Below are 57,671 nucleotides of genomic sequence, written 5' to 3'. Positions count from 1 at the left end.
GCGGGCGGGTAATCGACCGTCGCCGGCCTGCTGCCGGGCGGGGAGGGGGCGCTACCGTGCCCGTCAGGGGCTGCCGGCCCTGCGCCATGCCAACCGCATCGTTCCGTGGCTGTGCCGATGCGGGCAGGTGGCGTCACGCCAGGATCCAGGCGAAGAAGATGGGCAGCGGGGCCACCCCGGGGCAGGGTGGCGCTGTTTCCGCCGTTCTACGGGCGGTGGTGGCGTGTTCTACACTGCGCCGGCGTGCCGGCCGTTCGCCGGCTGCGAGGCCGCAACATTCTCGCCGAGAATCCCACCGCAGGAGTCCAGGATGAAGAGCAGTGCCGAGATCGCGCAGGTCAATCCGGGCGACAGCATGGCCCAGGAGATCTTCCGCAACGAGTGGGCCAGGCTGAGCCCCAGCGAGCGCAAGGTGGTGGAGAAGGTGCTCAAGCGCCTGGGCACGCCGCGCGACCTCAACCGCGAGTTCGACGACAACCGCAGCTTCGGCGAACGCACTGCGGACGCCATCGCCGATTTCGGCGGTTCCTGGACCTTCATCCTGCTGTTCATCGCCTTGCTGGCCTTCTGGGCGCTGCTCAACACCGAGATCCTGGGGCCCCGGCACGACGCCTTCGACCCCTATCCCTACGTCTTCCTCAACCTCATCCTGTCGATGCTGGCGGCGGTGCAGGCGCCCATCATCATGATGTCGCAGAAGCGCCAGGCGCTGCGCGACCGGCTGGATGCCGAGGTGGACCACGAGGTGAACGTGCGCGCCGAACTGGCCATCCGCCAGCTGGACGAGCGCCTGCTGCTGATCGAGCAGGAGCTGAAGACGGCCAACGAGATGCTGCGGCGCGACCGGCTGGCGGAAGAGTAGGCGCGCCGCGCTAGCCCAGTTCCGCCCGTTCCGGCATGCCCGGCAGCAGCTTGTCCAGCGTGATCGGGTAGTCCCGCACCCGCATGCCGGTGGCGTTGTAGATGGCGTTGGCCACTGCCGCGCCGACGCCGCAGATGCCCAGCTCGCCCACGCCCTTGGCCTTCATCGGCGAGGACATGGGGTCGGTCTCGTCGAGGAAGACCACCTCCTGCGCCGGGATGTCGGCATGCACCGGCACCTCGTAGCCGGCGAGGTCGTGATTGACGAAGAAGCCCTGCCGCTTGTCGATGTGGAGGTCTTCCATCAGCGCCGCGCCCACGCCCATGGTCATCGCGCCGATGACCTGGCTGCGGGCGGACTTGGGGTTGAGGATGCGGCCGGCGGCGCACACCGCCAGCATGCGCCGCACCCGCGTCTCGGCGGTGGCGTAATCCACCGCCACCTCGACGAAGTGGGCGCCGAAGGTGGATTGCTGGTAGCGCTTGTCGAGGTCGCCGAACTCCATGCTGTCCTCGGCGACGAGTTCGCCCTCCGCCGCCGCTTGCGCCAGCGTCATGCCGCGTCCGCCGCCGCCGCGCACCTGGCCGTCGGCGAAGCTGGCCTCGGCGGGAGGGATGCCGGCGCGTTCGGCCACCCGCTCGCGCAGCCGCACGCAGGCGGCATAGACGCCGGCGGTGGCGCTGTTGGCGCCCCACTGGCCACCGGAGCCGGCGGAGACGGGGAAGTCGGAGTCGCCCAGGCGCACCACCACCTTGTCCAGCGGCAGGCCCAGCATTTCGGCGGCGGTCTGGGCGATGACGGTGTAGCTGCCGGTGCCGATGTCGGTCATGTCGGTCTCCACGGTGAGTATGCCGTGGCGGTCCAGCCGCACGCGGGCGCCGGACTTCATCACCAGGTTGTTGCGGAAGGCGGCGGCCACGCCCAGGCCGATCAGCCAGTTGCCTTCGCGCCGGCTGCCGGGGCTGCGGCGGGCGTGCCAGCCGAAGCGCTCGGCGCCGCTGCGCAGGCAGTCGGCGAGGCGGCGCTGGGAGAAGGGCCGCTCGGGTTTCTCCGGGTCCACCTGGGTGTCGTTGAGGATGCGGAAGGCCACCGGGTCCAGGCCCAGCTTCTCCGCCATCTCGTCCATCGCCATTTCCAGCGCCATCAGGCCGGGCGCCTCGCCGGGCGCGCGCATGGCGTTGCCCTCCGGCAGGTCCAGCACCGCCAGCCGCAGCGCGGTGAGGCGGTTGGCGCCGGCGTAGAGCAGGCGGGTCTGCTGCACCGCCAGCTCAGGGCCGCCGCCGCGCAGGTCGCCGGACCAGCTCTCGTGGGCGATGGCGGTGAGCCGGCCGTCCGCCTCGGCGCCCAGGCGGATGCGCTGCAGCGTGGCCGGCCGGTGGGGGGTGTTGTTGAACATCAGCGGCCGCGACAGCGCCACTTTCACCGGCCGGCCGATGGCGCGGGCGCCCAGCGCGGCGAGCACCACGTCGGCGCGCAGGAAGAGCTTGCCGCCGAAGCCGCCGCCGATGTAGGGCGACACCACCCGCAGCTTGTCTTCCGGCAGGCCCAGGGTCTCGGCGAGGTCGGTGCGCGCCCAGGCGATCATCTGGTTGGCGGTCCAGACGGTGAGCTTGTCGCCCTCCCAGGCGGCCAGCGTGGCGTGGGGCTCCATCATCGCGTGGGCCTGGTCCGGCGTGCTGTAGCTGGCGTCCAGCTTCACCGGCGCGCGGGCGTAGGCGCCGTCGAAGTCGCCCACCCGGCTGTCCGGCATTGCCTCGGCCGGTTCGGTGGCGGTGTCGCGCACCGCCGCCAGATCGTAGGCGCCCGGGCTGCGGGCGTAGTCCACCCGCAGCAGCTGGGCGGCGGCGCGGGCCTGTTCCAAGGTCTCGGCCACCACCAGGGCGATGGCCTGGTGGTAGTGCTGTATCTCCGGCCCGCCCAGCAGCGCGGCGGTGTTGCGGCTGCCCTTGCCCAGCTTGCCGGCGTTGTCGGCGGTGATGACGGCGAGCACGCCGGGCGCATGGCGGGCCTCGCCGGCGTCCATCGCGACGATGCGGCCCTTGGCGATGGCGGCGCCGACCACGTAGCCGTAGGCCGGATTGGCGGCGGCCTGGTACTGCTCGTAGGCGTAGGGCGCGGTGCCGGTGGTCTTGAGCGGGCCGTCTATGCGGTCGGTGGCGCGGCCGACGACCTTGAGCTGGTCGATGGGATTGCTTTGCGCAGGCTGGTCGAATTTCATCGCTCACCCCTTGGCTTCGGCCAGCACCGCACTCAGGGTGCGCTGTACCAGCGGGATCTTGAAGGCGTTCTGCTGCGTCGGTGTGGCGCCGGCCAGCAACTGTTCGGTGACGGCGCGGGCACCCAGCGGCAGCGCCGCCTCGGCGCTCTCCAGCCGCCACGGCCTGGGGGCGACGCCACCCAGCGCCACCCGGCCGCTGCCGTCCGGCTGCACGACGGCGGCCACCGACACCAGGGCGAAGGCGTAGGAGGCGCGGTCGCGCACCTTGCGGTAGTAGTGCTTGCCGCCCAGCGGCGGCGGCAGGCTGACGGCGGTGACCAGTTCGCCCGGCGCCAGCGCGCTCTCGTGCTGCGGCGTGTCGCCCGGGAGGCGATGGAAGTCGGCGATGGGGATGACACGGCGGCTGCCGTCCGCCTTCACCGTTTCCACGCCGGCGTCCAGCAGCCGCATGGCGACCGCCATATCGCTCGGGTGGCTGGCGATACAGGTGCGGCTGACGCCGATGAGGGCGAGCGGGCGGCTGAAGCCTTCCAGCGCCGAACAGCCGCTGCCCGGCACGCGTTTGTTGCAGGGCTGGTTGGTGTCGTAGAAGTAGGGGCAGCGGGTGCGCTGCAGCAGGTTGCCGGCGGTGGTGGCCTTGTTGCGCAGCTGGCCGGAGGCGCCCGCGAGCAGGGCGCGGGCGAGCACCGGGTAGTCGCGCCGCACCCGCGCGTCGGCGGCGAGATCGGTGTTGCGCACCAGCGCGCCCACCCGCAGCCCGCCGTCGGGCAGCGGTTCCAGGCGGTCCAGGGCGAGGCCGTTCACATCGATCAGGTGGGCCGGCGTTTCCACCTCCAGCTTCATCAAGTCCAGCAGGTTGGTGCCGCCGGCGATGAAGCGGGCGTCGGGAATGCGCGCGGCCGCGGCGGCGGCTTCGGCGGGCGATTGCGCCTTTTCGTAGGTGAAGGATTTCATGCCTTGCCCTCCGCCACGTCGGTGATCGCATCCACGATGTTGGCGTAGGCGCCGCAGCGGCACAGGTTGCCGCTCATGCGCTCGCGGATTTCGGCGGCGCTAAGCAGGGGGCGGGCCTCCAGGTCGGCGCTGACGTGGCTGGGAACGCCGGCCTCGATCTCCGCCAGCATGCCCACCGCCGAACAGATCTGGCCGGGCGTGCAGTAGCCGCACTGGTAGCCGTCGTGGCGGACGAAGGCGGCCTGCAGCGGGTGCAGCCGCTGGGGTGTGCCCAGGCCCTCGATGGTGGTGATCTCGTCGCCCTGGTGCATCACCGCCAGCGTCAGGCAGGAATTGATGCGCCGGCCATTGACCAGCACGGTACAGGCGCCGCACTGGCCGTGGTCGCAGCCCTTCTTGGTGCCGCCCAGCTGCAGGCGTTCGCGCAGCACGTCGAGCAGGGAGCTGCGGGTGTCCAGTTCCAGTTCGTGGAGGTGGCCGTTCACCCGTAGCGCCACCGGGGCGTTCACCGGCGGCCGGGCGCGGCCGGCGCTCGCGCTCTGGGCGGCGGCCACGGCGGGCATCGCCATCATGGTGGCGGAGGCGGCGCTCATCACCAGCAGTTCGCGGCGGGAGAGCTTGAGGTTGCTGGCTTCCATGGGAGGGCTCCTTGTCGGCGGATGCGATGGCGGGAGGGCGGCCGGCCTGCTCGCAGCCGGGGCGGCGAGTAGTGAGGAGGAGGTGGGCTGCGCCGCCAGGACTCGATCCGGCCCGCCGGGGCGTGCAGGCCCGGCCGGGCACGAATTGAAACGCTGCGGGCAAACGGTGTTCCCGAGGTTGGAGGGAAGCGGCGCGGGCCGCCCCCGCGAACGCGCGGCTGGCGGCCATATGGCGCAAGACCGGCGCCAGCAGGGCTTCGGGGCGGGACGAGAGGCGGGCTGCGGGCGGCGCGCCGGAGGCGGGATGAGGCGTGGCGGCGTGGAAAAAGCCGGGGCCGGCATGGAAAAAACTTCAGCCGCGCAGGCCTCGGGGGGCCAGGGCAGCGGACGCGCCCGGGCGCGGGGCTGGGGCAGCGTCCACCGGCCGCAGCGGGAGGCTCAGGCAGGAAGGAGAAGCGCTGCTGGGGAAGTGCCAGGAGAGGGGGCGGAGAGGGGCCGGAGAGGGCGGCCCGGCCCCTCGCCCGACCGCGGCTGGCTCACCCCGCAGGGCGGCCGGTTGCGTTCAGCGCCGGCTCTGCAGCGCGGCGATGCGCTCCTCGATCGGCGGGTGGCTGGCGAACAGCGCCATCCAGGCCGGGCGGCTGCTGATGCCGGCGGTGGCCACGTTCTTCGGCAGTTCGCCCGCTTCCACGCCGCCCAGGCGGCGCAGCGCGTTCACCATCGGGGTGGCGTTGCCCATCAGGCGGGCGGCGCCGGCGTCGGCGCGGAACTCACGCTGGCGGGAGAACCAGGCCACGATGATGCTGGCGAGCACGCCGAACAGGATGTCGCAGACGATGGTGGTGACGAAGTAGCCGATGCCGGGGCCGCTCTGCTCGTCGTTGCGGCGCAGGAAGGAATCCACCAGGTAGCCGACCACTCGTGACAGGAAGACGACGAAGGTGTTCACCACGCCCTGGATGAGCGTCAGCGTCACCATGTCGCCATTGGCGATGTGCGCCACTTCGTGGGCCAGCACCGCCTCCACTTCCTCCTGTGACATCGCGTTCAGCAGGCCGGTGGAAACCGCCACCAGGGAGTTGTTCTTGGTGGCGCCGGTGGCGAAGGCATTCGGCTCGCCCTCGTAGATGGCGACTTCCGGCATCGGGATGCCGGCGCCCTGGGCCAGCCGGCCGACGGTGTCCAGCAGCCACTGCTCGTGCTGGTTGCGCGCCTGGCCGATGGTCTGCGCGCCGGTGCTCCACTTCGCCACCGGCTTGGAGATCAGCAGCGAGATGAAGGCGCCGCCGAAACCCATGATGGCGGCGAAGCCGAGCAGCGCGCCGAGGTTGAGGCCGTTGGCGGTGAGGAAGCGGTTGAGGCCCAGCAGGTGGGCGACGATGCCGAGCACCAGCACCACCGCGAGGTTGGTGCCGAGGAAGAGAAGGATGCGTTTCATTGGGGACTCCGTGGCGGTGATTGGGTTGGGGGGCGGGAGGTCTGGCGTAGGGCCGCGCGTGCGCGGCTCAGACCAGCAGCGTGGCCACCGCGGCGATGCCGCTGCCGGCGCCGCAGGTGGCGAGGACAGAAGAAGATGAGGGTGAAGAGGATGATGACAAAAGATTAATCGAAGATTTCCATGACGGCAGGGAGTGAGTGGTCCGATGCAGCGGGCTCCGCCCCGCCGGTGCCGCCGCAGGGTGGCCGGCAGGCGAGGGCGGACGCGCCGGCAGGCGGGCGCGGTGGCGCAGCGTGCCGGGGGGGCCGGCCTCGCGGGGCGGTCCGCCGTAGGGACGGCCGGCCGCGGGTCCGGGGGGCGGGCGCGCTCAGGCGAGGGCGGCGGTCTCGGGCGGCCGCAGCGGGCCGTCGAGGAAGGGCTTGGTCAGGGCGTCGCGCCAGCCGGGCGACTGGCGGCCGGGGACGGAGAGGTAGCCCGGGGTGCGGCTGGGCGTGTCGGCGAGATCGTGCAGGTCGGCCGGCGTATCCGCCTGCAGCGGCGGCAGTTCGTCCGTGCGCCTGTCGTCCGCCGGCTGCGAGCCCTTGCCGTCGAGGGCGGTCAGCACCTGTTCCACCGGCGCGGTTTCCAGCGCGGCCGCATAGGCCTGCGAGCCCGGACCTGGACACAGGAAGACCACGATGAAGAAGAGGGCGAGGAGGCCGCGCAGCATGGCGGCGAGTATAGCAGCGGGGGCCGGGCGGGCCCGGCGCCGCGCGGCCACGCCATGCGGGGCGTGGCCGCGTTGCGGCAATGCCGGGGCGGGCGCGCTGCGCTCAGAGATCGACCGACAACGACAGCAGCAGGGTGCGCGGGGCGCCCACCGTCAGGCCCTCGCGGGCGGCCGACAGCCAGTAGTCCTTGTCTGCCACGTTCTCCACCGTGCCGCGCAGTACGACCGCCTTGCCGGCGGCGGTGAAGGCGTAGCGCGCGCCGAGGTCGTAACGGTTCCAGGCGGGCAGCTTCTGGGTGTTGGCGGCGTCCACATACTGGCCGCCGGTGTGCAGGGCGCGGGCGGTGAGGGTGAGGCCGGGCAGCACCGGGGTGTCCCACTCCAGCGCCAGGTTGGCCTGGCGGCGCGGGGTGGCCGGGGCGGTGTTGCCGTCGTTTGCGCCGCTCTGGGTCTTCAGCAGTTCGGCTTCGGTGTAGGCGGCGCCGCCGAGCAGGCGCAGGCCGGGGGCGAGTTCGCCCTGGACCAGCAGTTCCAGGCCGCGGTTGCGCTGCTTGCCGTCGGTGCTGAAGCGCAGGCTGGCCGGATCGAGGAAGCTGCTCGGGCGTTCGATCTGGAAGGCGCTGAGGGTGGCGACGATGCGGCCGAAGTCGTACTTGGCGCCGATCTCCGTCTGGCGGCTGATGTCCGGCGGGAAGACCTCGCCGGCATTGGCGGCGCCGGATGGCGCGGTGGGGCCCTGGCTGAGGCCTTCGATGTAGTTGGCGTAGAGCGCGAGCGCCGGTGCCGGTTTCACCGTGATGCCCACCGCCGGCGTCAGCGCGGACTTGCTGTAGTGGGCGCTGCGCTTGCCGGTGGCGCCGTCGAAGCCGTCCACCACCACCTGCTGCTGGCGGGCGCCGAGCATCAGCTGGACCCGGTCGTCGGCGATGGAAATGGTGTCCGCCAGCGCCAGGCTGCGCAGGCGGGTGACGCTGACCTTGGGCAGGTGGCTGCCGATGGCGATGGCCGGCTCGGCCAGGGCCGCCGGGTCGTAGAGGTCGGACAGCACGATGCTGGAGGTGGCCCGCAGCTGGCGGTGTTCGAGATCGAAGCTGCTCATGCTCAGCACCGTCTCATGGCCCAGCTCGCCGGTGGTGAAGCGGCCGCGCACGCCGGCCTCGCCGGTGACGGTATTCACCTCCTCCTTGAGGCGGGTCGGCCGCGCGCCGATGTTGCCCTGGCCGTCCAGCATCAGCCAGTTGGTCTGCAGGCTGGAGAAGTCGTAGCGGTTGCCGCCCACTGCGGCGAAGGCGGTCCAGGCCGGCGAAAGGTCATACTCGGCGCGCCCGACGCCGAACCACTCGTTGGCTTTCCAGTAGGTCCAGTCGGGGAAGAAGTTGCCGCGGGCGTCCGGCGCCGAGGGAATGCGCACGCCGGAGGCGGGCGGGAACAGCAGGCCGCTGCGGGCGTGGGTGAGGCGGTTTTGGTAGTTGAGGTCGGCTTCCAGGCGCAGGCGGTCGGTGTGGTAGTCCAGGCCGAGGGAGAAGGCGTCCAGCTTCTCCCTAGCGCCGTCCTGCGGCATGTCGCCGTCGCTGTGCTGGGCGTTGACCCGCAGGCCGAGTTCCTGCGTCTCGCCGAAGCGGCGGCCGAGGTCCACATGGGTGCCGAACTGGCCGTCGTCGATGTAGGACAGGGTCACCCGGTTCAGCGGCTCGGCGCCGGCCCGCTTGGGCACCAGGTTGATGGAGCCGCCCACCGAGCCGTAGGGCGCCATGCCGTTGAGGAAGGCGTTGGGGCCGCGCAGCACTTCCACCCGCTCGATGCCGATCAGCGCGCTGGCGTTGCGCGGCGAGGCGCCGTACATGCCGTTGTAGGAGACGTCGTAGTTGAACAGCGTGAAGCCGCGGATGTTGAACTCGTCGCGCCCGGCGCCGCGCGAGTAGGTGTTGCGCACCGAGGGGTCGTTCACCAGCACGTCGCCGATGTTCTGCGCCTGCTGGTCTTCGATCAGCTTGGCGGTGTACTGGGTGAGGCTGAAGGGGGCATCCAGGGTGTCGCGGTTGCCGAGCAGGCCCAGCCTGCCGCCGCGGGCGGTCTGCCCGCCGGCGTAGGTCTCCGGCAAGGTGCTGGCGTTGGCGAGGTGGGTGTCGGTGACGGTGACCGCCGGCAGCGTGGTTTCGCCGCCGCGCGGCGGGCGGGCTTGCAGCGCATAGGCTCGCGGTCCCTGGCGCACCGCCTGCAGCGGCGTGCCTTCGAGCAGGCGGGCGAGGCCGTCTTCCACGGCGTAGCTGCCGCGCACGCCAGGGCTGCGGACGCCGGCGGTGAGCCGCGGGTCGGCGGCCACCATGACGCCGGCGGCGGCGCCGAAGGCGCCCAGGGCGTCGTCCAGCGCACCGGCGGGGATGTTGAAGCTCAGCCGCGCTTCGGCGCTGCCGCTCTGCTGGGCGAACACGGTGGTGCTGGTGGCGGCCAGTCCGCCGGCGGTGAGCAGGGCGAGGCAGACGGCGCGGGCAAGGGGGGCAAGGGGAGCAATGGGGGCGAGCGCGGCGGGCGGGTTGGGCCGCGGCGGGATCTGGAGCTGGGGCTGGGGCATGACTTCCTTCCGGATGCGTGGTTGATGTAGGGAAGCCACGCGGGCGCCTCGCGGGGTTCCTGACTGGTTAACACGCGAGAAAGGAAAAACTGCCGTCGGGCTGCGTTTTTTTTTGGAAGCGCGGCCGGTGCCGGCCACGGCACGCCTTCAGCGCAGCGCGACGGTGGTCCAGTAGCGGCTGAAATGCTCCACCCGCAGCGGCAGGATGGTCTCCAGCATGGCCAGGGCGCCGTCGATGTCGTCCAGCGGGAAGGCGCCGGTGACCTGGAGTTCGGCGGCGTCGGCGCGGCAGCGCAGGAAGCCGCTGCGGTGGCGGTCGAGTTCGGCGATGAAGTCGGCCAGCGGCATGCGGTTGGCGATCAGCATGCCGCGCGTCCAGGCGTCCTCGCCGGGGTGGAGGGCGCGCTCCGGCAGCAGGCTGTCGGCGGTGAAGGCCAGTTGCCGGCCGGCGGGCAGACGCCGGGCCGCGCCCGGGCCGGCGGGGCGGATGTCCACCGCGCCTTCGAACACCGCCAGCCGTATCGGCCGCCCGGGCGTATCCAGCCGCCGCACCGAAAAGCGGGTGCCCACCGGCAGCAGGGCGCCGTGTTCGGTGCTGACGATGAAGGGGCGCCCGGCGGCGTCCGGCGCGGTGCTGACCATGATCTCGCCGCTGCGCAGCCAGATGCGGCGCTGGCGCTCGTCGAAGTCGATGTCCACCGCGCTGCGGCTGTTGAGCACCAGCTGGCTGCCATCGGCCAGCCGGTGCTCGCTGCGCTGGCCGGTCGTGGTGTGGAGGTCGGCGCGTAGGGCCTGCCAGGCGGGAAAGTCCTGCAGCGCGTCGCGGCCCTGCCAGGCGCCGAGGCCGACCGCGCCCAGGCCCAGCATCCACTTGATGCTGTCGCGGCGGCGCCGGCGCAGGCTGGCGCGCGCCTGCTCCAGCGTGGTTGCGGCCAGCGGCGCGGGCAGCGCGCGGGCGCTGGCCCGCAGCTCCCGGCCGAGGGCGCTCAGGCGTTGCCAGGCCAGCTCGTGTTGCGGGTCCAGGGCGCGCCAGTCGGCACAGGCCTGGCGGGTGGCGGGGCGGTCGTCGTGCGCCAGCCTCACCACCCATTCGGCGGCCTCGGCCACCACTGTGCTGGCGAGGGCGCCGGCCTCGGGGACGAGCGGCGCGAAACGGCCGGGAGGGCTCATCGGGCGGCGGCCGGCAGGTCGGCGTAGATCGCCAGGTAGCAGTGCTGCAGCGCCGCCGCCGCTTCCTTGTGCACCACGTTGAGGGTGACGCCCAGCCGGCGGGCGATCTCGGCATGGGGCAGGCCTTCGAGCTGGGCGAGGAAGAACACCTGGCGGCGGCGCTCCGGCATGCCGTCGAGCAGACGCAGGATCTCGTCCAGAGTCTGGATCACCGCGAACTGCTCCTCGGCCGAAGGGGCGTGGCCTTCGGGCAGCTGGGCGAGGGCCTCCAGGTAGGCCTGCTCCAGCGCCTGGCGGCGGAACTGGTTGATCGCCAGGCGCTTGGCGATGGTGGTGAGGTAGGCGCGCGGCTGTTGCAGCGCGGGCGTGCTGCCGGCCCGCCACAGGCGCTCGAAGGTGTCGTGGGCGAGATCGGCGGCGCGGTGGGCGCAGCCCAGCTTGCTGCGCAGCCAGCCATGAAGCCAGCCGTGATGGTCGCGGTAGAGCGTGGTGACGGTGTTCGAGAACGAGTCGGCGGTATTCAAGCTGGGCGCTCCGCTGGGGCTGGCTGGCCGCGATGGGTCGGGTGGGCTTGGCTGACCGGTTAACGGGAATGGTTCTTATTTTCGGGTGCGCTTTCGCTGGCGTCAATCGCTGCGCTGCACGACCTCGCCGGCGCGCCGCGGCCGCCCGGGCAGGCGGGCTTTTCCTGGCTGCGTGAATCGGGCGGCGGCGTCCCCGGCCTTGCGAGCCGGCGATCCGGACGGGCTGTCGTGCGCCTGAGTTTCGGCGGCCGCTCGTGGCTGGGTGCCGAGGGGTCGTGGGGAGGCGGGGCTGGATGGAAGCGGTCCAGCGTCCCGCTTGGGGGACTCGGCGCTGAGGGGGCCTTCCGTTGCCGGCTGGAGGGCGCGCGGAAGAAGGGTAGAGGTGCTTGCCGGCGGGAGGCCGGCTGGAAGCGTCGCTGCTTCGCCTCAGGTGGGGGCGGGCGCGGCGATGAGAATGGCGCGGAAGTCGTTCACATTGGTCAGCGTCGGGCCGGTGACCACCGCGTCGCCCAGCGCGCCGAAGAAGCCGTGGCCGTCGTTGTCGTCCAGGCTGTCCTTGGGGCGCATGCCCAGCGCCCAGGCGCGGGCCAGCGAATCCGGCGCGAGGTAGGCGCCGGCCACTTCCTCCTGGCCGTCCACCCCGTCGGTGTCGCCGGCCAGAGCGTGGATGCCGGCCGCGCCATCCAGGGCCACGCCCAGCGACAGCAGGAACTCCACGTTGCGGCCGCCGCGGCCCTGGCCGCGCACCGTCACCGTGGTTTCGCCGCCGGAGATGAGGACGCAGGGCGCGCTGAAGGGTTGGCCGCGCAGCTGCACCTGGCGGGCGATGGCGGCCATTACCTTGCCGACGTCGCGCGCTTCGCCTTCGATGCTGTCGCCCAGGATGTAAGGCGTGTAGCCGGCTTCGCGGGCGACGCCGGCGGCGGCTTCCAGCGCGAGCTGGGGCGCGGCGATGATGTGGGTTTCGTTGCCCTGCAGGCGCTGGTCGTCCGGCTTCACCGACTCGCCGATGCCGTGTTCCAGGATGGCGCGCGCCTTGGGGGGCAGTGCGATGCCGTAGCGGCGGATGATGGCCAGCGCGTCCTCGCAGGTGGTGGCGTCGCCCACCGTGGGGCCGGAGGCGATGTCGCCCGGATGGTCGCCCGGCACGTCGGAGATCAGCAGCGTCACCACCTTGGCCGGGTGGCAGGCGGCACCCAGACGGCCGCCCTTGACCGCCGACAGGTGGCGGCGCACGCAGTTGATCTCGCCTATGGTGGCGCCGCACTTGAGCAGGTCGCGGGCGATCTGCTGCTTGTCTTCCAGGGTGATGCCGTCCAGCGGCAGCGCCAGCAGCGCGGAGCCGCCGCCGGAGATCAGGCACAGCACGGTGTCGTCGGCGCTGAGGCCGGAGACGGTGTCGCGGATGCGCCGGGCGGCGGCGAGGCCGGCGGCGTCCGGTACCGGGTGGGCGGCTTCGACGATCTCGATGCGCTCGCAGGGCACGGTGTAGCCGTAGCGGGTCACCACGAGGCCGGAAAGCGGGCCCTGCCAGTTGTCTTCCACCGCCTTCGCCATCGCGGCCGAGGCCTTGCCGGCGCCGATGACCACCAGCCGCCCCTTGGGCGGCCGCGGCAGGCAGGCGGGAATGCAGTGGGCGGGTTGGGCCGCTTCGATGGCGGCCTGGAACATGCGCTGCAGCAGTTCGCGCTGCGGGGTGGGGGTGCTCATGGCGGAAATCTCCGGCGAGGCGGGAGCGCGGCGGCGGCGGGCGCTGGAGCCCCGCCACGCACCGCGTGCGGATCAACGATTAACGATCTTCGCCGGAACGCGCAAGACCAGCACGGCGCCGAGCAGCAGCACCGCGGAGAGGATGTAGAGGGCGATGTCGGTGCTGCCGGTGTTGTCCTTGATCCAGCCGACCAGGAAGGGGCTGACGAAGCCGGCGATCTGGCCCAGCGAGTTGATCAGCGCCACGCCGCCGGCGGCGGCCGCCGCCCCGAGGAAGGCGGTGGGCAGCGGCCAGAACATCGGCAGGCCGGAGAGCGCGCCCATGGTGGCGAGGGAGAGGCCAATGATGGCGATGACCGGGTTACCGCCGGCCTGGGTGGCCAGCATCAGGCCGCACAGGCCCATCAGCAGCGGCCCGCTCAGGTGCCAGCGGCGCTCCTTGCGCGCATCGGCGGAGCGGCCCACCCAGATCATGAACAGGCTGGCGCAGAAGTAGGGAATGGCGCTGATCCAGCCGACGGTGACCGGGCTCTGGTAGCCCAGCGACTTGACGATGGTGGGCAGCCAGAAGTTGATCGCGTACACGCCCATCTGGATGCAGAAATACACCAGGCCCAGCATCCACACCCGGCCGTTGCGCAGCACGCTGGCGAAGGAGTCGGTGGCTTCCGGCGTCTCGCGGCGCTTGCGCTCGTCTTCTTCCAGCTCGGCGGTCAGCAGGCGCTTCTCGTCGGCGCTCAGCCACTTGGCGCTGGCGATGCCGTCGTTCAGCAGCACGTACACCAGCAAGCCCAGCAGCACGGTGGGAATGCCCTGCAGCAGGAACATCCACTGCCAGCCGGCGAGGCCGCCATGGCCGGCGAAGGACTCCATCATCCAGCCGGACAGCGGGCTGCCCAGCACGCCGGAGATGGGAATGGCCGACATGAAGAGACCCATGATGCGGCCGCGGCGGGAGGAGGGATACCAGCCGGTGAAGTACAGCACGATGCCGGGGAAGAAGCCGGCCTCGAACACGCCGGTGATGAAGCGCAGGGTGTAGAAGCCTTCCGGCGTCTTCACGAACATCAGCGCCGCCGAGGCCGCGCCCCAGGCCACCATCAGCGTGCCCAGCACCTTGCGCGCGCCCAGCTTCAGCAGCAGCAGGTTGGCCGGCACGCCGCTCAGCACGTAACCGATGAAGAAGATGCCGGCGCCCAGGCCGTACACCGTCTCGCTCCACTGCAGCGCGTCCAGCATCTGCAGCTTGGCGAAGCCCACGTTCACCCGGTCCAGGTAGTTGAACAGGTAGCAGACGAAGATGAAGGGAATCAGGTGCAAGGTGACCTTGCGGTAGGCGCCTTCCAGAACGGGGTGGGCAGGGGCGTTCACGGACGATGCCGCGCGCTGTGCATTCGACACGATGTCTCCTTGTATTCGGGTTTGAGTCGGCGCGGCGGCATCGTAAGATCGCCATCCCGCCGCTTCATCGGGCGGATGCATGAATATAGTGGCCTGATTCAGCCGGTAATCTGGATGAATGCACTGTTTTGCGCGCCTGGTGAAGCATGCAGCGGGCCCGCGCCGCGGGCGGACGCGAGAGAGAAGAAGGAGGGAACGATGAGCACCCTGGGCGCCGCGCTGGCGCAGCAAATCGTCGAGCGGACGATGAAAATCATCCCCTTCAATGTGAACGTGATGGACGCCCGCGGCATCATCCTCGCCAGCGGCAAGGCAGCGCGCATCGGCGATCTGCACCCCGGCGCCCAGCTCGCGCTGGCCAAGCGCGGCACGGTGGAGATAGACGCGGCGACGGTGGCCAACATGCCGGGCGCGCGCGCCGGCATCAACCTGCCGCTGTCGGTGCGCGGCCAGATCTGCGGCGTGGTCGGCATCACCGGCGAGCCCGGGGCGGTGCGGCAGTTCGCCGAGCTGGTGCGGGTGACGGCGGAGATGATCCTGGAGCAGGCTCAGCTCATCCAGGAACTGCAGCGCGAGAAGCGCTACCGGGAGGAATTCCTCTTCCAGCTGGTGAAGAAGACCGGCATTCCGCCCGCCAGCCTAGAGGCCTGGGCGGCGCGGCTGGGCGTAGACCTCGGCCGCCCGCGCGCCGTCACCGTGCTGGAGCTGGCCGACGACGCGCTGCCACCGGACCAGGCCCTGATGGAACTGCAGCGGGTGCAGGCCGAACTTGCTGCCCGTTGGCCCGAGTTGCTGAGCGCGGTGCTGTCGCCGCGCGAGCTGGCGTTGCTGGAGCCCTTCGAGGTGCCGGAGTCGCAGCAGGCCGACAGCGCCGCCCTGGCCCGCCGCCGGCTGCAGGAGCTGGAGCGCATCGTCGCCCCGGTGCTGCATGGCCCGGCCGTGCTGGCGATGGGTATTGCGCTGCCCGGCCTGGACGGCGCCGCCGCCTCCTACCAGGCCGCCAGCCGCACCGCCCGCGTCGGCCGCTCGCGCCGGCCGGAGGAACATCTCTTTTCCTACTACGAACTCAGCCTGCCGGTGCTGCTCTCCGGCCTGGACAGCGGCTGGCAGGCGGAGCAGCTGCGCCTGCCGCTGCAGCGCCTGCGCGCCTTCGACCGCAAGGCGGGCAGCCTGCGCAAGACGCTGGCCGCCTGGTTCGCCCACGGCAACCATCCGCTCTCCACCGCCAGGGCCCTGCACATCCATCGCAACACCCTGGACTACCGCCTGCAGAAGATTGCCGAACTCACCGGCCTGGACCTGGCGGATACCGACGACAGGCTGCTGCTCTATGTTGCACTGCAGCTGGAGGATGAAGGGGGCTGAGGGCTGAGGGCTGAGGGCGGGCCGTGTCGCCGCTCGCCTTGCTGATGAGATGAAAAGGGGGCGCACCGGCCGGTGCGTTCCCCTTCTGTTGCGCAGCCAGGGCGCCAGGAGCGCCGCGGCCCCGGAAGCGCCGACGAAACGAGCGATCGATGGGGTTCGGTCCTGTGACCGTCCCAATTGTCCGCCCCGGGCTTGCCGGCGCGAACCACGTCGCAATTCAGTGAGCCGCTCGGATGCCCCAACGCGCTGCCCGCTCCTGGCATGCCCACAGCCGGGCGTACAGGCCATTCCGCGCCAGCAGTTCCTCGTGCCTTCCTTGTTCGGCCAGCCGGCCTTCGTCCAGCACCAGGATGTGGTCGGCCGCGCGCACGGTGCGCAGCCGGTGCGCGATGACCACCACCGTGCGGTCCCTGGCCAGCGCCGACAGCGCCTGCTGGATCTGCGCCGCCGACGAGGCATCGACGCTGGCGCTGGCCTCGTCCAGCAGCAGGATGGGTGCGTCCAGCAGCAGCGCACGGGCGATGCTGATGCGCTGGCGCTCGCCGCCGGACAGGCGCGCGCCGTTCTCGCCGACAGGCGTGTCGTAGCCTAGCGGCAGCCGTTCGATGAAGTCGTGCGCGCCGGCCTGGCGGGCGGCGGCTTCCACGTCCTGCGGCGTAGCCCCGGGCCGGCCCAGGCGAATGTTGTCCCGCACCGAGCCGGAGAACAGCACCACGTCCTGGAACACCATGGCCACCTGCCGGTGCAGCGCCTCGCTGCCAATGGCGCGCAGATCCTGCCCGCCGATGCGGATGGCGCCGCGCTCCACGTCCCACAGTCGGGCGATCAGGTGCACCAGCGTGCTCTTGCCCGCGCCGCTGGGGCCCACCACGGCGGTGACGCTGCCGGCTGGCAGGGCGCAGGAGATGCCGCGCAGCACCGGCTCGCCCGGTACGTGGCTGAAATGCACGTCGTCCAGTTCGATGTCATGGGTGGCGGGCACGGCCGACCGTGCCGGCTCCGGCAGGCAGGGCTCGGCCAGCAGGGCGCGCAGCCGCTGCAGCGCCTGGCGCGCATAGCGCAGTTCCAGGAAGGCCAGGCCCACCTCGAAGAGCTGGCGGTACACCGGCAGCGCCAGCACCGCGAACAGCAGCAGCGTGGCGCCGTCCAGGTCGCGGCCCAGGCGCTGCGCCCCGGCCCACAGCGCCAGCGCGAAGCCGGCCTCCACCGCGAAGCCGAAGGCCACGATCAGCGGCACCGGCCATAGTTCGATGGCCAGCGCACGGCGGCGCATCGCCGCCAGCGCCTGCGCCAGCCGCTCGAACACCAGCCCGCCGCTGCGCCCGCCGAAGGCGCGCACGACGGCGATGCCCTGCACGTAGTCCAGCACCTCGGCCTGGCCTTGCGCATTGGCTGCATGCACTTTGACGGCCAGCTTGCCCAGCACCTGCTGCGAAAGCGCCAGCACGCCGAAGGCCAGCGGCAGCGTGGCGCCCACCAGCAGGCCCAGGCGCCAGTCCACGGCGATGAGCAGGGCGGTGACCAGCAGCGGCACCAGCAGTCCGCCGAAGAACACGCCCAGGAAATGCGCCCAGATGTCTTCCACCACTTGAAGGTCGGTCACCAGCGCACCGGCGATGGCACCGCTGCGCTGGCGCGCGAACCAGCCCAGCGGCAATTGGCGCAAGTGGTCGGCCAGGCGCAGCCGGGCCTGGCCCATGGTGGCGTAGGCGCCGGCGAAGGTGGCCGGCATGGCGCGGCGGGCGCAGGCGATGCGCAAGCCGAGGCAGAGCAGCAGGCCGGCCGCGACGGCGCCGGTCTGCACCGCCGGCACCGGGCCGCCGAGCAGGGCGGACAGCAGCCACCACAGCAGGCCGTAGGGCAGCGCGGCGAACAGCGCTTCGGCGGCGGCCCAGAGGAGCCCGGTGCGCAAGCGCGGGTCGGTGTGGCCGCCGGCCATTTCACGGCCGGCCAGCATCAGGTCGCGCATCATGGCCGCTGCTCCGGCAACGCGCGGCGATCGACAAGCTGCCAGTCGCCCGCCTGCTGCTGGTCGTCCCACAGCCGGCGGTACAGCGGGCAATCCGCCAGCAAGGCGTGGTGCCGGCCCTGGCCGGCCACGCGGCCGGCGTCCAGCACCACGATGTGGTCGGCATCGACCACGGTCTGCAGCCGGTGCGCGATCATCAGCACCGTGCGGCCCCGGCAGGCCTCGGCGAGCGCTTCCTGGATCAGCCATTCGCTCTCGGCGTCGGCATGGGCGGTGGCTTCGTCCAGCAGCAGGATGGGCGCGTCTTTCAGCAGCGCGCGGGCGATGGACAGGCGCTGGCGCTCGCCGCCGGACAGGCGCGCGCCGCGCTCGCCCAGCGGCGTTTCCCAGCCTTGCGGCAGGCGCTCGATGAAGTCCAGCGCGCGGGCGGCACGGGCGGCGGCGCGCAGCGCGGCCTCATCGGCGTCGGGTCGGGCGATGCGCAAGTTATCGCGCACCGTGCCGTGGAACAGCATCACTTCCTGGAACACGATGGCGATGCGGGACAGCAGTTCATCGGGCGGCCAGTCGCGCACGTCATGGCCGGCTACGCGCACGCAGCCGGTGTTGACGTCGAACAAGCGGGGGACGAGGCGCGCGATCGTGCTCTTGCCGGAGCCCGAGGGGCCGACCAGCGCCGTCACACCGCCGGCCGGGGCTTCGAAGCCCAGGGTGTTCAGCGCTGGAGCCTCGTACTCGCCCCGACCCTCGTAGCTGAAGCCCACGTTCTCGAAGGCGATGCCGTGTGGTTCGGTGGGTACCGGCAGGTTGGGGGCCGCTGGCGTCTCGGCCAGCGTCGGCGCCTGCAGCACCGTGTTGAGGCGCAGCAGCGCCTCGGCCCGCCGCGCCTGCTCGCCGAAGGCGAAGGTCAGCCGCAGCAGCGGCTGCAGCACGGCCGGCGCCACCAGCAGGAACAGCAGCACGGTGGCGGTATCGACCTCGCCGCGCGCATGCAGCCAGGCGGCGAGCGGCGCCACCACCACCAGGTTGGCCGTGAGCAGGCCGACGAACACGGCCCAGCCGGCGGCCGAGGAGCTTGCGTAGCGCTCGACCCAGTGTACGGTGCCCTCGATGGCCTGGGCGAAGTCGCCGAAGGCGCGGGCCGACAGGCCGAACACCTTGACCACCGGCATGCCGCGCAGGTACTCGACGATCCGCCCGGCGATGCGGCCCTGCACCTCATGCCACTCGTGCATGCGTGCCGCCGAGCCGCGCAGCATGCGTATCTGGAACAGCAGCGCCACCGGCAGCGGCACGAGCGAAGCCAGCGCCAGCCGCCAGTCGGCCATGAACAGCAGGGCCAGCGCCGCCAGCGGCACGGTGGCGGCCGCTGATGCGTCGGGCAGCATGTGGGCGAGGAAGCCTTCCATGGCCTGGGTGTCGTCGATCACCGTCTTGCGCAGCACGCCGCTGCCCTGGCGCGCGAAGAAGCCCATCGGCACCCGCAGCAGCCGCTGCGCCAGCGCCAGCCGCAGCCGGTACAGCACCGCGAAGGCGCCCCAGTGCGCGAAGCCGTGCGACAAGGCCATCAACAGCCAGCGTGCCAGTACCAGGGCGAGCGCCAGCAGGGCCAGATGGCGGACCTGCGCCACGTCGGGCTGCGCGGCCGCCAGCTCCAGGGCGATGCGGTAGAGCATCCAGAACGGCGCCAGCGACAAGGCCGCGGAGGCCGTGGCCAGCAGGGCAGCCGCCGCCAACGAAACGGGCGCCATGCGCATCAGGGCACCGAAGCCCAGTGCCGGTCCGGCAGATGCCGTCTTCATGATGCAGCCTCCCGCGTCACCTGCAGCCGCGCCACGGCCAGCGCCATCAGCGCCAGCACCACTACACCGGCGCCCCAGGCCGCCGCGAAGGCCGTTCCATAGTCCCAGCGTGCGCCGAGCCCGCCGATCGCGCCGGCCGCCACGGCGTTGGCCAGGCTCTCGCAGCACTGCATGGCGGTGTAGTCGGTGCCCGGACGTTCGGGCGAAGCCCAGTTCATGAACAGCGCCCAGATCGCCACGTACAGCGCGCCGGCCGCCATCGCTTCAATGCCGAAGGCCAGCGCGAGCCAGTGCATCTCGCTGACGCCGGCCGCATCCAGCCCCCAGGCAGTACCCAGCAGCAAGGTCGCCAGCCCGCCGCTGGCCAGCACCGCGCGCCGGTTGCCCAGCCGGCGCACCAGCGGGATGCCGAGCACGACGCCGCCGAGGGCGGTGGCGATCAGGCGCACGGTCTGCAGGCTGCCGATCTGCGCGAGATCCAGGGGCCGATCCACCAGCCAGGGCTGGACCAAGGTTTCCACCGCCGTGCTGGAGAACTTGAACACCAGCGCGAGCAACAGCGCCCAGCCGAGGTCGGCATGGCGGCGCAGGTCGCGCAGGCGGGCAGGCGTGGCCGGCGCTTCCGCGGGTGACACGACGGGAGAGCCTGCGGACGCTGCCGGCGCGGCCAGCCAGCGGCGGTCGAGCATCAGGGGCAGGTACAGCACAGCCAGCAGCGCGGCCAGGCCCGCCATGCCAGCGGCCCAGCCGATGTGCCCGATCACCATCAACAGCCCGCCGCCGCCCATCAGCATGCCGGTGATGAAGGCCGCCACCTGGATGGCGTTGGCGGGGCCGGCCGCACGGCCCTGCAGGCGCGTCACCGCGTAGGCGTTGGTGGCAATGTCCTGGGTGGCGGACAAGGTGTTCAGCAGCAGCACGCCGGCCAGCGCCGCATGCAGTTGCGGGCCGGGCGGAAAGGGAATCAGCGCCAGCGTGGCCAGCACGATGAGGGCCTGCATCATGCCGACCACGCGGCCGTGGCCCCAGCGCGCGCAGGCGTTGTCGATGGGCGCGGCCCAGAGGAACTTCAGCGCCCAGGGCAGGAAGGCCAGGCCGATCAGGCCCACATCTTCCACGCCATGGCCGCCCTGGCGGATCAGCGCGCCCAGGGCGTAGAAGGCCAGGCCCGAGGGCAGGCCCTGGGCGGCGTACATCAGGGCCAGGGCGCGGTATTCGCTGGCGTGCAGGCGGAGATCAGAAGTCATACGCGAGGCTCACGCCGAAGGTGCGCGGCGCGCCCCGCACGGCCAGGACGCCGCCTGCCCCGTCGCTGATGGCGCGGGTCAGGTACTTCGCGTCGCCCAGGTTCTTGCCGTACACCGTGGCCGTCCAGCCCCTGGCGTACCAGCTCAGGTGTGCATCCGCCAGGGTGTAGGGATCGTCGGCCTGGTGATTCGTCTGCAGGTACACCCGGCCGATGTGCCGCACGGCCACGGCCATTTCCCAGTCGGCAGTCGGGCGCCAGGTCATCGTCGCGCCGACCGTGCTGCGCGGCGTGGCCGAGAACTGCTGGCCGGCATAGTCGGTGGTGCCGCGGGTGTATTCGTCGTAGACCGCCCTCACATAGCCGATCTGGCCGCCCAGTTGCAGCGTGCGCACCGGCCGCAGCGTGCCGCTGAGCTCGATGCCCTGGCTGTGCGAACGGCCGGCGTTGTCGGTCAGGGTGACGCCGCCCTGGCCCTGAACGACCACTTGCTGGTCACGCAGCTGCGCATGGAAGGCGGTGGCTTCCACGCTCCAGAGGTTTTCCGCGCCGCGGATGCGGTAGCCGAGTTCGGCGTAGTTCACGTACTCCGGTTCATACGGATCGCCGGCGGCCACCGGGCTGGTGGCGTAGATGTTGAAACCCGCCGCCTTGTAGCCGCGCGAGACCTTGGCCCAGGCGAACTGCCGCTCGTCCGGCCGGTACTCCAGCGTCAGCTGGGGCAGCCAGACGGTGTTGCTGACGTCGCGGTGCAAGCTCTGGACGGCGCCGTTCTGGTTGCTGCTCCATTCCAGTTCGCGGCGGTCGCGGGTCAGGCGCAGACCGGCCGCCAGACGCCATTGCGGCGCGAAATGCCAGCCGGCTTCGCCGAAAGCGGCCACCGTGGTGCCGTCCACCTGTGACTGCGTGGCGCTGCGGAAATACGGCGCGTAGTCGTACAGGTAGGGGCGATCCATGTCGGTGCGGGCCAGGTAGAAGCCGGCCATCCAGTCCCAGGGGCTCGATGCCGTGGCCGTGCGCTGGAGGCGGGCCTCCGCATGGTGGCTCTTGAGGTCCATGTCGTAGCCGTTGGTGGCGCCGAACACGGAGCTGGGCAGCCAGTAGCTCCACTGGGTGCGGCTGCTGCCGGCCGCCACCGTCATGCGGGTGTCGGCATCCAGTGGCCGGGTGTATTCGGCGCTGAGGACGGTGTAGTCGATGTCGTTGGTTCCGGCCTCGCTCTCCACCGACTCGCGGTCATCGACATGGCCAGAGCGCAGGAACAGGTCGTTGTCGCCCTTGCGGTTGAGGTGGTGCAGCGCCAGGCGCAGTTCGCCGCCGGCCTCGTCGCGGTGCAGGAGCTTCAGCCGCGCGAAATTGCTGCCCCAGCCGGTGGTGTCGCTGCGCCCGAGGGTGCGGTTGTCGATGTAGCCGTCGCCCTGGTCGCGTCCCAGCGTGAGGCGCACCGCGGTGCGATCGGACAGGGGCAGATCCACGCCCAGGCCCACACGCCGATGGCCGTAGCTGCCGGCGTCGATCTGCGCCGTGCCGCCGAAGGTGAGGCCGGGGTCGCGGCTGCGCAGCGCCACCAGGCCGCCGATGTAGCCCTGCCCGTGCAGCAGGCTCTGCGGGCCGCGCAGCACCTCCACATGGTCCAGGTCGAACAGGTTGCTGGCGAGGCTGGTCAGCGGCAGCGAGACGCCGTCGATCTGCACCCCCACGCTGGCGACGTCCGATTCCTCGTCGCCGTGGCCCATGCCGCGGATCACGATGGTGCCCGGCCCGCCCGAGAAATCGGAGAAGTACACATTGGGCAACTGCTGCGCCACGTCGTCCAGGTACTGCATGCCTCCGCTTTCGAGGGCATGACCATCGACCACGCTGACGCTGGCCGGTGTCTCGAACGCAGGCCGGTTCTGCTTGGTGGCCGTCACCACGACAGGCGGCAGGGTCGGGGCGGGCGTCTCGACTGCGGTTTGTGCGTGGGCGGGGGAAAGGAGTGCGCCTGTGGCGAACGCGAGGCACAGGCTGGCCGCGAGGGGCTGTCGTTGCGGAGGGGTCATGGTTCTCTCGGTGAAAAGTCTGTGCTCTAATGATGTTGATTCTCATTTAGATCATCTACCCTGATCGGGAGTCGCGACACCCGAAGAAGGAGTTTTTCCATGCCGGACGTCCCGCTGGTGGACGTGGCGGGGTATCTCCCGCCCGACCTGATGCACAGGCCCGAGCTATGGCCCGCCGGGCCGCAGCGGAGCGGGGCTTACGCCAACGGACGCGGCTTGTCGGCCTTCGCCAGCCGCAGCGAGTACGGGGCGCCGACCACCATCGCGGTGATGGACTCGGAACATCGCCTGCATCTGTCGGTCTGGCTGCGCGATGGGATGTCGGTAGATGCCGATGGCTGGCGCTTCCAGGTGGGCGGGCAACAGACTGTCGCCGGATTCATGCCGGGGGCATGCTGGAAGACGTGCTTCCAGGGGGCTGTTCACCACGTGGGACTGCTGGTCGATCCTGGATGCCTCGCCGCTTTGGCGGGGGAGGCGGGGGTGGATTACTTCGATGGCCTGCGACGCGATGGCTGCCTGCGCATCCAGTCCGGCGACACTGACACCCTGCGCGTGGCGCGCGAACTGGATGCCGTGTTGCTGGATCCGGCCAGCCTGGGCTTGATGCGCGAGGTCAAGAGCCTGGAACTGCTGGCGTGCCTGCTGCTGGCCAACCGGCGCCAGGCCCGCGCAGGGCTGAACGCCAGGACGCGCGAGTGCCTGCATGCGGCGCGCGAACGGCTGCTGCGCGACCTCGCGCAAGCGCCCACGCTGGAAGAATTGGCGGCGGAATGCGGGCTCAATACTTTCGCCCTCAAGCGTGGCTTCAAGGCACTGTTCGGCATGCCCGTACATGCGCTCTACCAGCGCGAGCGCATGCGCCGGGCCTGGACGCTGATCGCCTCCGGCCAGATGACGGCCGGCGAGGCGGCCAGCGCGCTGGGCTACAGCAACTTCAGCCATTTCGGGGCGGCGTTCCGGCGTGCGCATGGGATTCTGCCGGGGCAGGTGCGGCGACATTCCCTCGCTTGACGGACACCGCGCCGTCACGAACGTCAGCGGTGCTTGGTCGATACGCCGGCAGAGATCGTGAAGCGGCGGCGAGGAAGCGCCAACCGAATGGAGGAATGGGCGTTCGCCCTTGAATTCATTCGGGAACCGCTGCCTTGCTTGTCGAGGTGAAGGCGATGGCGAAACCGGCACGGGGTGAGGGATGGCGGGCCTTGAGCCAGCGGCGGTGGCCGCCACCGAAGCGCCGGGGACGATCAAGCCGCTGGAGGACCGCAAGGCGCGCACCGGCATCCTCTTCGTGCTGCCGTCGGGCATGCGTCGGGAGAGGCTTTCCAAGGAGAGGGCTGCGGTTCACGGCGTGAGTGCTGGCGAGGGCTCCAGGCACCCTCGGATCACCGAAACGCAAGGCATCCCCTGTCCAGACCCCGGTTGGTGCAGGCAGACCGCGGCCACGAGCACGACAGGTGATGCCGACCGCTCCACACGGCTGGCATCACCACCCGGATCACCCGCAGGAGCCAGCCGCATGGGAGCGGCCTGTGGGAGGCGGGCGGGGGCGGTCGAGCGCCCCTGGGCTGCTTGCGCAGCTTTCACCGACTGCGCATCCGTTTCGAGCGGCCCGCTGTCATCCACGCACGAGGCCGCTCTCGAAATCGCCTGCTGCATCATTTGCCGGCGACATCTGCGAAAGGCACGAGCCTGGTTCTGTCGGCGCTTCTTAGTGCGAGGAACTCAGCTTCATCAGCACCAGCCCGCAGACGATCAAGGCTGCGGCCAGCAGCCGCATCGGCGTCACCGCCTCGCCCAGCACGGCGATGCCGACGAGGAAGGCGCCGACCGCGCCTATGCCGGTCCACATGGTGTAGGCGGTGCCCAGCGGCAGGCTGCGCATCGAGATGGAAAGCAAGGCGAAGCTGATCACCATGGCGACCAGCGTGACGGCGGTAGGAATGGGCCGGCTGAAGCCCTCGGACATTTTCATCGACCAGGCCCAGACGACTTCGAACAGACCCGCAGTGATGAGGTAAAACCAGGCCATGATGCGGCCCTCCATGCAGGGCCGGGCCGTCCCGGACGTTTTTCCCGGAGTGGGGGAGGTCGTCCTCCTGCGTCTGCGCGAGACGCGGGGCGCGATGCGATTCAGGTCAGTGGGGTTCTCCCCTCTTCCCTTGCGGGGCGCAGGCGGAAAAAGCAAAGCGCTGCTTCGCCCGCCGGAGCGCCTTGTGGCATGCAGGCCACAGGGCCGGGGTGGGGGGGAGGGAGTTGATCCCCGCGCCCGCTGAACCGTATTGCACCAACCGGGATTTTAGTGCGCTGCTGCAGGGCGGGCCAGCCTGCACATACTCGATGTGCTGTCGACCGTGGCTGGCTTGGCAGGAGGGCGTTGGGCCGGACGGCGGCGCCTCATTCCGCAGGAAGAGAGGCTTGAACGACGTCAGAACATGCGCTTGTTCTCATCCAGGACTTTCATGATGTTGCGCGGTATCGCCCTGCTTGCCTTGCTCACCGGCTTGATCGCGACTTCGATGGCGGTGGTGGCTGGGTTCAAGCGTTCTTAAATCGTTCTTATCTGTCTCCGCCCAGTACCGGGATGGTGGACTTTCTTGCCCTGCATTACCTCGACCGCAGCCGTTTCGACTCCAAGCAGCTGGGCAAGCTGGACAACAGCTTGCGTCGAATGAAGGGCGGTGAGCCCTATCTGGAGCGCCTGCACGAGCAATCGCGGAAGTGGTCGGTGATCGGGTTCGGCGCGCTGGCGGTGCTGTCTTTCAGCACGGCGGTATTGAGCTGCGGGGCGTCGAGAAGACTGGGGGCCGTCATGGCCAAAGAGCAGGCTGCCGCCCAGGAGAGACGAGGCAGCCCGCCACCCGCTTGATGGCGGAACGGCGGGCTGTGTCGAGGGAGAGCGGGTTCAGCGCTGGGCGCTGGCGAGCGCGGCGGGCGGCGCCTCCCATCCTCCGCCCAGCGCGCGGATCAGCCCCACCGCGGCGCGGGCGCGCTCGCTGTCCAGCTGCACCGCGAGGCGGCGCTGCTGCAGCACGCTGCGGTCGGCGTCTATGACTTCGAAGTAGCTGGTGGCGCCTTCGCGGTATTGCAGTTGCGACAGGCGGGCGGCGCGTTCGGCGGCGCTCACCGCTTCGTCCTGGGCGCGGGTCTGGTCGCCGATGATGCGCAGCGCGGCCAGGTTGTCCTCCACCTCGCGGAAGGCGTTGAGCACCGTCTGGCGGTAGCGGGCGACGTCTTCCTCGTAGGCGGCGCGGCTGCGGTCCAGCTCGGCCTGGCGGCGGCCGCCGTCGAAGAGGGGCAGGGAGAGGATGCCGCCGGCCAGCGGGCCGAGCAGGAAGGTGCGGCTGGACCAGTCGAACAGGTCGCCCAGCTCGGCCGACTCATAGCCCAGCGCGCCGGTGAGGCTGAGGCGGGGGAAGAAGGCGGCGCGGGCGATGCCGATGCGCGCGTTGGCGGCGGCCATGGCGCGCTCGGCGGCGGCGATGTCCGGCCGCCGTTCCAGCAGGCTGGAGGGCAGGCCGGGCGGTACCGCCACCGCGACGCGGCTGAGCGGCTGCGGCGGCAGGCTGAATTCCGCCGGCGACTTGCCCAGCAGCGTGGCCAGCGCGTGTTCGGCGATGGCGCGGCGGCGGGCGATGCCCAGGGATTCCGACTGCGCCGAGGCCAGCTCGGTGCGGGCGCGGGCGACGTCCAGCTCGCCGATGTCGCCGGCTTCGAAGCGGCGCTCTATCAGCCGCAGGGCTTCGCTGCGCAGGTCCACCGTGCCGCGGTAGAGCGCCTGTTCGGCGTCCAGCGCGCGGATCTCGAAATAGGCCTGGGCGACGTCCGCCTGCAGCGCCAGCAGCACCGAGCGGAACAGCGCTTCCTGCTGCTCGGTGCCGGCGGTGGCGGCTTCCACGCTGGAGGCGACGCGGCCGAACAGGTCCACCTCGTAGGCGATGTCGGCCTGGGCGCGCCACAGGGTTTGCGGCGACACCGAGGCGTCGTGCTCCAGGCCCTGGGAGGCGGGCGAGGCGCGCTGGCGGGTGGGGCCGAAGCTGGCGTTCACCTGCGGCAGGCGGTCGGCGCGGGCGCTGCCTTCCAGCGCGCGGGCCTGGGTGAGGCGGGCGGCGGCGGCCTGCAGATCCTGGTTGGCAGCCAGGGCCTGGACTTCCAGCGCGTCCAGGGTGTCGTCGGCGAATACCTTCCACCACTGGCCGCGGTGCTGGTGCTCGGCCGGCGTGGCGGCCTGCCAGCGGGCGGCGGCAGCCGGGTCCAGTTCCTTGAAGGCGGCCGGGGTTTCCACCGCGGGGCGTTCATAGACCGGTGCCAGCGAGCAGCCGGCCAGCACCAGGGCGGCGGCGAGCGCGGTGGGCAGGGTGCGGGGCAGGCGGGCAAGGCCGGCGCCCAGCCGTGCCGCCAGCCGGCTACCAGGCCGGGCGGCGCCGGCGGGGGGAGCGGAGTTGTTGGAGTTCATGCTTGCGGCTCCGTGATCAGTATTCGACATGGGGCACCGTGATGGGCGCCGGATGCGGGTTGGCCGAATGCAGTTTGTGGCGGTGGTCCAGCGTGCGCAGCAGCACGTAGAACACCGGGGTGAGGAAGAGGCCGAACAGGGTCACGCCCAGCATGCCGAAGAACACCGCGATGCCCATGGCCTGGCGCATCTCGGCGCCGGCGCCGAAGGAGAGCACCAGCGGCACCACGCCCATGATGAAGGCGATGGAGGTCATCAGAATCGGGCGCAGGCGCAGCCGGCTGGCTTCGATGGCGGCCTCGATCGGCTTGCGGCCCTGGATCTCCAGCTCGCGGGCGAATTCGACGATGAGGATGGCGTTCTTCGCCGACAGCCCCACCAGGACCATCAGGCCGATCTGGGTGAAGATGTTGTTGTCGCCCCCGGTGAGCCAGACGCCGGTGAGGGCGGCGAGGATGCTCATCGGCACGATCATGATCACCGCCAGCGGCAGGGTCAGGCTCTCGTACTGGGCGGCCAGCACCAGGAAGACCAGCAGCACGCTGATGGGGAACACCCAGATCCCGGCGTTGCCGGCGAGGATTTTCTGGTAGGTGAGATCCGTCCATTCGAACTTGATCCCGCGCGGCAGCGTTTCCGCGGCGATGCGCTCGGCGGCGGCTTCCGCCTGGTCGGAGGAATAGCCGGGCGCCGGGCCGCCGTTGATGTCGGCGGCGGTGTAGCCGTTGTAGCGCACCACCATCTCCGGGCCGTAGCTGGGGCGCACCTGCACCAGTGAGGACAGCGGCACCATGTCGCCGGCGGCGTTGCGCGTCTTCAGCTGGCCGATGTCTTCCGGATGGGCGCGGTAGGGCGCATCCGCCTGCGCGCGCACCTGGTACACCCGGCCGAAGCGGTTGAAGTCGTTCACATACAGCGAGCCGAGGTAGATCTGCATGGTGTCGAACACATCGGTCACCGATACGCCCAGCTGCTTGGCCTTCACCCGGTCCAGGTCCACGTCCAGCTGCGGCACGTTGATCTGGTAGTTGGTGAAGGTGGGGCCCAGCTCCGGCGCCTTGGCGGCGGCGGCGACGAAGGCCTTGGTGGCGGCGTCCAGCTCGGCGTAGCCCAGCGCGCCGCGGTCTTCCAGCTGCAGCTTGAAGCCGCCCAGCGTGCCCAGGCCCAGTACCGGCGGCGGCGGGAACACGGCGACGAAGGCGTCCTGGATGGCGGCGTACTTCTGGTTCAGCGCCATGGTGATGGCACCGGCCGACAGCTCGGCGGAGCGGCGTTCCTCGAAAGGCTTGAGGGTGACGAAGACGATGCCGGCCGAAGAACTGTTGGTGAAGCCGTTGATGGACAGGCCGGGGAAGGCGATCGCGCTCTGCACGCCGGGCTGCTCCAGCGCGGCGGCGCTCATGCGGCGGATGACGTCTTCGGTGCGATCCAGCGAGGCGCCGTTGGGCAGCTGGGCGAAACTCACCAGGTATTGCTTGTCCTGCGCCGGCACGAAACCGCCGGGCACGATATAGCCCACGCCTACGGTGAGCGCCAGCAGCACCGCGTAGATGCCCATTACCGAAGCCTTGCGGGTGACTACGCCCGCCACGCCGCGGCTGTAGCTCTCCGACGCGCGGCCGAAGAAGCGGTTGAAGCGGGCGAAGAAGCCGCCCAGCAGCTTGTCCATCACGCGGGTGAGGCCGTCCGGCGCGGCGTGGTGGTCCTTCAGCAGCAGGGCGGACAGGGCCGGCGACAGCGTCAGCGAGTTGAAGGCGGAGATGACCGTAGAGATGGCGATGGTCATCGCGAACTGCTTGTAGAACTGGCCGGTGAGGCCGGTCATGAAGGCCAGCGGCACGAACACCGCGACCAGCGTGAGGGCGATGGCGATGATGGGCCCGCTCACCTCCTGCATGGCGCGGTAGGTGGCGTCCCGCGGGCTGAGGCCGGCGGCGATGTTGCGCTCCACGTTCTCGACCACGACGATGGCGTCATCCACCACGATGCCGATGGCCAGCACCATGCCGAACAGCGACAGCGCGTTGATGGTGTAGCCGAACATCAGCAGCAGGGCGAAGGTGCCGATGATGGACACCGGCACTGCCAGCAGCGGAATGATGGAGGCGCGCCAGGTCTGCAGGAACAGGATGACCACCAGCACCACCAGCGCCACCGCTTCCAGCAGGGTGGTGATGACCGCCTTGATGCTGGCGCGCACGAACTGGGTGGGGTCGTACTCGATGCGGTAATCCACGCCGGCGGGGAAGTCCTGCCGCAGCTCGGCCATGGCCGAGCGCACTTGCTCCGACACCGACAGCGCGTTGGCGCCGGGCGACTGCATGATGCCCATGCCGATGGCGGGCTTGTTGTCCAGCAGCGAACGCAGGCCGTACTCGGAGGCGTCCAGCTCGACGCGGGCGACGTCCGACAGGCGGGTGACGCCGCCGTCCGCCGAGGTCTTGAGCACGATGTCGCGGAACTGCTCTTCGGTCTGCAGCCGGCCCTGGGCATTCACCGAGAACTGCAGCGGCACGCCGGGCAGGGTGGGCGAGGCGCCGATCACGCCGGCGGCCACCTGCACGTTCTGCTCGCGGATGGCGGCTACCACGTCGGTGGCGGTGAGGCCGCGCTGGGCCACCTTCTGCGGGTCCAGCCACACGCGCATGGCGTAGTTGCCGGCACCCCAGATGGCGACCTCGCCCACGCCCTGGATGCGCGCCAGCCGGTCCTTCACGTTCAGCACCGCGTAGTTGCGCAGGTAGGTGGCGTCGTAGCGGTCGTCCGGCGACAGCAGGTGCACCACCAGCGTCAGCGTCGGCGAGCTTTTCACCGTGGTCACGCCCAGGCGCTGAACGTCCTCCGGCAGCCGCGGCAGGGCCTGGGAGACGCGGTTCTGCACCAACTGCTGGGCCTTGTCCGGGTCGATGCCGAGGCGGAAATACACCGTCAGCGTCAGGTTGCCGTCGCTGTTGGCCTGGGATTGCATGTAGATCATGTCTTCCACGCCGTTGATGGATTCCTCCAGCGGCGTGGCGACGGTTTCGGCGATGACCTTGGGGTTGGCGCCCGGGTACTGGGCGCGCACCACCACCGAGGGCGGCACCACCTCCGGGTACTCGGAGATCGGCAGCTGGAACATCGCCAGCGCGCCGGCCAGCAGTACCAGCACCGACAGCACGCCGGCGAAGATAGGCCGGTCGATGAAGAATTTGGAAATGTTCATGGCGGGGAGCTCAGCGGTTGTCGGCCAGCTTGGCGTTGCCGGTGGCTGCCGGGGCCGACATGGAGACGAGATTGGGGGTGATGGCCTGGCCCGGACGGGTGTGCTGCAGGCCGTTCACCACGATGCGGTCGCCCGGCTGCAGGCCATGTTCGACGATGCGCAGGCCTTCATGCACCGCGCCCAGCTTCACCTCGCGGTAGGCGGTCTGGTTGCTGTCGTTCACCACCAGCACGAAGCGCTTGGCCTGGTCGGTGCCGACGGCCTTCTCGTCGATCAGGATGGCGTCGCGCTGGGTGGCGCCGCCCAGGCGGATGCGGGCGTAGAGCCCGGGCAGCAGGCGGCCGTCCGGGTTGTCGAACACCGCCCGCACGCGGATGGTGCCGGAGGAGGTATCCATGCGGTTGTCGATGGAGCTTACCTTGCCGCTGCGGGAATAGCCCTCCTCGTTGGCCAGGCCCAGCTGCACCGGCACGCCGGCGCCGCCCTTGCCGTCGTTGATGACGCGGAGGAAGCTCTGCTCGTCCACGTCGAAGGCGGCATACAGGCGGTCCACCGACACCAGCGTGGTCAGCGCCGGAGAGGCCGGCCCGGCGGCGACGACGTTGCCCAGGGTGACCTCGGCGCGCGACACCCGGCCGGCCACCGGCGCGGTGATGCGGGTGTATTCCAGGTTGAGCCGCGCCGCTTCCAGCGCCGCGCGGGCGGCCAGGCGGTTGGCCTCGGCTTCGCGGGCGGCGTTCTGCTTCTCGTCGTAATCGCGGCGGGCGATGGCGTTGTCGGCCAGCAGGCGCTCGCCGCGCGCCAGTTCGTTGGCAGTGTAGGCGGCGCGGGTTTCCGCCGCGGCGAGCTGGGCGCGGGCGCGCTCCACCTCGGCGGCGTAGGGGCGGGGGTCTATGGTGAACAGCGGGTCGCCTTTCTTCACCAGGCTGCCATCGCGGAAATGCACCTCGGTGATGGTGCCGGACACGCGGGGGCGGATCTCTACCCGCTCCACCGCCTCCAGCCGGCCGGAATACTGCTGCCAGTCGGTGATGCGCTGCTCGGCCACGGCGGCGACATCCACCGTGCTGGCGGGCGCGCCTTCGGCGGCGACGGCCTTGCCGTCCTGACTGCGCAGGGTGGCGAAACCTCCGCCGAGGGCGAGAACGACGGCGACCATGCTCGCCAGGACATAGGGTTTGCGGTTACGCGACATTTGATGCGGCTCCTGTCGGGGTCGGCCTGGCCTCGGGAGGCTGGCCGATGGGTTCTTGAAAGCGTTTTGTGATGACGGCCACCGCGGTGGCCGGAACGGATGCAGGAAGTCGGAGGCGGCAGGTGGGAGAGCGCGCCGGTTCCGGGGCGCGGATTCAAGCTGCATTTCTGCCGCAGTGCATCAATGGTGGGATGTTTTCTCGCGCGGATAAATGTGGTGTTTCCGGAAACACTATTTACGGTCGGCGAATAATCATTGGCGAACTTGGCGGATAATTCGGCAGCGGATCAGCGAGAGGAGCCATCCATGGATCGTTTTCAGGCAATGCAGGTGTTCACGCGCGTGGTAGATGCGAACAGCTTCTCGCGCGCGGCCGACAGCCTCGGGCTGCCGCGGGCCACCGTCACCACCACCATCCAGAACCTGGAGAAGCTGCTGCAGGTGCGCCTGCTCAACCGCAGCACACGGCGCTTGAGCCTGACGCCGGACGGCGCGTCCTACTACGAGCGTTGCGTGCGCATCCTGGCCGACGTGGAGGAAACCGAGGCCTCGCTGCGCCACGCCGCCAGCAGCCCGCGTGGCCGCCTGCGGGTGGACGTGCCAGCCTCCATCGGCCGTCAGGTGCTGCTGCCGCGGCTATGCGAGTTCCATCATCGCTACCCCGACGTGGAACTAGTGATCGGCATGACGGACCGGCCGGTGGACATGGTGGCGGACGCGGTGGACTGCGCCATCCGCAAGGGCGAGCTGGAGGACTCCAGCCTGGTGGCGCGCCGCATCGGCCTGGTGCCCTGCGTGACCTGCGCCTCGCCGGAATACCTGCAGTGCTACGGTACGCCGCGCACGCTGGACGATCTCTCCCAGCATTACGCAGTGAATTACTTCCTGGCCAACGACAAGGTCTGCCCCTGGGATTTCATGGTCGATGGCGAGCCGGTGGAGATCAAGGGCAACAGCGTGGTGTCGGTGAATGATGCCGATGCCTATGTCGCCTGCGGCTTGCAGGGCTTCGGTCTCATCCAGGCGCCGCGCTACATGGTGTTGCCGCACCTGGAATCCGGCGCGCTGCGCGAGGTGCTGCCGCAGTGGCAGCCGGCGCCGATGCCGCTCTCGGTGGTGTATCTGCACAACCGCCACCTGTCGCCCAAGGTGCGCGCTTTCGTCGATTGGGTGGTGGAACTGTTCTCCAACTGCCCGCTGCTCACCGGCTGCTCGGTGGAGTCGGAATGCAGCTTCGCCAAGGCGAGTGCGGAAGGCGCGCGTGCCGGCGGGGGGCAGACGCGGGAGTTGGAAGGGGTGTTCTGATTCGCTGCGGGCGCCAGGCGGGCGTGCTGCTGGACGCCCGCTGGAGCCGGAGCGGACCGGGTGGCGTTGCGACAACGGCCGGGCGTGCAGCCCGGCCGTTGTCGTATCAGGCCCCGGTGCGCAGGTTGGCCCGCAGGATGCCGGTGGTGGCGCGCTGCCACTCGGCCAGGGCCTCGCCCAGATGGCCGGCGAATTCCAGCTGGCTGGCCACCGCATGCTCGGCGAAGCGGTGGAAATCTTCCGCTTGCCGGGCCAGCGCATCGGCGGCGAAGGTGGTCGAGGCCGCCTGCAGGTCCTGCCAGTCACGGGCTTCCTGGATGCGCCTGGTCTCGCTGCGCTGCGCGGCGGCGACGCGGTCGATGGAGCGCCGGCTGTCGCTCAGCAGGCGGCGGCTGCCTTCCTGCACCAGGTTGCCCAGGCGCAGGATGAGTTCGAGATGGGTCTGGTAAAGCGCGAAGGGCGTGTCGGGGTCCAGGCTCACGGGGTGTTTCCCTCTATGCGGTTCGGAAGGGGATCAGAAGCGCAGGCCGACCATGATCTGGTGCAGGTCGATGCCGTCGTTCGGAAGCTCGATGTCGGCGTTGGAGTAGTGCGAGAACTGGTAGCCGGCGTACCAGCGCTTTGCAAACTCCAGGCCTGCGCCGAGGTGCTCGGAGAACTGGAAGTGGGTGGAGAACTCCTTGGCCCCCAGCTTGCTCTGGCTGAACAGGCCGGCACCCAGGCCTGCCTCGAAATAGGGACGGATGGCGGCGCTGCCGTAATGCACCCGGAACACCGCGATGGCGCCGCCCTGGGTGAGATCGTTGGGGCCGTTCTTGCTGCCGGAGTAATGCATCTGGCTCAGCTCCAGTTCAGGCCGCAGCGTCGCCTTCCAGTTGCCCCAGTCGTCCGACCACACTGGCGAGAAGCGGAAGCCGATGCCGCTGCGTTCGTAGTGCTGGCCGGACTCACCGTAGCGCAGGATGATCTCCGGACCGTCGTCCTCGGCATGGGCGAGGGGCGCGACTGCCAGTCCCAGCACCGCGCCGGCGGCGAGGGAGGCAAGTTGGCGGGAGAGGGAGGGGGACCGGCGGCGTGAGGCGGAGGACGAGCAGATGCGGGGGGAGGCAGGGTACATGGTCGATTCCTGGAAGGGGAGGGTTGAACCGGGTATTGCCTGACCGGCGTGGGTCGCCGGGCCGGCGTTGGCAGAGCGGGAGAATATCTTGTCGTTCTGGTGTTGCAGGGAGAGCCGGGTGGCGCCGCGATGCGGGCCGGGGCTCCCGGGCTGGCCGGAAAGGCGCAGGACGCCGGCGGGCAGATGAGGCATGCGGGTCTCCATTTCGGTTCGGTCCGCAGGAGGCCCGCGGGGCGCAGGATATGAAGCTTGGGCGATTATCCAGCGCACGTTGGATAACGGTCAATCATCGCTGGGTGACGGCGGTTGCGTGTTCGCAACGGTTCGCGCCTCCGGGCACCCGTGGTAGTGTTGCCGCCGCCATGGACCCATGTGATACGCCGCGGCGCCCCGGGCGTCCCAGAGGGCTGGATTCGATTTGCCGCGAAAAACTGCTGGCGGCGGCCTTGCCCGCTTTCGCCCGCCACGGTTTCGACGGCGTGAGCCTGCGTGCGATCGCCCGCGCGGCCGGCTTCGATGCGTCCATGGTGTCCCACCACTTCGGCTCCAAGGCCGATCTGTGGTACGCGGTGGTGGAGCAGCTGGCGCTGGAATTCCAGGCAGACCTGGAGGATTCGGCTCTCGGTGTCGCCGGCCCGCAGCCGGTATGGCAGCGGCTGGCCGCGGTGGTGGATCACATGGTGGATCGCCTTGCCGCCCGCCCGGCGGTGGTCATGCTGGTGAGCCGGGAGATCAACGACCCCAGCCCGCGGCTGGACTTCCTCGTGGAGCATCTGCTGCGGCCGGCGTACCTCCATTACGCCCCGCTGTGGCGCGAAGGGATGGAGGCCGGCGTGTTCCACCAGACCGATCCGGCGGTGTTCCACCTGAGTTTCTTCGGCGCGGTGGCCATGGCCCTGTCCGCCCAGGAAGTGATAGGCCGCATCACCGGCCAGCCGATGGATGCCGACCGGCTGAAGCAGGAGATCCGGCGTGCCATGCTGGGCGATGCTGCGCCGGATTGAGCCCGCCAGCCGCCAGCGCCCGTTTCCCCGCCGACCTTTTCTGCCGCTTGCACGGCGTCTGCGGGGCGTCCCGCTGCTCGTGAGCCGGCGGTCCCAGTCCGGGAGTCGCAACATGAGCCGTGCCGGATGCGGCCGGCCTATGCCAATGAGGATTCCGGACAGGCGGCGCGGCAGGCGCACGGCGGCTGCTGCCCGAAGTCGCTAAACTTCGCCTTTCTTCGCCGGATAACCCGGGCTGCAATGTCTGAGCTTTCGTCCACCGCCGATGTTTCGGCGCCGCCGTCCGCCGCCGTGGCCGCCCTGCGGCGGCTCGCCCTGCCGGTGATCGTGGTGCTGGTGCTTGCGCTGGCCTGGTTTGCCTTCAGCCACCTCATGGGCGAGGTGTCTTACGCCGATCTGAAGGCTGCGCTGGACGCGGTGCCGCTGACGGCGATTGCCGCTGCGCTGGTCTGCACCATCCTCAGCTTTGCCGCGCTCACCGTGTATGACCTGGGCGCCCTGGAGTTCGTCGGCCGCAAGCCGCCCAAGGTGGCGGTGGCGCTCACCTCCTTCTGCGCCTACGCGGTCGGCAATACCGCCGGCTTCGGCCCGCTGACCGCCGGCGCCATCCGCTACCGTTTCTACACTCCGCACGGCGTGGAGCCGGACGAGGTGGCGCGCATCATCGCCTTCGTCAGCCTGGCCTTCGGCTTCGGGCTGGCGGGCATGGCCGGGCTGGGGCTGATCGCCGCCGCGCGGGATTTCCCCATGCTGCCGTTGCCGCCGCAGGCGCTGCAACTGCTGGGCGGCCTGATCGTCGCGCTGCTGGCCGGCTTGTGCTTCGTCGTTGGCCAGGGGCGCGCGCTGCGCCTGTTCGGGCATGAGCTGCGCCTGCCCTCGCGGCGGCTGATCCTGCGCCAGTTCTTCGCCACCGCGGTGGATGTGTCCGCCTCGGCGGCGGCGCTGTGGGTGCTGCTGCCGGGGGACAGCATCAGCCTGCCGGCCTTCATCGCGGTGTATGCGGTGGCGATAGGGCTGGGCGTGCTCAGCCATGTGCCGGCGGGGCTGGGCGTATTCGAGACGGTGATCGTGGCCGCGCTGTCGTCCCAGGTGGCGCCGGAGAAGGTGCTGGGCGCGCTGGTGTTGTACCGGGTGATCTATCACCTGGTGCCGCTGGCGCTGGCGGTGCTGCTGATCACCGCGCTGGAGGCGCGCCGTGCCGCGGCCAGCCCGCTGGCGCACGCCGCGCTGCGCGCCGGCAGGCGGCTGGCGCCGCCGCTGATCGGCGCGTTCACACTGGTGCTGGGAGCGCTGCTGATCTTCTCCGGCGTGACGCCGGTGGGCGACGAGCCACTGGAGCTGCTGGGCGCGGCGGTGCCGCTGCCGCTGGTGGAAGGCGCCCATTTTCTCGCCAGCGTGCTGGGCGTGGTGCTGCTGATCGTTGCCCGCGGCCTGGTCTACCGGCTGGATGGCGCCTGGTGGCTGGCGATCATCATCGTGCCGCTGTCCATGGTGCTGGCATTGGTGAAAGCGCTGGCGTTGGGCGAGATGCTGCTGCTGGCGGCTTTGTTCGCCGCCTTGCTCGCCTCGCGCAAGTCTTTCTCGCGGCAGGCTTCGCTGCTGCACCAGGCGCTGACGCCGGGCTGGCTGGCGGCGGTGGCGACGCTGATGATCACCGCGGTGGCGCTGCTGCTCTTCGTCTACAAGGACGTGGCCTATACCAACGAGCTGTGGTGGCAGTTCGAGTTCTACAGCGAGGCACCGCGCAGCCTGCGCGCGCTGCTGGGCGTGCTGCTGACCGCCAGCGTGGGCGCAGGCTGGATCCTGCTGCGGCCAGCGGCACGGCAATCGGCGCTGCCGACCGCGGAGGAACTGGCGCAGGCGCGGCGCATCGTCGCCGCTCAGCCGCGGGTGGATGCCGGGCTGGTGGCGATGGGCGACAAGAGCCTGCTGTTCTCGGAGGATGGCCGGGCCTTCATCATGTACGGCCGCCAAGGGCGCTCCTGGGTGGCCTTGTCCGACCCGGTAGGGCCGCGGGAATGCTGGTCCGGCCTGGTGTGGCGCTTCGTCGAGATGGCACGGCAGGCGGGCGGCCGCGCGGCCTTCTATCAGGTGGCGCCGGATTCGCTGGCGTTGTATGCGGACGCCGGGCTGATGGCCTTCAAGCTGGGCGAAGAGGCGCGGGTAAGCCTGCCCGGCTTCGACCTCAAGGGCGCCAAGCGGGCCAACCTGCGACAGGCGCTGAACAAGGCGGAACGGGAAGGGCTGGTGTTCGAGGTGGTCGGCACCGTGGAGGTGGAGGGCATCCTGCCGGAGCTGCAGGCGGTGTCCGATGCCTGGATGGGGCATCACCAGGTCAGGGAGAAGCGCTTCTCCCTGGGGGCGTTCGAGCCGGGCTACGTCTGCAGCCAGCCGGTCGCGGTGCTGAGACAGGCCGGCCGCATCGTCGCCTTCGCCACCCTGCTCACCACCGCGCTGAAGGAAGAGGCCAGCATCGACCTGATGCGCTTCCTGCCGGGCGCACCCAACGGCGTCATGGACGTGCTTCTGCTGCGGTTGATCCTGCACTTCCAGAGCGAGGGCTATGGCTGGTTCACCCTGGGCATGGCGCCGCTCTCCGGCCTTTCCGGCAGCGAGGCGGCGCCGGTGTGGCACCGCGTTGGCCGGGCGGTGTTCGAGCATGGCGAGCGCTTCTACAACTTCAGTGGCCTGCGCGCCTTCAAGGCGAAATTCCAGCCCGAGTGGCAACCGCGCTACCTGGCGGTGAGCGGCGGCATCAACCCGATGTTGGCGCTGGCCGACATCACCGTGCTGATCAGCGGCGGCTTGAAGGGGGTGATAGGGAAATGAGCGTGAAGCATTCGAAAGCGCTGCACGCGCTTGTCCTTGCGCTGGGTTGCAGCATTGCGGCGGCAAGTGCGGCGGCAGCTGCGGCGGACAGCGGCCCCCTGATTGGCAACCCGCTCACCGTACTGCCGAAGTCTGCCCCCGGCGGCGCGGTGGTGCTGTTCTCCGACGCCGCCGGCTGGGGCGCGCAGGAGCAGGAGGCCGCGAAGGCGCTGGCGGAACAGGGTTTCGCCGTGATGGGTGTGGATCTGGCTGCCACGCTGAAACGCATGGCCGTCCGCAAGGATGCCTGCGTGACGCTGATCGGCGAGATCGAGGCGCTCAGCCATCGCCTGCAGCGCCAAGCCGGTACCCAGCGCTATCACTTTCCCGTCCTCGCCGGGGTGCAGGCCGGCGGCGCGATGGCGCTGGGTGTGGCCGGGCAAGCCGGCGCGGCCACCATTGCCCGCGTAGTGGCGGTGGACGCCCCAGCGCGGCTGCCGGCCGGCAAACCCATGTGCGGGGGTACGGTGGAGCAGGGCAGCTACCGCCTGCCACCGCCGCCGCTGCCCTATGGTGTCGAGCTGCATCTGAGCGCCCAGGCGGAGCCGGCGGATCGTGCCTATGCGGTGACGCTGGCGCGCGGCCGGCAGGATGTCCATGTCGCTGCGTCCAATGCTGCGCCCTGGGTGGTGCTGCAGCAGGCCATCGTGGGCGGCCACGGCGCGGACGGCCATGCCGCCAACGACGCGCTGGCGGACCTGCCGCTGATCGAGCTGCCGGTGGAGCAGGGGGGCGACACCTTCGCGGTGCTCTATTCCGGCGACGGCGGCTGGCGGGATCTGGACAAGGATGTCGCCGCGCTGCTGCAGCGCGACGGGCTGTCGGTGGTTGGCGTGGATGTGCTGCGCTACTTCTGGTCCAGGCGCTCGCCGGAGCAGAGCGCGCATGACCTGGCGCGCATCATCCAGACCTATCAGGCCAAGTGGGGTGCGCGGCGGGTGGCCCTGATCGGCTTCTCCTTCGGTGCCGACGTGATGCCGGCGCTGTACAACCGCCTGCCGGCCGCGCTGCGGGCGAGCGTGGTGCAAGTCTCCCTGCTGGGTTTCTCCGCCAGCGCCGACTTCGAGGTGACCGTTTCCGGCTGGCTGGAGCGGCAGCAGAGCGATGCGCTGCCCACCCTGCCGGAGGCCGCCCGCATCGATCCCCGCCGCCTGCAGTGCTTCTACGGCCAGGATGACGACGAAGCCGCCTGCACTTTGCTGGACAGGCGGGCGGAGATCGTCCGCACCACCGGCGGCCACCATTTCGATGGTGATTACGAGGCACTGGCCCGGCGCATCCTCTCCGGCCTGAAACTGCGCGAGACCTTGTAGGCAGGCCAGTCGCCATCACGCCGGCACCCTGGGCAGGGGCCGCGCCCTAGCATCGTCCGGATTCCCTCCGCCAAGCCTGCGCGCTGCCCTGGGTGCAGGGCGGGCGGCGGGGCAGGCATCGAGAACGGATGAGAAAAATGCTGCCGAGGAAAGATTGTCAAACGGCGAAAGCTGCGTAACAATAATCATTCCTATTAATCTTGGTCGCATCCGCAGCGGCGTATCCGGGGCTGTCTCATGAGGAACGATGTTGGTCTTCAGTCTTATCGACCGCCATGCGGCCTGCGGCGGCGTCCTTCATATGTCGCCAGTGGGAGCTTGCGGTGAGCGCGGTTTCCACCTCCCTGGTGGATGAACTGCTGCTGCACTACCGGGATCTGCGCCGTCACCTGGTCAACAAGCTGCGTAATACTGACGATGCAGCCGACATTGCCCAGACCAGCTTCGAGCACGTCTACGCCCGCGCCCAGCGGCCTTCCGCGCGGGACGAGGTGATCGAATCGCCGCGCGCGCTGCTGTTCCGGGTCGCCCACAACCTCATCATCGACCAGGCGCGGCACCGCAAGGTGGTGCAGGCCTGGGAAGAAGAGCGCTTTGCCCTGCAGGCCAGCCTGGCCGCGCCTTCCTCCGAGACCCTGTACGCCCAGCGGCAACTGGTGGAGCGGGTGGTGGCGCAGCTGGAAACGCTGCCGCCGCGGCGCCGGGAGGTTTTCCTGCTGTTCCGCGCCTACGGCCATAGCCAGGCGGAGATCGCGCAGCGGCTGGGCATCACCGAGGCGGCGGTCGCCAAGCATGTGGTGCGCGCGACGGTGGATTGCGCCCGCATCTTCGCCCAGCTTCGCGCCGAACTGCCCGGCAGCACCGATCCGGCTGCCGGGCCGGACGCTTCTCCGCTGATGGCGGAGGACGCATACTGCTGAGATGGGACAGGATGCCAGCGAAAAGCGGATCGAACATGCACTGACCTTGATCGCCCGCGCGGCGATCGAGGCGCCGGATGCCGCCAGCAAGGCCAGGGAACAGCTGGCGCGCTGGCGGGCCGGCGACGAGGAGAACGAAGCTGCCTGGGCGGAGGCGATGCGTCGCTGGGAGATGCTGGGCGCCATGGCAGCGGACCTGCGCCAGCGCTTCGATGAGCCCGCCTATGGCAGCAGCGCCGACGCCCGCCGGGTGCGGCGTCGCATGCTGCTCTCGCTGGGCGCGCTCTGTATGGGCACCGCGATGCTGGGGGGCGGCGGCGCCTGGTATGCCTACCAGCCCGTCTTCGTCCAGTCCTACCGCACCGTCACCGCCCAGCTGCTGCAGGCGGAGCTTCCCGATGGCCAGGGGCTGGCCGGCAGCCAGATCGACCTCAATGCCCGCAGCGCGCTGACAGCGCGCCTCTATCGCGGCCGCCGGGTGGTGGCGCTGGAGGAGGGAGAGGCCCATTTCCAGGTCGCCCCGGACGCCTCCCGTCCCTTCCTGGTGGAGACGCGGGTCGGCACGGTGGAAGTGGTGGGGACCGCCTTCACCGTGAGCGATCGCGGCGGGCCGGTCAGCATTTCGGTGGAACATGGGCATGTCCGCTTCTTCCCCAAGGAGGAGGGGCTGAACTTGCTGCCCTGGAATCGCCGCATGGTCGAATTGTATGGCGGCGACGGCGTGGTGCTGCGCGATGGCCAGGTCGAGCCGGTGCGCCGGGTGGATGCCTCGGCGCTCGCGGCCTGGCGGGATGGCTGGCTGGTGTTCGACAACGTGCGTCTGGACGAGGTCGTCCCGGCGGTGAATGCCTACCGCGATGCGCCCATCCTGCTCGCCGACGCCCGGGTGTCGGCCTTCCGCCTCACCGGCCGCTTCCGCGCCGCCAATTCCCGCGAACTGCTGGATGTGCTGCCCGCCATGTTCCCGCTCAAGATCGAGCGGCGGGACGGCGGCACCATCAGCCTGAGCAGCCGCTGAGCGGGCGGGAGCACGCGCTGCCCTGGCCGCTCCGCCGGCTTCCCTGCCGCTCGTCCTCTCCGCTCCAGCACCTGTCCCGGTTTCTATCCGCGGTCCGTCTAGTGGACTGTGGGTCGCTGCAATGGCACCGCTTCCAGTGGTCTGCAGCCCCCCTCGGCAAGCTTCGGGAGGCCTCCGTCATCGCCCTGCGGCGACGGAGGGAAGGCGCTCGCGCCGGAATCGTCAAACCCTGTATCCATGCGGAATTCAGCCTGTTTTTCAAGGCGGAATTCAATATGACAGGGGCGATTTCCGATTAAATAATTTCATCCAGCCGGCGCCGGTTGGCAACTATGCTGAGACCCTGTATTTAAGAATGAATCTCATTCAACTTGATCCTAGGGGATCAGCAGGAGGAGCAGTCGGTGCGAACAAACGAGCAGATCGCCGAGCTGGCCGATGTCTTCATCACCTACCGCAGCCAGCTCTGCCACGCGGCGATGAAGATCCTGGGCAACCGGGAACGGGCGGACGATGTCGTGCAGGACGCATATCTGAAGATCATCGAGGCGGACGCGGTCTTTGACGTCCGCCAGCCGGTCGCCTACCTCTACCAGGTAGTGCGCAACCTGGCGATAGACCGCCACCGCCGCTGCGCGCTGGAGTCCGGTTTCTTCGCCTGCGAGGAGGAGGGGCTGGAAGTGCCCGCGCCCTCCGGTACGCCGGAGGCCATCGCCATCGGCCGCCAGGAGCTGGGGCGGGTGGCTTGCGCGCTGGGCGAACTGCCGGAGCGCACCCGCAAGGCCTTCGAGCTGTACCGCGTCGGTGGGCTGACGCAGCGCGAGATCGCGGAACGGCTGGGGGTCTCCACCACGCTGGTGAACTTCATGATCCGCGACGCGATCGATCATTGCCGTGCGGCGCTGGGAGGAAGTTGATCACGTTCGGTCGCTTGATTGACCAGAAATCAAGTATTTTGTTGCTACAATCTGTCGATATGACGTTATTACCGGACTGAACAGGCCCGGTTGCGAAACGTCTATCTGACAGATCGTGGCCACAGGGGCCGAACGGTGAGCGTGATGACGAAGACGGGGAAGGAAGATCCGGTTTGGCAGCAGGCGGTCGAATGGACCATGCGGGAGCATGACGGAACGCTGGACGAAGCCGGACGCGCGGACCTGCTGCAATGGCTGGCCATATCCCCGCAGCATGGGCGGGCCTACCAGGAAGCCGCCCGGCTGTGGTTGATCACCGGCCTGGTGCCGCCCTCCGAAGATGTGGATTCCGCCTCCACCTCCTGTCGTTCCGAGGAGGTCTGAGCGCCGGGCAGGTTTGACCTCCACGGCGAGCCCGGTGCCTCGCCGCGCTCGCTGTTTTGAAGCTTCCTGAATCTCCGCATCCGGCCTGAAGCCGGAGCGGAGATTTGCCGTTTACAGCCCTGATTCCCTACACCCGGCGTCTCAATCCCGGCGTGAGCCTTTCCGCGTCCGGGCGGGTTGCGGGATCTCTTCCCGTGCCGTGCCGGATTCGAAGCGGCGTCCTCCTGCCCTCCGTGCATCGCGGCTAAATTCCGCCGCAGCTCGCTCGTCATGTGTTTGAGAAGCGCGTCCTGCGCCTCGCGCCGGCGTTTATCTCCGGCGCATCAATCCTGCGAGGAGAGTTGCATGAGCACCAGTTGTTTCGACCGCGAAGACGAGATCTTCATCGTCCTCGTCAATCACGAAGAGCAGTACTCCATCTGGCCGCACTGGAAGGCGGTGCCCGGCGGCTGGACGGCGGTGGACGGCGTGAAAGGCGACAAGAAGACCGTGCTCGAATTCGTCGAGCGCACCTGGACCGACATGCGCCCGCTCTCCCTGCGCAAGTGGATGGACGAGCAGGCCGCGAAGAAGGGCGCCGAAGCGGCCCCGGCCAGTCTGCAGTAAGGCGGTCGACGTGCCGGGCTCCCCCATCGACCTGCTGTGCCTGCCCTGCGCCGGTGCCAGCGCCACCATGTACCTGCGCTGGCGGCGTCTGCTGCCGCAGTGGATACGCATCGTGCCGCTGGAGTTGCCGGGGCGGGGTGCTCGTCTGGATCAAGCCCACGCGGAGGACTATCGCGCCCTGGTGGTGCAACTGTGCGCCGAGCTGCCGGGCCGGCATGGCAAGCGCTGGGCGTTGTTCGGCCACAGCATGGGTGCCCTGCTGGCCTACGGGATGGTGCAGCAGTTGCAGCGCGGCGGCATGTCGCTGCCCGAAGCGGTCTTCGCCTCCGGCAGCCCGGCGCCGGCGCAGCGCGATCCGGCCTACTTCGCCGGCAAGGACGACGACGCCGCGCTGATCGCCGACATGCACAGGCAGGGCGGCACGCCGGAAGAAGTCTTCGCCAGCCCCGAGCTGCTGCGCATGACGCTGGACACCCTGGCCGCCGACTACCGCATCTGCGCCAGTTTCGAATACCGCCCCGGTACGCGGCTGCGGATGCCGCTGCACGTTTTCGGCGGCCGTCAGGACGAGATCGAGCCGGATCGCCTGGAAGCCTGGCGGCAGGAAGCGGCCGGTGCCTTCTCGCTGCAGTGGTTCGAGGGCGGTCATTTCTTCATCCGGCAGCAGGAGAGAGAGGTGCTGCAGGCGCTGGCCGGACGCCTGGGCGAACTGGCGGGAGCGAGCGATGCGAACGCTGCCCTTGCCTGAGACGGTGCCCTCCGGCCTGGAGGTGTGGATGCTGAACCTGGACCTGGCGGCGCCACTCGCGGCGGGCGACCTGGCGGTGCTCAGCGAGGACGAGCGCGCACGCGCCAGCCGCTACCGCCGCCATGCCGACCGCCAGCGCGCGGTGAGTGGCCGCGCTGCCTTGCGGCGCCTGCTGGGCGCCCGGCTGCGGCGCGAGCCTTCCACGCTGAGCTTCACCGCCAACCGCCACGGCAAGCCGGCCCTGCAGGATGGCGGCGCCGCCTTCAATCTCGCCCATTCCGGCAACTGCGTGCTGATCGCGCTGGCCGACGACAACACGCTGGAAGCGGTCGGGGTGGATGTGGAGCGCCATGACGACAGCCTGGATTTCGCCGCGCTGGCCGCCTACGCCTTCACCGCCCAGGAGCGCGCCGCGCTGGCGCAGACGCCGCATGCACCCACGGCTGCCTTCTTCGCCAACTGGGCGGCCAAGGAAGCGGTGCTGAAGGCGGTCGGCGTCGGTATCGCCGAGCACCTGCAGGCACTGTCGATACGGCATGCCGCCGATGGCCGCCTGGATGGCGCCCATGCAATCCGCGGCTGGCCGCGGCTGCGCGGGCAGGTGCTGCCCCTTCCCGGCTATGCGGCGGCCGTGGCCTGGGCTGAGCCGGCCGACGGCGACAGCAGCTAGCCGGCATCCCGCCGAGCGACAAGCGCCCACCGCAAGCCCGCGCCCTTACCCCGAGCGAGAGAACATGAATTCTGCGTGCCCATCCCCGGCCTCGCCGCCGGATTTCGTCAGCTGCCTGCGCCAACTGGCCGAAGAGCGTGCCGATGACGTCGGCCTGGTCATCGTCACCGAGCAGGACGGCCAGCCGCTCGATACCCCCATCACCTATGCCGCGTTGGACCGCCGCGTCCGCGCGCTGGCGGCCGCGCTGCAGGCCCGCTTCCCCACGGGCGAGCGCGCGCTGCTGCTGCTGGACAACGACGATCACTACGTCGTCGCCTTCTTCGCCTGCCTGTATGCCGGCCTGGTCGCGGTGCCGGTGTTTCCGCCCGAATCCAGCCGGCCGCAGCATCTCGCCCGGCTGGCGGGCATCGCCCTGGATGCGCAGGCGCGCTGCATACTCAGCACCGCCGCCATGCTGCGGATGATGGAAGCAGCCATGCCCGGCCTCGGCAAGATGGTGCCGCTGGCGGTGGATGCGGTCGAGCCGGAATGGGCCGAGCGCTGGCGCGATTGCCGCCCGCAGGGGGATGACCTCGCCTTCCTCCAGTACACCTCCGGCTCCACCTCGGCGCCCAAGGGCGTCATGGTGAGCCATGCCAACCTGATGGCGAACGAGCGCGCCATCGAGACCGGTTTCTCCATCTCGGCTGCCGACGTCGTGGTCTCCTGGCTGCCGCTGTACCACGACATGGGCCTCATCGGAGGCTTGCTGCAGCCCATCCACCGCGGCATCCGCCTGGTGCTGATGACGCCGCGTTTCTTCCTGGAACGGCCACTGCGCTGGCTGGAGGCGATCTCCCGCCATCGCGGCACTGTCAGCGGCGGGCCGGACTTCGCCTACCGGCTGTGCCTGGAGCGCATCACCGAACAGCAGGCCGCGGCGCTGGACCTATCGAGCTGGCAGGTGGCTTTCTCCGGCGCCGAGCCGGTGCGGCACGACACCCTGGAAGCCTTCGTCCAGCGCTTCGCCGCCGCCGGTTTCTCAGCCGGCGCGCTGTATCCCTGCTACGGGCTGGCCGAGGCGACGTTGTTCGTCACCTGCGGCCGCCGCGGCTCCGGCATGAGCGCCAGCACCTTCCTCGCCGACGAACTCGGCCAGCGGCGCGCCGTCGGCGGCAGCGGCGGCCGCACGCTGGTCGCCTGCGGCAGCACCGTCGCCGGCCATGCGGTCAGCATCCGCGACCCGGAGACGCTCGCCGAACTGGCAGAGGGCTGCATCGGCGAGATCTGGGCCGGCGGTCCCAGCATCTGCCGCGGTTACTGGAACAAGCCGGAAGAGAGCGCCGCCACCTTCATCGCCGAAGCGGGGGAAAACTGGCTGCGCACCGGCGATCTCGGCTTCATGCACCAGGGCCAGCTCCACATCGCCGGCCGGGTCAAGGACTTGATCATCGTCCGCGGCCACAACCTCTATCCGCAGGACATAGAGCGCACGGTTGAAGCGGAGGTGGACGCGGTGCGCAAGGGCCGTGTCGCCGCCTTCGCGGTGGAAGGCCCGGAGGGCGAGGGCATAGGCCTGGCGGCCGAGGTGCCGCGCAGCCTGCAGAAACTGGTAGCGGCCGACGCGCTGGTGGACATGCTCAGCCAGGTAGTGGGCGAAGCCTTTGGCGAAGCACTGTCGGTGGTGGTGCTGCTCAACCCCGGCGCACTGCCCAAGACCTCCAGCGGCAAACTGCAGCGCCGCGCCTGCCGGCAAGGCTGGCTGGAAGGCACGCTGGATGCGTATGCGGTGCATGCGTTCGGCAGGATGCAACGGGGCGGTGCTGAAAGCGGCCGGCCGGCGAAGCAGGCGCTGGCGCGGGAGGCGGGCGATGAGATCGCTGCCGCGCTTGCCGCGATCTGGGCGCAGGCGCTGAAGCGGCCGGGCACCGATTTCGGTGACGCCAGCCATTTCTTCGCCAGCGGCGGAAATTCGCTGGCGGCGGTACGGGTGGCCGCGGCAGTGGAGGCGAAATGGCAGATCGACTTCCCGCCCCGCACCCTGTTCGAACATCCCCGCCTGCAGGATTGCGTGGCGGAACTGCAGCGCCGGCTGGCCGGGCCGCGACATGCCGGCGAGGCATTGCCGCTGGCGCCGCTGACGCAGCGAGGGGGCTTGCTGCAGCCCTCCTATGCGCAGGAACGCCAATGGTTCCTGTGGCGGCTGGACCCGGAAAGCACCGCCTATCACATCCATTGCGCGCTGCGTCTACGGGGCGCGCTGGATGTCGCCAGATTGCAGGCGGCGCTCGACCAACTGGTGCTGCGCCATGAATCCCTGCGGACCGGCGTCCGGCCGGGGGCGGACGGTTTGCCGGCGCTGCAGTTGCGGGAGCGCGCCGGGTTGCCGCTGGCGCAGGTGGATCTGGGCAGCCGCGCCGACGCCGAGGCGGAAGCGGCGGAGGCGCTGGCGGAGTTCGAGACATGCCCCTTCGATCTGACGGAAGGGCCGCTGGCGAGGGCGCTGCTGATCCGCCTGGGGGAGACCGAGCATCTGCTGGCGCTGGCGATGCATCACATCGTCACCGACGGAGCCTCGATGCAGATCCTGCTCGATGAGCTGACGGCGGCATACGCCGCAGCCGGTCCGCTGCCCCCGCTGCCAGTGCAGTACGCCGACTACGCCGCATGGCAGCGGCGCCGGCTGGATGGCGGCCTGCGGGAGCGCCAGCTTGCCTACTGGCGGCAGCAACTGGGCGAGGTTCACCCGGTGCTGGCCTTGCCGACCGACCATCCCCGGCCGGCGCTTGCCCGCTACCGGGCGGCCACCCTGCAACTGGCGCTGCCGCCGGAATTGCCAGCCGCGCTGAAGCGGCGGGCGGAAGCCAGCGATGCCAGCCTGTTCATGGTGCTGCTGGCCGGCTTCGCCGCGGTGCTCGCCCGCTACAGCGGCGAGCAGGACATCCGCATCGGCGTGCCGATGGCCAGCCGGAGCCGGAGCGAGCTTGCCGGCGTGGTCGGCCTGTTCGTCAATACCGTGGTGCTGCGCGCCGAGGCCGCGCCACAGCGCGCGCTGGAGGAGTTGCTCCTCCAGCTGCGGGAGGCGGCGCTGGGCGCCCAGGCCAACCAGGATCTGCCGCTGGAGCAAGTGGTGGAGGCGCTGCAGCCCGGGCGCAGCCTGGGCCACAGCCCGCTGTTCCAGGTGGCGTTCAACCATCTGCAGCAGGATGTGCGCAGCCTGCAGTCCCTGCCGGGTCTGGATGCCACCTTGGAGCATCGCCCCGGGCATGCGGCGCAGTTCGAACTGGTGCTGGAGGCCAGGGAAGGGAGTGAGGGCACGCTCAGCCTGGCACTGTGCTATGCCGCCGAGCTGTTCGAGGCCGACACCATGGCACGTTTCGGCTGCGACTACCTCGCTGTACTGGAGACGCTAGCCCAGCGCCCGCAGTGTCGCCTTGGCGAGGTGGCGCTGAGTGCGGCGGCCCCGAGCACGTGGGGGATCAACGCGCATCGTCATGGCGAACCGCAGCCGGTACATCGCATGTTCGAGTTCCACGCCCGGACCCGGCCGCAGGCGCTGGCGCTGCACTGCGCCGGCGAGTCGCTCAGCTACGCGGCGCTGAACCGCCGCGCCAACCGCCTCGCCCACCGGCTGATCGCCCTGGGCGTGGGGCCGGAGCGCCGGGTCGGGGTCGCCCTGCAGCGCTCGCCGGAGATGATCGTCGGCCTGCTCGCGGTGCTGAAGGCTGGTGGTGCATACCTGCCGCTGGACGCGGACCAGCCTGCCGAGCGCCTGGCGCACATCCTTGCCGACGGCGGCGTGGACCTGCTGCTGACGCATGACGCATTTCCCCATGCACTGCCGGCGATGCGGCGCCTGCTGCTGGACGAAGCGGCGGAGGCTGGCATGCCGGAGCACGATCCGGCCGTCGAACTGCATGCCGACAGCCTGGCCTACGTCATCCACACCTCCGGCTCCACCGGCCTGCCCAAGGGCGCCGCCAACCGTCACGGCGCCCTCCACAACTGCATGGCGTGGATGCAGGAAAGCTACAGCCTGACCGCGGCCGACGTGGTGCTGCACAAGGCGCCCTTCGGTTTCGACGTCTCCGCCTGGGAGATCTTCTGGCCGCTCAGCGCCGGCGCCCAGCTGGTGCTGGCGCAGCCGGGCGAGCAGCGCGATCCGGCGCGGCTGGCGGCCTTGATCCGGGCGCACCGCATCACCACCGTCAACTTCGTGCCGGCCATGTTGCAGGCGGTGCTGGAGCATGGCGATATCGCCGCCTGCGCCAGCCTCAGGCGCATCCTCTGCGGCGGCGAGGCGATGTCCGCCGAGCTGCAGCGGGCTTTCGCGGCCGGTCTGCCGGCGGCGCGGCTCTACAACCTCTACGGCCCCACGGAAACGGCCATCCATGTCATGCACTGGTCATGCCGCGACGATGGCGCCACCCCGGTGCCGATAGGCCGGCCGATCAGCGACACCCAGGCCTATGTGCTGGATGCCGGGCTGGCCGAAGTGCCGCCGGGCGCGGTGGGCGAGCTCTACCTCGGCGGCGCCAGCCTGGGCCGGGGCTACCTGGGGCGCCCGGGGCTCACCGCCGAGCGCTTCATCGCCGATCCCTGCGGCCGGGCCGGCGGGCGGCTGTACCGCACGGGCGACCTGGTGCGCTGGAACCGGGAAGGGCAGCTGGAATACCTGGGGCGCATCGACCACCAGGTGAAGATCCGCGGCTTCCGTGTCGAACTCGGCGAGGTGGAGGCGCAACTGCTGGCCCAGCCGGAGGTGCGCGAGGCGGTGGTCGTGGCCCGGCCCGGCCCCGGCGGCGCGAGGCTGGCGGCCTACGTGTCGCTGCACCAGGGATGCGCCGTGGAGGCGGAGGCCCTGCGCGAGCGGCTCGCGCCCATGCTGCCGGACTACATGCTGCCATCGGCGCTGATGCTGCTTCCGGCCTTGCCGCTGAATGCCAACGGCAAGGTGGACAGGCAGGCGCTGCCGGCGATCGAGCTGGCCTCCCGTCCGGGTTCCGCGCCGCAGGGGCCGCTGGCCGAAGCGGTGGCGGCCATCTGGGCCGAGCTGCTGCAGCTGCCGCAGGTCGGCGGCGACGACAACTTCTTCGACCTCGGCGGCCACTCCTTGCTGCTGATCCGCATGCAGCGCCTGCTTGCCGAACGCCTGCGGGCCGATCTCCCTGTCGTCGAACTGTTCCAGTTCCCCACCGTGAATGCGCTCGCTCGTCGCCTTGCCCGGGGCAATGAAACCGCCCCGACCGCCGCAGCCGACACCTCCGTCGAGCGGGCCAGCCGCAAACGCGAGGCCCTGCTGCGCCGCCGCCTTTCTGCCGAGGAGATCAACTGATGGACGTGCAAGACGAATACACCGGCCTCGAGATCGCCATCGTCGGCATGGCCGGCCGCTTTCCAGGGGCGCCGGACGTGGAGGCGCTGTGGCGCAACATCCGCGACGGCGTGGAGGCCATACGCCAGTACAGCGAGGCGGAGCTGCGCGAGCGCGGTGTGGCCGAGGCGCTGCTGGCGGATCCCGACTACGTGCGCGCCAGCGCCGAACTGGACGGCATGGACCGCTTCGACGCCGGCTTCTTCGGCTACACGCCGCGGGAAGCCGAGCAGCTGGACCCGCAGCAGCGCATCTTCCTGGAGTGCGCCTGGGAGGCGATGGAGCATGCGGGCTACGACAGCCGCACGGTGCCCGGCCCGGTCGGCGTGTATGCCGGCGATGGCCCCAATCTTTACCTGCTGCGGAACCTGCTGCCGGCGCTGGGCGCGGAAGCGAGCGGCGGCATCGCCGACATGCTGGGGCTGATGAGCGGCAACTCCGCCGGCTCGCTATGCACCCGCGTCGCCTACAAGCTGGACCTGCGCGGCCCGGCGGTGTCGGTACACACGGCCTGCTCCACTTCACTGACCGCGGTGCATCTGGCCTGCCAGGCCTTGCTCGCCCACGACTGCGACATGGCGCTGGCCGGCGGCGTGTGGCTCAACCTGATGCAGGATGGCGGCTACCGCTACCAGGCGGGTGCCATCCTGTCGCCGGACGGCCATTGCCGCGCCTTCGACGAGAAGGCCGCCGGCACGGTGATCGGCAGCGGCGCCGGCATCGTGGTGCTGAAGCGGCTGGACGACGCCCTGCGCGACGGCGACACCCTCCACGCGGTGATACTCGGCTCGGCGGCGAACAACGATGGCGCGGCCAAGATCGGCTTCACCGCGCCGGGCGTGGACGGCCAGGCCGAGGTGATACGGGCGGCACAACTGGTCGCCGGTGTATCGGCGGACTCCATCGGCTACATCGAGGCCCACGGCACCGGCACCACGCTGGGCGATCCCATCGAGTTCGCCGCGCTCACCCGCGCCTTCCGCGCCAGCGCGACGCGCAAGGGCTACTGCGCCCTGGGCTCGGTGAAGACCAACATCGGCCACCTGGACGCCGCCGCCGGCGTGACGGGCCTGATCAAGGCAACCCTGGCGCTTAAACATCGCACCCTGCCGCCCAGCCTGCACTTCGAGCGCCCCAACCCGCAGATCGACCTCGCCGCCAGCCCGTTCTACGTCAATACCGAGGCCAGACCGTGGCCGCAAGGCAGCACGCCGCGTCGCGCGGGCGTGAGCTCCTTCGGCATCGGCGGCACCAACGTCCATGTGGTGCTGGAGGAAGCGCCGGAGCCGCGGGAGGCCGAAGCCGGCGACGGCTGGCAGATCCTGCCGCTGTCGGCACGCGACGAGGGCGCGCTGGCGGAGGCGCGCGTTCGTCTGGCGGCCTGGCTGCGCGAGGCAGGCGCACCGCTCGCCGACATTGCCCACACCCTGCAGCAAGGCCGGCGCGCCTTTGCCCACCGCCAGGCGGTGGTGGCGCGGGATGGCGCGATGGCGGCGGACATGCTGGCCGCGCCGCTTGCACGCGCCGCGCAAGCCGCGGCAACCCCGGAAGTCGTCTTCCTCTTCCCCGGCGGCGGCACCCAGCACGCCCGCATGGGGGAAGCGCTGTACCGCCGCGATGCCTTCTTCCGCGCCGAGATCGACCGCTGCTGCGAACTGTTGCGGCCGCAACTGGGCAGGGATCTGCGCGAACTGCTGTTTCCGCCCGCCGGCGCCGAAGCCGGGGCCGACCGCGAGCTGTTCCGCATGGCGCTGGCGCAGCCGGCGCTGTTCGTCGTCGAGTACGCGCTGGCGCGCTGGTGGATGCATTGCGGCGTGCAGCCGGCGCTGATGCTGGGGCACAGCCTGGGCGAATACGTCGCGGCCTGCCTCGCCGGTGTGTTCCAGCTGGAAGATGCGCTGTCCATCGTCGCCACCCGCGGCCGGCTGATGGAGACGCTGGAGGCCGGCGCGATGACGGCGGTGGCCCTGCCTGAAGCGGAGCTGGCGCCGCTGCTGGGCGAGGGCTGCGACCTCGCGGCGGTGAATGGCGAATCGCTGTGCGTGCTGGCCGGCCCGGTGGCGGCGGTGGAGCGGGTGGAGGCGGCATTGGCTGCCCGCCAGCAGCTGCCGCGGCGCTTGCATGTGGCCATCGCCTCCCATTCCAGCCTGGTGGAACCCATCGTCACCGAGCTGGAGCGCGCGGTGGCGGCGGTGCCGCGGCAGGCGCCCGGCCTGCCCTTCGTTTCCAATGTCACCGGGCGCTTGATCACCGCCGAAGAGGCGGTCGATCCGGCCTACTGGGGCCGCCACCTGCGCGGCACGGTGCGCTTCGCCGACGGGCTGGCGACGGTGTTCGCCACGCCGGGGCGGGTGTTGATGGAGGTCGGCCCGGGCGAGACGCTGGCCGGTCTGGCGCGGCCGCATCCGGGCAGCCGTTCGGCCGCGGCCATCCTCGCCAGCCAAGCCCATCCGCAACAGCACGCGCGCAATGAGCAGCAGCTGGCCAACGCGGTGGCGACGCTGTGGTGCGCCGGCGTCGCGGTGGATTGGGCGGCGCTGCAGGCGAAGAAGCGCAGGCGGGTGCCGCTGCCCACCTATCCCTTCCAGCGCCGCCGCTACTGGGTGGAGCCGCCGGTAGCCGGCAGCGCGGCCGCGGCCGGGCGCGCCTGGCAGTTCGCTGGCGTGGAGCCGGGGCGGCCGGAGGATGCCTTCTACCTGCCGGTGTGGAAGCGGGTGCCGCCGCTAGTGCGCGATGAGGCCGTGGCGGAGCTTGGCGGCGGCTGCGTGCTGCTGCTGGCTCAGCGGGAAGAGGGTCTGGCGGCAGTGCTCGCCGCGCGCCTGCAGCAGCGCGGCCGGCAGGTGGTGTGGCTGACGCCCGGTGTGGAGCTGGCCCGCCGCGGTCCGGGCCGTTATTCGATCAGGGTGGATGCCCGCGCCGATCATGAGGCGACGCTGCGCCGGATCGAAGCCGAGCACGGAAAGCTGTCCGAGGTATTCCACCTGTGGAGCCTGAATGGCGAATCCGCCGGCCAGCCGGATGCAGCGGCTGCGCTGGATTGCGGTTTCCACAGCCTGATGGCGCTGGCGCAGGCCTGGGACAGCGTGGCGGGCGCCCGCGAACTCGCCCTCACCGTGGTGCTCGACGGCGCGGAGGATGTCACCGGGCAGGAACCGCTGTGCCCCGAGAAGGCCACGGTGTTCGCGCTGTGCAAGGTCGTCGGCCAGGAGTATCCGCACATCGCCTGCCGCGTCATCGACGTGGTGGCGCCGGCGGAGGCCCAGGCGCAGGCCCGGCTTGCCGACGGCATCCTCGCCGAAACCGCCTTGCCTGCCAGCACGACGCCGGTGGCTTATCGCGGCCTGCAACGCTGGACCAAGTCCTACGAGCGCATGGCGGCCGGCGCAGGGCGGCAGCGCCTGCGCCAGGGCGGTGTTTACCTGATCACCGGCGGCCTGGGCGGTGTCGGCCTGGCGCTCGCCCAGCACCTGGCGGCGAACTGGAAGGCCCGGCTGGTGCTGTTCGGCCGCACCCCCTTGCCGGCACGGACGGACTGGGAAGCCCTTGCGGTGGCGCCGGAGCAGCCGGAGGGCCTGCGGCAGAAGCTGCAGCTGTTGCTGGCGCTGGAGGCGGCGGGGGGCGAGGTGCTGACGCTGGCGGCGGACGTTTCCGACCCGGCGCAGATGCAGGCCGCGGTGGCCGCCGCCCGCGCCCGTTTCGGCGCCCTCCACGGCATCGTGCATGCGGCTGGCAGCGCCGAGGCCGGCATGGTCAATGCGAAAAACCGGGAGGTCGTCGAGCGGGTGTTCGCGCCCAAGCTGCAGGGCACCCGCGCACTGCTGGCGGCGGCGGATGGCGAGGCGCTGGACTTCGTGCTGCTGTGCTCCTCCGTCTCCAGCATGGCCGGCGGCCTGGGCAAGGGCGACTACGCCGCCGCCAACGCCTACCTGGATGCGCTGGCAGCGCAGCTGCAGCGCAGCGTGCCCTACCCGGTGTTCTCGGTGGACTGGGATGCCTGGCGCGACCTCGGCATGGCCGCCGGCATGGTGTTGCCGGATGGCATCGGCATGGACGGGCCGCAGGGCGCGCTGGCCTTCGAGGCCATCGTCAACGGTCCGGCGGTGGCGCAGATCGTGGTCTCCACCACCGATCTCGACGCCCGGCTCGGCCCGCTGGACGGCGGCATGCTGGACGTTCTGGAGATCGGGCTGCCCGCTGTAGCCGACAAGGGCGGCGAACACCCGCGCCCGCCGCTGTCGGTGCCCTACGCGGCGCCGGAGGGCGAGCTGGAGACGCGGCTGGCCGCGTTGTGGGCCGGCATGCTGGGCATCGCCCCCATCGGCATCAACGACAACCTGTTCGAACTCGGCGGCGATTCCCTGCTGGCCATCCAGATCCTCGCCCGCGTGCGCAAGGCCTACGGCGTGGAGCTGCATCCGGCGACCTTCTTCAAGGCGCCCACCATCGGCGATCTCGCCATCCTGGTCGAAACCCGACTGATCGAAGAAATCGAGAAGGGCGAACCGGCCGTCGCAGCCGAAGCGCCCGCATCCGCAACAGTCTGAGAACCCGCCATGTCCGATCTCCACCAAGACCTGTCCCAACGCCGTGCCCGTCTTTCCCCCGAACAACGCGCCCGGCTGAACGAATTGCTGCGCGGCGCGGATGCCGCCGGCAGTGCCGATGCCGATGCGGCCATCGCCCCGCGTGCCGCGGGCGAGCCGGCTCCCTTGTCTTTCGCCCAGCTGCGGCAGTGGTTCCTGTGGAAGCTGGAGCCGGAGAGCACCGCCTACCACGTCGGCGGTGGCCTGAAGTTTGCCGGCGCGCTGGATGTGGAGGCGCTGCGCGCGGGCGTGAGCGCCGTCGTGGACCGGCATGAAGCGCTGCGCACCGTGTTCGAGGAGGATGGCGAGGGCGGGGCGACGCAGCGTGTGCTGCCGGCCGCTGGTTTCGAACTGCAGACGCTGGCGCTGCATCGGCTGCCGGAAGCGGAACGCGCGGCGCGGCTCGCGGAGGAACGGGCCGCCATCACCGGCACGCCCTTCGATCTCACCCGCGGTCCGCTGCTGCGCATGAGCCTGCTGCAGACCGGCGAGCGTGAATGGCAGCTGCTGGTGGTGATGCACCACATCGTCTCCGATGGCTGGTCGGTGCAGGTGGTGTTGGACGAACTGGCCGCGCTGTACCGGGCGCAGGTGCAGGGCACGCCGCAGGCCTTGCCCGGCCTGCCGCTGCACTATGCCGACTACGCGGCCTGGCAGCGGCGCTGGCTGGCGGCGGGTGAGGGCGAGCGCCAGCTCGCCTGGTGGAAAGCGCAACTGGGCGAGGACCAGCCGGCCCTGGCCCTGGCTGCCGACCACCCGCGCCGGGCCGACGGCAGCTACACCGCCGCGCACCACCTGCTGAGCCTGCCCGGCGCCCTGGTGGACACGCTGCGCGGCCGGGCGCGGGAGGAAGGCGCCACCCTGTTCATGCTGCTGCTCGCCGCCTTCCAGGGCTTGCTGCACCGCTACACCGGCCAGGAGGATGTGCGGGTCGGCGTTCCCATCGCTAACCGCAACCGGGCGGAAACGGCCGGCATCGTCGGCTTCTTCGTGAACACCCAGGTGCTGCGCGCGCGGATCGCGCCGCGGACCCGCCTGAATGCGCTGCTCACCCAGGTCCGCGACACCGCGCTGGGCGCGCAGGCGCACCAGGATCTGCCCTTCGAGCGCCTGGTGGAAGCCCTGCAGCCGGAGCGCAGCCTCAGCACCAATCCGCTGTTCCAGGTGATGTTCAACCACTTGCGCCGCGACCACCGCGCGCTGGCCGGCTGGCCCGGCGTCGAGGTCCAGCGCCTGGATTTCGACGAACAGGCCGCCCAGTTCGAACTGACGCTGCAGACCTGCGAGTACGAGGACGGACGCGTCGATGCGAACTTCATCTACGCCGCGGAACTGTTCGACGCGGCGACGGTGGAGCGCATGGCCGGGCACTACCTGGCGCTGCTGCGGGCCTTCGCGGAGCAGCGCGAGCTCAGCCTGGATGAGGTGCAGTTGCTGGGCGGCGCGGAACTGGCGCAGCTGCGGACATGGGGCGAGAACCCCGAGCGCTTTGATGATGCCCAGCCCATCCACCGTTTGATCGAAGCGCGGGCGGCTGCGAGTCCGGACGCGGTGGCGGTGATCTTCGGTGAAGCGCAGCTGAGCTACGGCGAGTTGAACCGGCGGGCCAACCGGCTCGCGCACTACCTGATCGGGCGGGGCGTCGGTCTGGAAGTGAAGGTAGGGATCGCGGTCGAGCGCTCGCTGGAGATGGTGGTGGGCCTGCTGGCCGTCCTGAAGGCGGGTGGGGCCTATGTGCCACTGGACCCGGCGTACCCGGCGGAGCGCTTGGGCTACATGGTGGAGGACAGCGGAATTGCGCTGCTGCTCACCTGCAGCGATGTCAGGGACCACGTCCCGGCGGGGCCGGACGTGGCGATCCTGGAGCTGGACCTGCTGGACTTCGACGGCGGCTGCGAAAGCCCGCCCGAGGTGGCGGTCTGCGGTGGGAATCTGGCCTACCTGATCTATACATCGGGGTCCACCGGGCGGCCCAAGGGGGTGATGGTCCGCCATTCCTCCTTGAGCAACTTCATGTGCGCGATGGCAGGCGCACCCGGGGTGACGGCGGAGGATGTCCTCCTGGCGCTTACCTCGCTTTCCTTTGATATTGCCGCCCTGGAGCTTTTCCTGCCCTTGGTCCAGGGCGCGAGTATCGTCCTTGCCACCAGGGATGCAGTGCACGACGGAGGGGCGCTGACCCAACTCGCCGTGGACCATGGCGTGACAGTGCTGCAGGCGACCCCATCGGGGTGGCGAGCCCTCATGCAAGGGAATTGGCCTCTGGCGCCGGGAAAACCGCTCAAAGGCCTCTGCGGGGGCGAAGCGCTCCATCCCGATCTCGCCTGCTCGCTTATGGAGGGCGGGGTGGAGCTCTGGAATATGTACGGGCCGACCGAAACCACGATCTGGTCGGCGGCCAGACACACCCAGGGAAGTCCGGCGATCGGCGGGGCGATTGCTGCAACGCAATTGCGGGTGCTGGACCAGGGATTGAATCCTGTGCCGATAGGCGTGCCCGGCGAGCTGTACCTGGGGGGAGCGGGCCTCGCCCGCGGCTACCTGAACCGCCCCGGCCTGAGCGCCGAACGCTTCATCGCCGACCCCTACGACGAAGCCGGTGGCCGGCTGTACCGCACGGGCGACCTGGTGCGCTGGAACGCGGAAGGCGAACTGGAATACCTGGGCCGGATAGACCACCAGGTCAAGATCCGGGGCTTCCGCATCGAACTGGGCGAAGTGGAAGCGCAACTGCTGGCGCAGCCGGAAGTGCGTGAAGCGGTGGTGGTGGCGGCCGAAGGCCCGGGCGGGGCGCGGCTGGTGGGCTACGTGGCGCTGAAGCCGGAGGCGAGGTGCGAGAGCGGGCAGCTGCGGTCGCGTCTGGCGGCTTCGTTGCCGGAGTACATGGTGCCCGCCGCGCTGATATTGCTGGAGCGCCTGCCGCTGAATGCCAACGGCAAGGTCGACCGCAAGGCGCTGCCTAAGCCTGAACTGGCCGGCACGCAAGCCTACGAAGCGCCGCAGGGCGAGGTGGAGCAGGCCTTGGCCGCGATCTGGGCGGAGTTGCTGGGTACCGAGCGGATCGGCCGCCAGGACGGCTTTTTTGAACTGGGTGGTGACTCCATCCTGAGCCTGAAGCTGGTTGCCCGTTTGCACAGGGCAGGGTTCCGCGCCAGCCCGCGCCAGGTCTTCGAGCACCAACGGCTGGAGAGCTTTGCGCGTACGCTGGTGGCAGCAACTGAAGCCGGCAGCGGGATGGAGGGCTCGATACCGGTGCTTGACCCGGCTGCCCGCGGCGAAGGGCTGGCCCTGTCCTACGCGCAACGTCGTCAATGGTTCCTGTGGGAACTGGACCGTGCCAGCACGGCGTACCACATCGCCGGGGGCCTGCGGCTCCAGGGCGAGGT

Annotated in this window: 38 protein-coding genes; 18 read left to right on the top strand and 20 right to left on the bottom strand. The window is 70.3% G+C overall.

Going from position 1 to position 57,671, the window contains the following annotated elements; translation table 11 throughout:
- Nucleotides 1-310 precede the first annotated feature (310 nt).
- The gene (locus tag C7389_RS21380) at nucleotides 311-862 is read left to right on the top strand and encodes a DUF1003 domain-containing protein (protein ID WP_211168604.1); all 552 of its coding nucleotides are present in this window, start codon (nucleotides 311-313) and stop codon (nucleotides 860-862) included.
- A gap of 10 nt (nucleotides 863-872) precedes the next feature.
- Here C7389_RS21380 and paoC read toward each other — a convergent pair whose 3' ends face one another.
- The 10 genes from paoC to C7389_RS21330 all read right to left on the bottom strand — a co-directional run bounded on the left by paoC (nucleotide 873) and on the right by C7389_RS21330 (nucleotide 14,166).
- A complete protein-coding gene (gene paoC / locus C7389_RS21375) occupies nucleotides 873-3,080 on the bottom strand; it encodes an aldehyde oxidoreductase molybdenum-binding subunit PaoC (protein ID WP_133594696.1) in 2,208 nt (735 codons plus the stop codon).
- A 3-nt stretch (nucleotides 3,081-3,083) separates the two neighbouring features.
- Nucleotides 3,084-4,034, bottom strand: a complete 951-nt coding sequence (locus tag C7389_RS21370) for an FAD binding domain-containing protein (protein WP_133594695.1) — start codon at nucleotides 4,032-4,034, stop codon at nucleotides 3,084-3,086.
- The gene (gene paoA / locus C7389_RS21365) at nucleotides 4,031-4,672 is read right to left on the bottom strand and encodes an aldehyde dehydrogenase iron-sulfur subunit PaoA (protein WP_133594694.1); all 642 of its coding nucleotides are present in this window, start codon (nucleotides 4,670-4,672) and stop codon (nucleotides 4,031-4,033) included. Before paoA ends, C7389_RS21370 begins: the two co-directional genes overlap by 4 nt.
- Before the next feature lie 562 nt (nucleotides 4,673-5,234).
- A complete protein-coding gene (htpX, locus tag C7389_RS21360; protein WP_133594693.1) occupies nucleotides 5,235-6,110 on the bottom strand; it encodes a protease HtpX in 876 nt (291 codons plus the stop codon).
- A 367-nt stretch (nucleotides 6,111-6,477) separates the two neighbouring features.
- Nucleotides 6,478-6,819: a hypothetical protein gene (locus tag C7389_RS21355; RefSeq protein WP_133594692.1), complete on the bottom strand. Its 342-nt coding sequence runs from the start codon at nucleotides 6,817-6,819 to the stop codon at nucleotides 6,478-6,480.
- 103 nt (nucleotides 6,820-6,922) lie between these two features.
- Nucleotides 6,923-9,391: a TonB-dependent receptor gene (locus C7389_RS21350; protein ID WP_133594691.1), complete on the bottom strand. Its 2,469-nt coding sequence runs from the start codon at nucleotides 9,389-9,391 to the stop codon at nucleotides 6,923-6,925.
- A gap of 147 nt (nucleotides 9,392-9,538) precedes the next feature.
- Nucleotides 9,539-10,561 carry a FecR domain-containing protein gene (locus C7389_RS21345; protein WP_133594690.1) on the bottom strand — a complete coding sequence of 341 codons (1,023 nt, stop codon included), beginning with the start codon at nucleotides 10,559-10,561 and terminating at the stop codon, nucleotides 9,539-9,541.
- Entirely contained in the window at nucleotides 10,558-11,085 is a 528-nt protein-coding gene (locus C7389_RS21340) for a sigma-70 family RNA polymerase sigma factor (protein ID WP_133594689.1), read from the bottom strand. Before C7389_RS21340 ends, C7389_RS21345 begins: the two co-directional genes overlap by 4 nt.
- Nucleotides 11,086-11,511: 426 nt before the next feature.
- Nucleotides 11,512-12,795: a glycerate kinase type-2 family protein gene (locus C7389_RS21335; protein WP_133594688.1), complete on the bottom strand. Its 1,284-nt coding sequence runs from the start codon at nucleotides 12,793-12,795 to the stop codon at nucleotides 11,512-11,514.
- Between the two features lie 72 nt (nucleotides 12,796-12,867).
- Entirely contained in the window at nucleotides 12,868-14,166 is a 1,299-nt protein-coding gene (locus tag C7389_RS21330) for an MFS transporter (RefSeq protein WP_246034922.1), read from the bottom strand.
- A gap of 228 nt (nucleotides 14,167-14,394) precedes the next feature.
- Between C7389_RS21330 and C7389_RS21325 the strand changes: the two genes are divergently transcribed.
- A complete protein-coding gene (locus C7389_RS21325; protein WP_133594686.1) occupies nucleotides 14,395-15,561 on the top strand; it encodes a sugar diacid recognition domain-containing protein in 1,167 nt (388 codons plus the stop codon).
- A gap of 217 nt (nucleotides 15,562-15,778) precedes the next feature.
- Here the strand turns inward: C7389_RS21325 and C7389_RS21320 are convergent, their stop codons facing one another.
- Genes C7389_RS21320 through C7389_RS21305 form a run of 4 tightly spaced genes read right to left on the bottom strand, consistent with a single transcriptional unit; the run spans nucleotide 15,779 to nucleotide 22,494 of the window.
- Nucleotides 15,779-17,533: an ABC transporter ATP-binding protein gene (locus C7389_RS21320; protein ID WP_133594685.1), complete on the bottom strand. Its 1,755-nt coding sequence runs from the start codon at nucleotides 17,531-17,533 to the stop codon at nucleotides 15,779-15,781.
- Complete coding sequence (locus tag C7389_RS21315) at nucleotides 17,530-19,332, bottom strand: ABC transporter ATP-binding protein (RefSeq protein WP_133594684.1); 1,803 nt, start codon at nucleotides 19,330-19,332, stop codon at nucleotides 17,530-17,532. The genes C7389_RS21320 and C7389_RS21315 overlap by 4 nt, the downstream gene beginning before the upstream one ends.
- Nucleotides 19,329-20,579: an MFS transporter gene (locus tag C7389_RS21310; RefSeq protein WP_133594683.1), complete on the bottom strand. Its 1,251-nt coding sequence runs from the start codon at nucleotides 20,577-20,579 to the stop codon at nucleotides 19,329-19,331. Before C7389_RS21310 ends, C7389_RS21315 begins: the two co-directional genes overlap by 4 nt.
- Nucleotides 20,569-22,494 (bottom strand): TonB-dependent receptor, encoded by a 1,926-nt coding sequence (locus C7389_RS21305; protein WP_162851804.1) that lies wholly within the window; start codon nucleotides 22,492-22,494, stop codon nucleotides 20,569-20,571. The genes C7389_RS21310 and C7389_RS21305 overlap by 11 nt, the downstream gene beginning before the upstream one ends.
- A 225-nt stretch (nucleotides 22,495-22,719) precedes the next feature.
- Between C7389_RS21305 and C7389_RS21300 the strand changes: the two genes are divergently transcribed.
- Nucleotides 22,720-23,634: a helix-turn-helix domain-containing protein gene (locus C7389_RS21300; RefSeq protein WP_133594681.1), complete on the top strand. Its 915-nt coding sequence runs from the start codon at nucleotides 22,720-22,722 to the stop codon at nucleotides 23,632-23,634.
- Between the two features lie 697 nt (nucleotides 23,635-24,331).
- Here C7389_RS21300 and C7389_RS21290 read toward each other — a convergent pair.
- Complete coding sequence (locus C7389_RS21290; RefSeq protein ID WP_133594680.1) at nucleotides 24,332-24,652, bottom strand: DMT family transporter; 321 nt, start codon at nucleotides 24,650-24,652, stop codon at nucleotides 24,332-24,334.
- Nucleotides 24,653-25,204: 552 nt separating this feature from the next.
- Between C7389_RS21290 and C7389_RS21285 the strand changes: the two genes are divergently transcribed.
- Nucleotides 25,205-25,489, top strand: coding sequence for a hypothetical protein (locus tag C7389_RS21285; protein ID WP_133594679.1), 285 nt, complete (start codon nucleotides 25,205-25,207; stop codon nucleotides 25,487-25,489).
- 36 nt (nucleotides 25,490-25,525) lie between these two features.
- Here C7389_RS21285 and C7389_RS21280 read toward each other — a convergent pair whose 3' ends face one another.
- Genes C7389_RS21280 through C7389_RS21270 form a run of 3 tightly spaced genes read right to left on the bottom strand, consistent with a single transcriptional unit; the run spans nucleotide 25,526 to nucleotide 31,476 of the window.
- The gene (locus C7389_RS21280) at nucleotides 25,526-27,076 is read right to left on the bottom strand and encodes an efflux transporter outer membrane subunit (protein WP_133594678.1); all 1,551 of its coding nucleotides are present in this window, start codon (nucleotides 27,074-27,076) and stop codon (nucleotides 25,526-25,528) included.
- A gap of 16 nt (nucleotides 27,077-27,092) precedes the next feature.
- On the bottom strand, nucleotides 27,093-30,281 hold the full coding sequence (locus C7389_RS21275) for an efflux RND transporter permease subunit (protein ID WP_133594677.1): 3,189 nt from the start codon (nucleotides 30,279-30,281) through the stop codon (nucleotides 27,093-27,095).
- Nucleotides 30,282-30,291: 10 nt separating this feature from the next.
- Complete coding sequence (locus C7389_RS21270) at nucleotides 30,292-31,476, bottom strand: efflux RND transporter periplasmic adaptor subunit (RefSeq protein ID WP_133594676.1); 1,185 nt, start codon at nucleotides 31,474-31,476, stop codon at nucleotides 30,292-30,294.
- A gap of 306 nt (nucleotides 31,477-31,782) precedes the next feature.
- Between C7389_RS21270 and C7389_RS21265 the strand changes: the two genes are divergently transcribed.
- Nucleotides 31,783-32,781: a LysR family transcriptional regulator gene (locus C7389_RS21265; protein ID WP_133594675.1), complete on the top strand. Its 999-nt coding sequence runs from the start codon at nucleotides 31,783-31,785 to the stop codon at nucleotides 32,779-32,781.
- Between the two features lie 106 nt (nucleotides 32,782-32,887).
- Here the strand turns inward: C7389_RS21265 and C7389_RS21260 are convergent, their stop codons facing one another.
- The gene (locus C7389_RS21260; protein WP_133594674.1) at nucleotides 32,888-33,262 is read right to left on the bottom strand and encodes a hypothetical protein; all 375 of its coding nucleotides are present in this window, start codon (nucleotides 33,260-33,262) and stop codon (nucleotides 32,888-32,890) included.
- 33 nt (nucleotides 33,263-33,295) lie between these two features.
- Entirely contained in the window at nucleotides 33,296-34,090 is a 795-nt protein-coding gene (locus C7389_RS21255; RefSeq protein WP_162851803.1) for an acyloxyacyl hydrolase, read from the bottom strand.
- Between the two features lie 50 nt (nucleotides 34,091-34,140).
- Between C7389_RS21255 and C7389_RS21250 the strand changes: the two genes are divergently transcribed.
- The 13 genes from C7389_RS21250 to C7389_RS21190 all read left to right on the top strand — a co-directional run.
- Nucleotides 34,141-34,902 (top strand): CerR family C-terminal domain-containing protein, encoded by a 762-nt coding sequence (locus C7389_RS21250; protein WP_133594672.1) that lies wholly within the window; start codon nucleotides 34,141-34,143, stop codon nucleotides 34,900-34,902.
- 240 nt (nucleotides 34,903-35,142) lie between these two features.
- Nucleotides 35,143-37,731, top strand: a complete 2,589-nt coding sequence (gene mprF, locus C7389_RS21245; protein WP_133594671.1) for a bifunctional lysylphosphatidylglycerol flippase/synthetase MprF — start codon at nucleotides 35,143-35,145, stop codon at nucleotides 37,729-37,731.
- A gap of 2 nt (nucleotides 37,732-37,733) precedes the next feature.
- Nucleotides 37,734-39,083 carry a virulence factor family protein gene (locus C7389_RS21240; RefSeq protein ID WP_133594670.1) on the top strand — a complete coding sequence of 450 codons (1,350 nt, stop codon included), beginning with the start codon at nucleotides 37,734-37,736 and terminating at the stop codon, nucleotides 39,081-39,083.
- Nucleotides 39,084-39,406: 323 nt separating this feature from the next.
- The gene (locus tag C7389_RS21235; RefSeq protein ID WP_211168470.1) at nucleotides 39,407-40,003 is read left to right on the top strand and encodes an RNA polymerase sigma factor; all 597 of its coding nucleotides are present in this window, start codon (nucleotides 39,407-39,409) and stop codon (nucleotides 40,001-40,003) included.
- Nucleotide 40,004: 1 nt separating this feature from the next.
- Nucleotides 40,005-41,021, top strand: a complete 1,017-nt coding sequence (locus C7389_RS21230) for a FecR domain-containing protein (RefSeq protein WP_133594668.1) — start codon at nucleotides 40,005-40,007, stop codon at nucleotides 41,019-41,021.
- A 404-nt stretch (nucleotides 41,022-41,425) separates the two neighbouring features.
- Nucleotides 41,426-41,938 (top strand): RNA polymerase factor sigma-70, encoded by a 513-nt coding sequence (locus tag C7389_RS21225; protein WP_133594667.1) that lies wholly within the window; start codon nucleotides 41,426-41,428, stop codon nucleotides 41,936-41,938.
- Between the two features lie 144 nt (nucleotides 41,939-42,082).
- Nucleotides 42,083-42,322, top strand: coding sequence for a FecR/PupR family sigma factor regulator (locus C7389_RS21220; protein WP_133594666.1), 240 nt, complete (start codon nucleotides 42,083-42,085; stop codon nucleotides 42,320-42,322).
- 345 nt (nucleotides 42,323-42,667) lie between these two features.
- On the top strand, nucleotides 42,668-42,928 hold the full coding sequence (locus C7389_RS21215; RefSeq protein ID WP_133594665.1) for an MbtH family protein: 261 nt from the start codon (nucleotides 42,668-42,670) through the stop codon (nucleotides 42,926-42,928).
- Nucleotides 42,929-42,938: 10 nt separating this feature from the next.
- Nucleotides 42,939-43,676, top strand: a complete 738-nt coding sequence (locus tag C7389_RS21210) for a thioesterase II family protein (protein WP_133594664.1) — start codon at nucleotides 42,939-42,941, stop codon at nucleotides 43,674-43,676.
- Complete coding sequence (locus C7389_RS21205; RefSeq protein ID WP_133594663.1) at nucleotides 43,654-44,346, top strand: 4'-phosphopantetheinyl transferase family protein; 693 nt, start codon at nucleotides 43,654-43,656, stop codon at nucleotides 44,344-44,346. The genes C7389_RS21210 and C7389_RS21205 overlap by 23 nt, the downstream gene beginning before the upstream one ends.
- Nucleotides 44,347-44,410: 64 nt before the next feature.
- Nucleotides 44,411-49,663: a non-ribosomal peptide synthetase gene (locus tag C7389_RS21200; protein ID WP_133594662.1), complete on the top strand. Its 5,253-nt coding sequence runs from the start codon at nucleotides 44,411-44,413 to the stop codon at nucleotides 49,661-49,663.
- Nucleotides 49,663-54,246, top strand: a complete 4,584-nt coding sequence (locus C7389_RS21195) for a type I polyketide synthase (RefSeq protein ID WP_133594661.1) — start codon at nucleotides 49,663-49,665, stop codon at nucleotides 54,244-54,246. The genes C7389_RS21200 and C7389_RS21195 overlap by 1 nt, the downstream gene beginning before the upstream one ends.
- Nucleotides 54,247-54,255: 9 nt before the next feature.
- A partial coding sequence (locus C7389_RS21190) for a non-ribosomal peptide synthetase (protein ID WP_133594660.1) occupies nucleotides 54,256-57,671 on the top strand: 3,416 nt, incomplete at its 3' end.

The sequence above is a fragment of the Azoarcus indigens genome (genome assembly GCF_004361735.1).
Lineage (GTDB): Bacteria > Pseudomonadota > Gammaproteobacteria > Burkholderiales > Rhodocyclaceae > Azoarcus > Azoarcus indigens.
Note: the sequence above shows the minus strand (reverse complement) of the source record. Positions and strands in the feature narration are given on the sequence as shown.

What these genes read in the sequence shown, in the direction of transcription:
- C7389_RS21380 (WP_211168604.1), top strand. Translation starts at nt 311, where the DNA reads ATGAAGAGCAGTGCCGAGATCGCGCAGGTCAATCCGGGCGACAGCATG.
- paoC (WP_133594696.1), bottom strand. Translation starts at nt 3,080, where the DNA reads ATGAAATTCGACCAGCCTGCGCAAAGCAATCCCATCGACCAGCTCAAG.
- C7389_RS21370 (WP_133594695.1), bottom strand. Translation starts at nt 4,034, where the DNA reads ATGAAATCCTTCACCTACGAAAAGGCGCAATCGCCCGCCGAAGCCGCC.
- paoA (WP_133594694.1), bottom strand. Translation starts at nt 4,672, where the DNA reads ATGGAAGCCAGCAACCTCAAGCTCTCCCGCCGCGAACTGCTGGTGATG.
- htpX (WP_133594693.1), bottom strand. Translation starts at nt 6,110, where the DNA reads ATGAAACGCATCCTTCTCTTCCTCGGCACCAACCTCGCGGTGGTGCTG.
- C7389_RS21355 (WP_133594692.1), bottom strand. Translation starts at nt 6,819, where the DNA reads ATGCTGCGCGGCCTCCTCGCCCTCTTCTTCATCGTGGTCTTCCTGTGT.
- C7389_RS21350 (WP_133594691.1), bottom strand. Translation starts at nt 9,391, where the DNA reads ATGCCCCAGCCCCAGCTCCAGATCCCGCCGCGGCCCAACCCGCCCGCC.
- C7389_RS21345 (WP_133594690.1), bottom strand. Translation starts at nt 10,561, where the DNA reads ATGAGCCCTCCCGGCCGTTTCGCGCCGCTCGTCCCCGAGGCCGGCGCC.
- C7389_RS21335 (WP_133594688.1), bottom strand. Translation starts at nt 12,795, where the DNA reads ATGAGCACCCCCACCCCGCAGCGCGAACTGCTGCAGCGCATGTTCCAG.
- C7389_RS21325 (WP_133594686.1), top strand. Translation starts at nt 14,395, where the DNA reads ATGAGCACCCTGGGCGCCGCGCTGGCGCAGCAAATCGTCGAGCGGACG.
- C7389_RS21320 (WP_133594685.1), bottom strand. Translation starts at nt 17,533, where the DNA reads ATGATGCGCGACCTGATGCTGGCCGGCCGTGAAATGGCCGGCGGCCAC.
- C7389_RS21315 (WP_133594684.1), bottom strand. Translation starts at nt 19,332, where the DNA reads ATGAAGACGGCATCTGCCGGACCGGCACTGGGCTTCGGTGCCCTGATG.
- C7389_RS21310 (WP_133594683.1), bottom strand. Translation starts at nt 20,579, where the DNA reads ATGACTTCTGATCTCCGCCTGCACGCCAGCGAATACCGCGCCCTGGCC.
- C7389_RS21300 (WP_133594681.1), top strand. Translation starts at nt 22,720, where the DNA reads ATGCCGGACGTCCCGCTGGTGGACGTGGCGGGGTATCTCCCGCCCGAC.
- C7389_RS21290 (WP_133594680.1), bottom strand. Translation starts at nt 24,652, where the DNA reads ATGGCCTGGTTTTACCTCATCACTGCGGGTCTGTTCGAAGTCGTCTGG.
- C7389_RS21285 (WP_133594679.1), top strand. Translation starts at nt 25,205, where the DNA reads ATGGTGGACTTTCTTGCCCTGCATTACCTCGACCGCAGCCGTTTCGAC.
- C7389_RS21280 (WP_133594678.1), bottom strand. Translation starts at nt 27,076, where the DNA reads ATGAACTCCAACAACTCCGCTCCCCCCGCCGGCGCCGCCCGGCCTGGT.
- C7389_RS21275 (WP_133594677.1), bottom strand. Translation starts at nt 30,281, where the DNA reads ATGAACATTTCCAAATTCTTCATCGACCGGCCTATCTTCGCCGGCGTG.
- C7389_RS21270 (WP_133594676.1), bottom strand. Translation starts at nt 31,476, where the DNA reads ATGTCGCGTAACCGCAAACCCTATGTCCTGGCGAGCATGGTCGCCGTC.
- C7389_RS21265 (WP_133594675.1), top strand. Translation starts at nt 31,783, where the DNA reads ATGGATCGTTTTCAGGCAATGCAGGTGTTCACGCGCGTGGTAGATGCG.
- C7389_RS21255 (WP_162851803.1), bottom strand. Translation starts at nt 34,090, where the DNA reads ATGCCTCATCTGCCCGCCGGCGTCCTGCGCCTTTCCGGCCAGCCCGGG.
- C7389_RS21250 (WP_133594672.1), top strand. Translation starts at nt 34,141, where the DNA reads ATGAAGCTTGGGCGATTATCCAGCGCACGTTGGATAACGGTCAATCAT.
- mprF (WP_133594671.1), top strand. Translation starts at nt 35,143, where the DNA reads ATGTCTGAGCTTTCGTCCACCGCCGATGTTTCGGCGCCGCCGTCCGCC.
- C7389_RS21230 (WP_133594668.1), top strand. Translation starts at nt 40,005, where the DNA reads ATGGGACAGGATGCCAGCGAAAAGCGGATCGAACATGCACTGACCTTG.
- C7389_RS21220 (WP_133594666.1), top strand. Translation starts at nt 42,083, where the DNA reads ATGACGAAGACGGGGAAGGAAGATCCGGTTTGGCAGCAGGCGGTCGAA.
- C7389_RS21215 (WP_133594665.1), top strand. Translation starts at nt 42,668, where the DNA reads ATGAGCACCAGTTGTTTCGACCGCGAAGACGAGATCTTCATCGTCCTC.
- C7389_RS21205 (WP_133594663.1), top strand. Translation starts at nt 43,654, where the DNA reads ATGCGAACGCTGCCCTTGCCTGAGACGGTGCCCTCCGGCCTGGAGGTG.
- C7389_RS21200 (WP_133594662.1), top strand. Translation starts at nt 44,411, where the DNA reads ATGAATTCTGCGTGCCCATCCCCGGCCTCGCCGCCGGATTTCGTCAGC.
- C7389_RS21195 (WP_133594661.1), top strand. Translation starts at nt 49,663, where the DNA reads ATGGACGTGCAAGACGAATACACCGGCCTCGAGATCGCCATCGTCGGC.